Raw genomic sequence first — 48684 nt, forward strand, 5'->3', positions numbered from 1 at the left:
AATTCACTGCGTCCTTTAACGCCACCAAATGCACTACCTCGCCATACTCGGCCGGTGACTAACTGGAATGGACGTGTAGAAATTTCTTGGCCTGCGCCAGCTACACCAATAATCACTGATTCGCCCCAGCCTTTGTGACAACATTCTAAAGCGCTACGCATCACGTTGACATTACCAATACATTCAAATGAAAAATCAACGCCACCATCTGTCATTTCAACAATGACGTCTTGGATTGGCTTATCAAAGTTTTTTGGATTAATACAATCTGTAGCCCCAAGTTTTTTAGCTAATTCAAACTTAGACTCATTTAAGTCGATACCAATAATTCGGCTAGCGCCAGCCATGGTTGCACCAATAATGGCCGATAAACCAATGCCGCCTAAACCAAATATGGCAACAGTATCGCCTTTTTGTACTTTAGCCGTTTTCAACACTGCGCCGATACCTGTAGTCACACCACAGCCTAATAAGCACACTTCTTCTAATGGTGCGTCTTTACTGACTTTTGCCAGTGAAATTTCTGGTAATACTGTGTATTCAGAAAAGGTTGAACAACCCATGTAGTGGAAAATAGGTTCACCATCTTTAAAGAAACGTGTGGTGCCGTCAGGCATTAAGCCTTTACCTTGTGTTGCACGTACTGCGCTACATAGGTTGGTTTTGCCAGAAGTACAGAACTTACATACACCGCATTCTGCTGTATATAACGGAATTACATGGTCGCCGACTTTTACACTGGTAACGCCTTCGCCAACCATATGAACAATCCCGCCACCTTCATGGCCAAGAATTGCTGGGAATACGCCTTCAGGATCATCGCCAGATAATGTAAATGCATCGGTATGACATACACCCGATGCGACAATACGCACCATGACTTCACCGGCTTTCGGGTACATTACATCGACTTCTTCAACCGATAATGGTTGACCTGGTCCCCAAGCAATTGCGGCTTTTGATTTAATAAATTGTGCTGACATAGATAGCTTCCTTAAACGTAATACCATGAATGATGGATAAGCATCACTACAGTGTAGTGTATTTATCCATTGTATTTGTTTATCATCAAATGATAATCAGCTGGTTTTGCAAATGACTTTTACGAGAATGTAATAATGATGCAGTGGGAAGGGATTTTTGAGTTTGTTGCAGTTGCAGAAACCGACAGTTTTACTGCCGCAGGTAAGCGTTTAAGTATTTCGACGGCGCAAGTGAGTCGTCAAGTGAGTCAACTTGAAAATCGCTTAAACACTAAACTGTTTTACCGCACCACGCGCAAAGTGTCGTTAACCGAAGAAGGCTCGGTTTATTATCAGCATTGCCGCCAAGTGCTAGACAGTCTTGATGAAGCTGAGCGGGCTATTTCAAGTTTAAAAGATAAGCCTCAAGGCTTAATTAGGATGACGGCTCCGGTAACTTATGGTGAAAAGTTTGTTATGCCGATTGTTATCGATTTTATGCAACAGTATCGTGATATCGAAGTCGTATGTGAGTTAACTAATCGCCAACTTGATTTAGTGGAAGGTGGTTTTGATTTAGCCATTAGGTTAGGGCGGTTATCTAATTCGTCAATGATGGCCAAACGCTTAACTAACCGTAGCCAATATGTGTGTGCTGCACCGAGCTATATTGCTCAATTTGGTACGCCTTATACCTTGTCGGAACTTAGTCTGCATAATTGTTTAATTGGAAGCCAATCGCATTGGAATTTTGTTGATCAGGGTAAAGCTAAGGCCATTAAGGTGAGCGGTTCGTTGAGTTGCAGTAGTGGATTAAGCTTATTATCTGCAGCAATTAAGGGACTGGGGATTGTGCAATTGCCTGGTTATTACGTTAATGATGCAATTGAAGCTGGGCAACTCGTAGTGTTACTCGCACCATATCAACAACCTAAAGAAGGTATTTGGGCTTTGTACCCACATAATCGCCATTTGTCACCCAAAGTGCGATTGCTAGTAGATAAATTAGCCCAAGATTTGTAATCAGCTAGCCATTGTTTGGTAGTAGCGGTTTATTTGTGCTTTGGGTAAGCTAGATATTTTATTGATAATATCCAAGGTTATCTGATGCTGCGGCATTTGCTGTTGTAGTATATCAAGTTGATGCAACCAAAGGTGGCTGGTCATGGTGGCGTCAGCTAAGGCGCGGTGAAATACGCCATCGTTTGGTAATTGGTGATAACTCACTAGCGTACCAAGTTGATGATTAGGCGCATTTTGGCTTATCCGACGTGATAACAACAATGAGCAGGCAAATTGGCCAGTATAGTGCAGCTTATTATGGCTAAATTCAGCATCTAAGAACTTTTTATCAAAGCTGGCGTTGTGCGCGACTAAATTAAATCCGTCGATAAACTTGGCAAATTGTGCCATCACTTCTTTAGATGGTGGTGCATGTTTGAGCATGTTGTTGCTAATACCTGTGTATTGTTCAATAAAGCTGTTAACCCGCTTTCCTGGGTTTATTAGCTCTTGAAAGGAGTCCACTATTTGGCCATCAACTAACTTTACCGCACCAATTTCAATGGCTCTGTCACCATTGTCGGGTGATAAACCTGTGGTTTCAAAGTCGAGCACTACAACTTGATTGGCTAATGGCATGTGTTTATCCCTATTGAGCTATACGCTACTTGCCTATACAGAAGGAACTGAAGATTTTGCCGAGCAAGTCATCTGAAGTGAATTTACCGGTAATTTCTGACAGTGCCATTTGGCACATACGTAACTCTTCAGCCAATAGCTCACCAGCTAAATACACTTCAAGTTGTTCTTTGCCTAATTGTAAGTGGCTTGATGCTAAATCAAGTGCTTCTAAGTGACGACGACGGGCAATAAAACCACCTTCTAGGTTACTTTGATAACCCATTAAGGTTTTAAGATGTTGTTTTAACTCTTCAATACCAAGGCCTGTTTTGGCTGAAATACGGTAAACGCTGTAGCCTTGTTCTTCGGTACACTCTAAGGTCTCACCTGTTAAATCTGCTTTATTTCTAATAACAGTAACCCCAAGTCTTGAAGGCAAACGGTCAATAAAATCGGGCCAAATATCATGTGGATCAACAGCATCTGTGGTGGTGCCATCAACCATAAACAAGACTCTGTCTGCAGTGGCTATTTCTGCCCAGGCACGCTCAATACCAATTTGCTCAACCGTATCTGTAGTATCACGCAATCCAGCTGTGTCAATAATATGCAATGGCATACCATCGAGGTGAATGTGCTCACGTAGTACATCACGGGTAGTACCTGCTATTTCGGTAACAATGGCTGACTCTTTGCCTGCAAGGGCATTAAGTAAGCTAGATTTACCTGCGTTAGGACGCCCTGCAATGACAACCTTCATGCCTTCGCGAATAATCGAGCCTTGTTTAGCACTGGCTTGAACCGTCGTTAGTTTTTCGATAATGCGATATAAGGCGTTGGCAATTTTACCATCAGATAAAAAGTCGACTTCTTCATCTGGAAAATCAATTGCGGCTTCAACATACAAACGTAGGTTCGTGACTTGTTCTACTAGCTCATGAACTTCTTTTGAAAATTCACCTTGTAGTGATTGCAAAGCACTTTTTGCAGCTTGCTCACTGGTGGCATCAATTAAATCGGCAATTGCTTCTGCCTGAGTTAAGTCGAGTTTGTCATTCATAAAAGCTTGTTCACTAAACTCACCAGGTTTAGCTATACGAATACCATCGACTTCCATGACGCGTTTTATCAGCATATCAAGTACTATTTGACCGCCGTGGCCTTGCAGCTCTAATACATCTTCACCGGTAAATGAATTTGGCCCTTTAAAAAATAGCGCTATACCCTGGTCGATAACATGGCCATCGCTACTGTTAAAGTCACAATATTCAGCGTAACGGGTTTTAGGCACATGACCAATAATGGCAGTGGCCACGTTAGTTGCCAGGTCGCCAGATACACGAATAATACCTACACCACCACGCCCTGGTGCTGTGGCTTGCGCTACAATAGTGTCTGTTGTCACGGTAAATACCTGCTAAATCATTAAAGGAAAAGGCGGCCAATTAAGCCGCCTTTTTATTCATTTAACTACTGAATGAGTTAATTGTTGAGCTTGGGCTTATTTTAAGCCTTTTTTCTCTAAACCGGCATAAATAATCTTTTGCTGGGTAATCGCAACCAAGTTACCGACTAACCAGTAAAGTACTAGACCTGCTGGGAACCATAAGAAGAATACGGTAAAGATAACTGGCATCCACTGCATCATCTTAACTTGCATTGGGTCCATGGTCGGTGCCATTGGCTGCATTTTTTGCATCAAGAACATCGATACACCCATTAGCAATGGTAAAACGTAGTATGGATCTTGTACTGACAAGTCATCAATCCATAGCATGAACGGCGCATGGCGTAGTTCATAACTTTCAAGTAGTACCCAGTATAATGCGATGAATATAGGCATCTGTAGCAAAATAGGTAAGCAGCCACCCATAGGGTTTACTTTCTCTTTCTTGTACAGTTCCATCATGGCTTGACCCATCTTTTGACGGTCATCACCAAAGCGTTCTTTCATCTCAGCTAATTTGGGTTGCAGGTTACGCATTTTAGCCATTGAGCTGTATTGTGCTTTAGTCAATGGATATAACAAACCGCGTACTGTTAGAGTGATTAAAATAATCGCCATACCCCAGTTACCCACAAACGATTGATAGAACATCAATAACCAGTGAATAGGTACTGCTAACCACCACAAGAAACCATAATCAACAACTAAGTTTAAGGTATCAGAGATAGCTGAAAGCGCTTTTTGGTTTTTAGGGCCCACATAAAATTGTGAGCTAATTTCTTGCGTTGCACCTGGGGCAATATCATACACCGCGCCACGGAAACCAATGTTAGCTAATCCGCCAGCACTTACACTTGAGAAAATGGTGTTTGAGTCTGTTGCTGGTGGGATCCAAGCTGATACAAAGTAGTGCTGTAGCATTGCCGCCCAACCGCCTAGTGTTACTTTACCTAGGTTTTTGTCAGCCATGTCTTCAAAGTCATACTTTTCGTAGCGAGTATCTTGTGTTGAGAACGCCCCACCGCGATAAGTAGGCATCATCATGCTACCCTCAGATTCTTTGATGGTCTGTTTTATTTGACCATACATTTGCACTTGTAATGCAGTATCTGAAGTATTGCTAATGCTGTAATCAACGCCAACATCATATTGACCACGGGTAAACGTAAAGGTTTTTACGTAGGTGACACCGTTGTCTGCTGTAAAGGTTAATGGCACAGATAATGTGTTTTGGCCTTCAGCTAGTGTATAAGACGTATTTTGTGCGGCAAATGCGGCACGACCTTTAGCACTGCTATCAATGCCGTCGCGACCGATTAAGCCACTTTGCGCTATGTAAGTGTGGTCATTGGTTTGTTCAAGGATGATAAAAGGGTCATCTTTATCAATTTCCACTTTATGCGCGACTAACGCGGCATAAACGATGTCACCACCGACTGGGCTGATTTTAATATCAAGCTGGTCAGTGTTAACTGTAATTAAGTTTTTAGTAGCAGGTAAATCTACTGGCATACCAGTCGAATCTGCTTCAGGAACGTCTGCGCCATTAATTGTCGAGGCGTTTGTTTGGGTAACAGTTTGTTGTGCTACCGGTTGTGGTGCTTTATCTGTTTGCCATTGTGTCCACATTAGATAGCTGACAAACAGCAGACCGATTAGCAATATATTGCGTTGAGATTCCATAGCCTATTTATTACACCTGTCATTTTTAGGGGGGACGGGATCACTACCGCCGGGATGTAAAGGGTGACATTTTAATATGCGTTTGATTGCAAACCAACTACCTTTCACTGTTCCGTGCGTTTTTATTGCTTCAATCGCGTAATAAGAACAAGTTGGATTGAACCGACACTTCGGTCCCAGTAAAGGGCTTATAAAAAGTTGATAACCACGGATAACCGTGGTTGCTAGCCATTGTAACGGCGACTGAGTTTTCGCCATAGCTTTTCTATCAATTTGTGTAGTTCTGCATTTTCCATTTCCATCACGCCATTTCTGACTAACACCACGATATCTATGTTGGGGATGTCGTGTTGATGTAAACGAAAACTATCTCTTATCACGCGTTTAATGCGATTACGTTGGTTAGCACGTTTAACAAAACGTTTGGCCACAGTTAACCCTAAACGAGGATGTTGCTCTGAATTTGGAATTGCGAGCAGAGTTATTTCAGCAGAGGATGCTTTGATTGGATTGGAGAATACAGATTTAAATTGCGCGGGAGTTAACAAACGTAACTCCCGCGTAAAGGTATAGCTAGTCACCTAGTTATCTACTTACGCAGATAAACGAGCGCGACCTTTCGCACGACGACGTGCAAGCACCTTACGGCCGCCTACAGTGGCCATACGAGCGCGGAAGCCGTGAGAACGCTTGCGCTTCAGGTTGCTAGGTTGAAAAGTACGTTTACTCATGATGGCAATCCGTCTTTGTTAGTGAATTTACCTTATCTCCAAAATTAGAGGTAAGGGCAAAAAAGAGGCCGAATTGTAATCACTTTAATTACTATCGTCAATAACGAAAGTGGTTATATGATGAATTTCTGCCAATCTTTCTTTGATGTTGAAAGTAAAAAAGCACCAGAAGATGTGGATAAGTCTGTGTACAGACACTATATCTTGTGGATCTTAACTCGTTTCAGTAGATCAAAGTTAGCGTATTATAGATCAATGTGGATCGGTTAATAAAGCTGGATTTGCATGATATTTGCAATTAATGGATCGATTTTGATCTTTCATGATCCCAGATATCCACACCGAATGATCCCGCTGGGGATAAATCTGTTTTTAAGGATAGCGATCATTGTGATCTCAATATAGAATACACCTCCTTTGACTAAAGATATTTGGGGATAAATAAGTGGCGGTTTCACTTTGGCAACAATGTATCGGCAGACTGCAAGACGAGTTATCAGCGCAGCAGTTCAGTATGTGGATCCGTCCGTTACAAGCTGAAATGGATGGTGATACATTGGTTTTGTATGCGCCAAATCGTTTCGTACTGGATTGGGTACGCGATAAATACATTAATATCATTAATCAATTCTTCACTGAGCAAATGGGCAGTGATGCACCTAAATTGCGTTTTGATATTGGTAGCCGACCGTCTGCACGTCCTGTGGCTCCTGCGCCTGTAGCTGCTAAGCCCGTTAGCAGTCAAACCAGAGCTCAAGTTGGCACAACGTCATTTAATACCCAAGCAGAACCGATTATTAATGCTAATCACCGCAGTAATATTAATCCTACTTATCAATTTGATAACTTCGTTGAAGGTAAATCAAATCAATTAGGTAAAGCGGCAGCATTACAAGTATCTGAAAACCCAGGCGGCGCGTATAACCCATTATTTTTATACGGCGGCACCGGTTTAGGTAAAACACATTTACTGCATGCTGTTGGTAACGGGATCATTAAAAATAATCCTAATGCTAAAGTGGTGTATATGCATTCTGAGCGTTTTGTACAGGACATGGTTAAAGCCTTACAAAATAACGCCATTGAAGAATTTAAACGTTATTACCGTAGTGTTGATGCCCTGTTTATTGACGATATTCAATTCTTTGCTAACAAAGATCGTTCTCAAGAAGAATTTTTCCATACCTTCAATGCGTTGTTAGAAGGTAATCACCAAATTATTTTAACTTCTGACCGTTATCCAAAAGAGATCGACGGGGTAGAAGATCGCTTAAAATCTCGCTTTGGTTGGGGGTTAACGGTTGCGATTGAGCCACCAGAATTAGAAACCCGCGTGGCGATTTTAATGCGTAAAGCACAAGAGAGTGGCATTAATTTGCCTGATGAAGTGGCGTTCTTTATCGCTAAGCGTTTACGTTCAAACGTACGCGAGCTTGAAGGGGCGTTAAACCGCGTTATTGCTAACGCCAACTTCACAGGTCGTCCAATTACCATTGATTTTGTACGTGAAGCGTTACGTGATCTCTTGGCACTGCAAGAAAAATTAGTCACTATAGACAATATTCAGAAGACAGTTGCTGAATACTACAAAATTAAAATGGCAGATATGTTGTCTAAACGTCGTTCACGGAGTGTGGCAAGGCCACGACAAGTGGCGATGGCGCTATCTAAAGAACTCACTAACCAAAGTTTGCCAGAAATTGGTGATGCATTTGGTGGTCGTGACCATACGACAGTGTTACATGCTTGTCGTAAAATTGCGCAATTGCGTGAAGAGAGTCATGACATTAAAGAAGATTACGCTAACTTGATTAGAACTCTGTCTTCTTAATTCAGGGAATGTAAAACGATGAAATTTTCAATTGATAGGGACGCCCTATTAAAGCCGCTGCAACTAGTGTGTGGCGCGGTAGAACGCAGACATAACCTGCCTATTTTAGCTAATTTATTAGTTGAGGTTAGTGAAGACTCACTTAAGCTAACCGGTACGGATTTAGAGGTTGAGTTGGTGGGGCAAGCTGCAATTCATGGCGATATAAGTATTGGCCGAACCACAGTGCCGGCTAAAAAGTTACTCGACATCGTTAAGTCACTACCAGAACAAAGCGAATTAAAAGTAGAGCAACAAGATAATAAATGGTTGTTGCGATCAGGTCGCAGCCGTTTTTCATTAGCAACACTTCCAGCGGAAGATTATCCAAACGTTGAAGCTTTTCAAGCTGATATTGAATTTAGCTTAAAGCAGGGTGTGTTAAAGTCGATTATTGATTCGACTCAGTTCTCAATGGCTAACCAAGATGTTCGCTATTACCTCAACGGTTTATTGTTTGAAACCGAAGGCAATGTATTACGCGCTATTGCAACAGATGGCCACCGTTTAGCATTAAGCCATCGAACGCTAGATACCACTTTACCTGAAAAACAAGTGATTGTGCCGCGTAAAGGTGTGGTTGAAATGGCGCGTTTACTTGATAGCGACGACCAAGATATTACTATTGCGATAGGTGATAATGCTATTCGTGCTATTACCAGTTCAGCTGTATTTACCAGTAAATTGGTTGACGGTCGTTTTCCTGATTATCGCCGTGTGCTGCCAAAGGGTGGCAACAAAATAGTTATAGCGAGTCGAAATCAGTTAAAACAAGCATTAACCCGCGCTTCTATTTTATCTAACGAGAAGTTTCGCGGCGTACGTATTCAACTTGAGCCTGGTTTATTAAAGATTACTGCAAACAACCCAGAGCAAGAAGAGGCTGAAGAAATCATTGATATCGATTATGATTCTGACAAGCTAGAAATAGGCTTTAACGTCAGTTATTTGCTCGATGTACTCAATAACTTAGCCAGTGATGATGTGCGTATAACGCTCATTGACGGAAATTCTAGTGCATTAATTGAGAACCACAAAGAAGAAGATTCTATGTACGTGGTGATGCCAATGCGTCTGTGATACGTTATCTTTACTGACGATATTAAAGGTGCTGCAAAGCACCTTCTTTGTCTCTACGGCTTTATTTGGTTATCACAATAGGTGTTCATGAGTTTATCGCGCATTACCATTGGCTCGTTTCGTAATATTACCGCAGCAACGCTTAACCCAAGTGATGGGTTAAACTTGATTTACGGTCAAAATGGCAGCGGTAAAACCAGTATTTTAGAAGCGATATACTTTTTAGGGATGGGACGCTCGTTTCGTAGCCATTTGTCTCAGCGCGTTATCAATAATGATGACGATAAATTGACCCTGTTTGCTAATTTAGTTCAAGACGACAACGACTGTAAAATAGGGCTTAGGCGCCACCGTAGTGGCGATATTGAAGTTAAAATTAATGGCGAAAAAGTCAAACGCTTATCTACATTAGCTGAAACCCTGCCAATTCAAGTTATCACTCCCGAAAGTTTTTCGCTATTGTTTGAAGGGCCAAAAGCTCGCAGGCAATTTATTGATTGGGGAGCCTTTCATTCAGACCCTCATTTCTATCAAGCCTGGGTGAATGTTCGCAAGGTATTAAAGCAACGCAATCAGTTGCTTAGAAATCAAGCACCTTATAGCCAAATACAATTTTGGGATAAGGAGCTGGTGCGGTATGCTGAACAAGTTACCGACATACGAAATCGATATGTAGACTCGTTAAATGAGCTACTAAAGGGTATAATAAGAGGGTTTTTACCTCAGGTTGATATTAAGGTTTCTTTTACCCGAGGATGGGACAGCAAAACGGATTTTTCGCAATTACTTGAAAACCAATACTCGCGAGATGTAGGGGCAGGTAACACGGGTAGCGGTCCTCATAAAGCAGACTTACGTTTGCGTGTGGGAAACCTACCAGTGCAAGATGCGCTATCCCGTGGACAATTAAAATTATTAGTCTGTGCACTGCGTATTGCACAGGGAAAGTTGCTCAAACAACAACTAGATAAAAACAGTATTTATTTAGTCGACGATTTACCGTCAGAGTTGGATGCACAGCATAGGCAGCTATTGCTACAGCAGTTAACCGAAACCGGTGCGCAAATTTTTGTCACCGCAATTGATCCGCTAGCAATAGTCGATTCGTTATCTAGCCCTCCCAACAGGATGTTTCATGTGGAGCACGGGCAGGTAACGGTTATTGAATAACAACGAGAGAGAAATATGTCAGAGAATAGTTACGATTCTTCGAGTATCAAGGTATTAAAAGGCCTTGATGCAGTCCGTAAGAGACCTGGTATGTACATTGGTGATACTGATGACGGCACAGGTCTTCATCACATGGTATTCGAAGTGGTCGATAACTCTATCGATGAAGCTTTAGCGGGCCATTGTAGCGATATCACCATTACTATTCACTCAGACGGTTCTGTTTCTGTAAAAGATGACGGTCGTGGTATTCCTGTTTCTATCCATGAGGAAGAGGGTGTATCTGCTGCTGAAGTTATCATGACAGTATTGCATGCCGGTGGTAAGTTTGATGATAACTCTTACAAAGTGTCTGGTGGTCTTCACGGTGTAGGTGTGTCAGTTGTTAACGCCTTATCAGAAAAATTACAGTTAACGATTCGTCGTGCCGGTAAAGTCTATGAGCAGTTTTATACTCATGGTGTGCCAGATGCGCCGATTAAAGAAATTGGTGATGCGGTTAAAACTGGTACAGAGCTTCGTTTCTGGCCAAGTAGTGACACGTTTACCGATGTTGAATTCCATTTCGAAATTTTAGCAAAACGTGTTCGTGAATTATCATTCTTAAACTCAGGTGTGGGTATCCGCCTAGTTGATGAACGTGATAACAAAGACGAATTTTTTAAATATGAAGGTGGTATTAGTGCCTTTGTAAATTATTTAAACCGCAATAAAACACCTATTAACAAAGACGTATTCCATTTTTCACAAGAGCGTGAAGATGGCATTACTGTCGAAGTTGCTATGCAGTGGAACGACGGTTACCAAGAAAGCATTTTCTGTTTCACCAACAACATTCCACAGCGCGATGGTGGTACTCACCTAGCTGGTTTCCGTGGTGCGTTAACACGTAATTTAAATAACTACATGGAACGTGAAGGGTTTAACAAAAAAGGTAAAACCAATGCAACGGGTGATGATGCGCGCGAAGGCTTAACCGCGGTTATCTCTGTTAAAGTGCCAGACCCCAAGTTTAGCTCGCAAACTAAAGATAAGCTGGTTTCGAGTGAAGTGAAAAGTGCTGTAGAACAAACAATGGGTGAGCAGTTAAATGATTACCTATTAGAAAACCCAGCAGATGCTAAGTTAATTGTGGGCAAAATTGTTGATGCCGCCCGTGCTCGTGAAGCTGCACGTAAAGCACGTGAAATGACCCGTCGTAAAGGCGCATTAGATTTAGGTGGTTTGCCTGGTAAGCTAGCAGATTGCCAAGAGAAAGATCCTGGTCTTTCTGAAATATACATAGTGGAAGGTGACTCTGCTGGCGGATCAGCCAAGCAGGGGCGTAACCGTAAAAACCAAGCGATTCTTCCACTTAAAGGTAAAATCTTAAACGTAGAAAAAGCACGTTTTGATAAGATGTTATCTTCACAAGAAGTTGCCACGCTTATTACCGCATTAGGTTGTGGTATTGGCCGTGACGAATACAACCCTGATAAAACTCGTTATCACAACATCGTTATCATGACCGATGCTGACGTCGACGGCTCGCACATTCGTACATTGCTGTTGACCTTCTTTTTCCGTCAAATGCCTGAACTTATTGAGCGTGGTTATGTGTATATTGCACAGCCACCACTGTATAAGGTTAAAAAGGGCAAACAAGAACAATATTTAAAAGATGAGTTAGCGTTAACGGAATACCTAACAACACAAGCGTTAGATGGAACTCATGTTTATCCAAGCCAAGGTGCATTGGGTATGAGTGGTGAACCATTAGAGCGTTTAGTGAGTCAGTATCGTGAAGTTGAGAAAATCATTAAGCGTTTAGAAAAACGTTTCCCGATGAATTTAACTGATCGCATGTTGTATCACCCAGAAGTTACGTTAGAGATGTTAAGCGACGAAGCGAAAATGACAGCTTGGTGTAAAACCTTTATCGACGATTTGGTTGAGCGTGAAAGCAGTGGCATTATTTTCTCTGCTAATGTAACTCTTGATCCTGAACGTAAAGTGTACATTCCAAGTGTGACGATCCGTAAGCATGGTATTGATACCAATTTCTTATTTGGTTACGACTTCTTTACCTCTACGGATTATCAACGTATAGCCAAGTTAGGCGCTGCACTTGACGGTATGATTGAAGAGGGTGGTTATGTACAACGTGGCGAACGTGTCAAAGAAGTTGAAAGCTTCCTAGAAGCGCTAGATTGGACTATATCTGAAGCAAAACGTGGGTTATACATCCAACGTTATAAAGGATTGGGTGAAATGAACCCTGAGCAGTTATGGGAAACCACAATGGATCCTGAATCTCGTCGTATGTTACGCGTTACTATTGATGATGCTGTCGCAGCAGACCAGTTATTTACTTGCTTAATGGGCGACCAAGTTGAGCCTCGTCGTGAGTTTATTGAAACTAACGCGTTAAATGTGGCTAATTTAGACGTGTAGCACGTCTTATTAAAATAAATGGGTGCCTAATGGCGCCCATTTTTGTTTTTATTGCTATGATTAATTAAATCAAGTGTGGTTAATATAATCATCATTAATTCATTTATATAAGGCTCTTTATTGTGGTAACAAGTTTTTTTAAGAAGCTGTTTAATATCCGAGACCGCAATGAACAAGTAAAATTTACTGGCCGCACAGCGGTCGAGAAACGTCAGCAATCACCAAAATCAGCCGTAAAGCCTGCTATTGAAGTGAGTACAAAACAGGCCGTAGAGTCGCAGTTAGATTTGTCATCCTTGTTTTACAGTTTTTTGTTTGCCAGTTCGCAAACTGACACCACAGGTATCGCTAATAATTTAGAGCGCAGTGTGATGCAAAAAATTGAACAAGCATTAAGTTCACCACAAGCCATTGCAGATAATGTATTGAAGTTGCCGAGTAAAATTCTTGAATTAGATAAAAAGCTGGCCGATGACAATATTGATACTCAAGAGTTAATTCAGTTGATTGAGCAAGATCCATTACTGTGTATTGAAGTGCTTAAATTATGTAATTCACCTGCATTTAAACGAGCGGACGATGATGTTACCAGTATTCATCAAGCGCTAGTGCAAGTTGGTCGACAGCGTTTGAGGCAGTTTATTACTAGCTGTTTAGCCCGCGAAATGATTGATATTAAGCCAATATATTTCAGACGTTTTGGTGCTGAAATTTGGCGTCATTCTATGCAGGTGGCTTTTTTGTCCAGTGAATTGGCTGGTCCAGAATTACGACAACGTGCTTTTTTGGTTGCATTACTGCACGATGTGGGAAAAATTGCGATTTTTAAAATGCTGGTGGATGCATTTTACCAGGCTGAACCAGGTGAACAACCTAGCTCAATGTTGTTTAAACAGATAATGACCACCAAATCTTTGGCACTAAGCGCACTGTTGGTGCGTTATTGGCAGTTACCACAGCATTTTGAATTACCGTTAACGCTACTAGCGAATACCAATATTAAACCTGATGATGAGATGACGTTACTCATTTGGAAAGCAAATATCATTAGTGAGTGCTCTATGCTGCTGCAAGCAGATAAATTATCACAATCAGTATTGGCTGTATTATTGGCGCAAGTGGAGATTAATGAACAAGAGTTTGCAGATTTGCATCAAAAACTGATTGAGTTTTAAATTTGATTTTTAAGCATTAAATTATCAATGTAAGTTTATGCCTTTACTATTATTAATGTTAAAAATAACTAAACAAAAAAGCGCCTTTCGGCGCTTTTTTATTACTGCAATACTACATTATTGAAGTAATGAAATATCAGCTACATGTAAGAACTGCTCACGAAGGTTGGTTAATAACGCTAAACGGTTATTTTTTAATGCTTCGTCGTCAGCCATTACCATCACATCTTCAAAGAACTGATCCACGCTTTCACGTAAATCTGCTAATAATGTTAATGCTTGTTGATAATCGGCATTGGCAAATAATGGTGCCAACTGAGGTTGTAGTTGCGCGAGTTTATCGGCCAATGCTTTTTCAGCGGTTTCTGTTAAGAGTGCTTGGTTGATGTTTGCAGGTAGTTCACCTTCAACTTTGGCCAAGATGTTAGAAACACGTTTATTAGCAGCAGCAAGCGCAGTAGACGCCTCTAAACCACGGAAGTGCGATACGGCTTTAACGCGACTATCAAAATCAGCTGGACGTGTAGGGCGACGAGCTAATACTGCTAAAATCACGTCAACTTGAATGCCTTTGTCTTGATACCAGCTACGGAAACGCGCCATTAAAAATTCAAGTACGTCTTCGGCTGTATTGTTGTTGCTGACATTATCTGCGTGTAACGCTTGGGCTTTAGCAATTAAATCGACTAAATCAAGTGGTAGATTGTTTTCAACAATAATACGTAAAATACCGATAGCTGCACGTCGAAGTGCAAATGGGTCTGCCGCGCCTTTAGGTGCCTGACCAATGCCAAAGATACCTACTAAGGTATCTAGTTTTTCAGCTAGGGCTACAGCACATGATACGCTCGCAGTTGGAACAGTATCACCAGAAAATTTAGGCTTATATTGTTCTTCAAGCGCAATGGCAACGTCTTCAGTTTCACCATCAAGGCGAGCATAATGCATACCCATAGTGCCTTGAGTGTCGGTAAACTCCATGACCATATTGGTCATTAAGTCTGTTTTAGACAATAGGCCAGCACGACTTGCATCAACGCTGCTGGTGCTAACACCTTGAGCATCTAGTTCACTAGCGATAAAGCCCGCAAGTGTTGAAATACGTTCAACACGTGCTTTAAGAGTACCTAGTTGCTTTTGGAACACGACTGTTTCAAGGCTGCTTAAACGTGACTCTAGCGTGTGCTTTTTATCAGTATTAAAGAAGAACTCTGCATCGGCTAGGCGAGGGCGAACGACTTTCTCATTACCTGAAATAATTTGTTGTGGGTCTTTAGATTCGATATTGGTAACGAAAATAAAGTTAGGTAACAAATTGCCTGTTTTATCAAATACCGGGAAGTATTTCTGGTCGCCTTTCATTGTATACACAAGGGCTTCAGACGGAACGGCTAAAAACTTTTCTTCAAAACTGGCCGTTAACACTATTGGCCATTCAACCAATGATGCCACTTCTTCTAATAGGTCTTCTTGAATGTCTGCTACACCACCAATTTTGGCAGCTGCTGCTTCAGAGTCTGCTTTAATTAATGATTTACGTAATTGATAATCAGCCAGTACTTTACCTTGCTCTTTTAGCGCAGTTAAATAATTATCTGCATGGTCTAGTTCGAACGTAGCCTGACCCATAAAACGGTGGCCGCGAATAACGCGATCTGATTTTATGCCCAATAATTCACCAGCGATTAATTCGCTACCCAATAACATAGTAATGGTGTGAACAGGACGAATAAACTGGGTTTTATTACTGCCCCAACGCATTGGTTTTGGGATAGGCAATTTATCAAGTGCACGTTGTGCCATGTCTGCAATCAGGCTTTTAGTATCAACACCAACCACTTTAGCTTGATGAACGAGCCATTCACCTTTGTCTGTGACTAAACGTTCAGCCTGCTCAACAGTAATACCGTTACCACGCGCCCAACCTTGAGCCGCTTTTGTTGGATTACCATCTGCATCAAATGCCGAACTCACAGCTGGACCGCGCTTTTCAACGACTTTATCTGCTTGAGCAAGCGCTAAACCTACAACGTTAATGGCTAAACGACGAGGAGCTGCATACCAAACAGCAGAGTTAAACGGTAAGTCTGCTTTGGTTAGTTCATCGGTAAAGTTGGCTAAAAAAGACTCTGCTAATGTACGTAATGACTTTGGCGGTAACTCTTCTGTTCCCACTTCAATGAGTAAGTTTTCAAATTTCATTGGAGACCTCTACTTACACATTGGGAAGCCAAGAGCTTCTCGTGCTTGATAATAAGATTCTGCTACACCTTTAGCCATGGTACGAACGCGTAAGATATAACGCTGGCGCTCTGTTACTGAAATGGCATGACGAGCATCAAGTAAGTTGAAAGCATGAGAGGCTTTCATTACTTGCTCGTAAGCTGGTAGTGGTAGAGGTTTTTCTAACGATAATAAATGCTGGCACATTTTTTCGCATTGATCGAACATTGTGAACATAAAGTCGACATCGGCATGTTCAAAGTTATAAGTTGATTGTTCAACTTCATTTTGATGAAAAATGTCACCGTAGGTTACACGGCCACGAGGTCCGTCGGTCCAAACAAGATCATATACACTGTCGACTTCTTGAATGTACATCGCTAAACGCTCAAGACCATAAGTGATCTCACCCGTTACTGGGCTACATTCAATACCGCCCACTTGTTGGAAGTAAGTAAACTGAGTTACTTCCATACCGTTAAGCCACACTTCCCAGCCTAGACCCCAAGCGCCTAATGTTGGTGATTCCCAGTTGTCTTCAACAAAGCGAATGTCATGAACTTGAGTATCAATACCAAGGGCTTCTAATGAGCCTAGGTAAAGCTCTTGAATGTTGTCTGGTGATGGTTTTAATACCACTTGGAATTGGTAATAGTGCTGCAAGCGGTTTGGGTTTTCACCATAGCGTCCATCTGTAGGACGGCGAGACGGCTGCACATATGCGCTACTCATTGGCTCTGGGCCTAATGAGCGTAAGAACGTCTGCGGGTGGAAAGTACCAGCACCAACTTCCATATCGAGAGGTTGGACAATTGCGCAACCTTGCTGCGCCCAATATTCCTGAAGGGTTAGGATGAAACCCTGAAATGTCTTTACGTCGTGTTTCGTCGTCATGTCTACTACTGTCAGGCTATGAATAGAAAATGGTAATGATTATACCTTGTAGAGCAAGGCAGATGTAGGTTATTTTTTAACGTATGAATAAAAACGTTATTGGAACCGTATCATGCAAGTTAACCGATGTGGCTGGGTAAGTGAAGACCCTTTATATCAACATTATCACGATACTGTTTGGGGGCGGCCTGAATATGATGCCAAACAGTTGTTTGCTAAATTATGTTTAGATGGTCAACAAGCGGGATTGTCGTGGATTACGATTTTAAAAAAACAGCAAAACTATGAACAGTTGTTTGCTGGTTTTGAGCCAAGTCTGATTGTCGAGTTTGACCAAGTTAAAGTTGAAGCACTAATGCTCGAGCCCGGCATTGTACGCAACCGATTAAAAATAAACTCGATCATCAAAAACGCAAAAGCATATATGGCGTTTGTTGAGCAGGGTAATGATTTCTCTGTTTTTTTATGGAGCTTTATTGGAGGCGTACCTAAGGTCAATCATTTTGAAAACTTAAGCCAGGTGCCAGCTCAAACCCCAGAATCTGAAGCAATGTCAAAAGCGCTTAAAAAACTAGGCTTTAACTTTGTTGGGCCCACTATCTGTTATGCATTTATGCAGGCTGTTGGAATGGTAAATGATCATACGACAGATTGTCATTGCTACGGTCAGTATTGATCATCAGCAATATTTATTATGGTTAATAAAAAAGGGTGTTCCACGTGGAACACCCTTTTTGTTTACTCAATTTTTTCATTGAGATAATTAGTTTTTTTCAAAGAAAAACGCTTTACGTTTTTGTTTATCACCATTTAATTCGTTCATGGTTTCTGAGTTAAACAATTTACCGTTAACCATGGTGTAGGTGACTTTATCTGTGCTACGTATATCTGTTAATGGATCACCATCAATAACAATTAAGTCTGCTAATTTACCCGGCTTAATTGAACCTAACTGATGATCCATGCCGAAAGTCGTCGCTGGGTTAATGGTTGCGGTTTTGAGCACATCCATATTACTCATGCCGCCTTGTGCAAACATCCACATTTCCCAATGAGCGGCTAAACCTTCTCGTTGACCATGAGCACCAATATTAACTTTAACACCTAAATCATTAAGTTCATTGGCCACTCTAGCAACATTGAAGTGGTTATAATGTTCATCTGGCGCTGTAGTTCTGCGCATTGAGCGTGCATCTAAAATATCATGCGGTACATACATACTTAGGCGTGGGTGAGCCCAAACATCTGTTTTGTCATACCAGTAATGTTCACCTGATATGCCACCATAAGAAACGACTAGTGTCGGCGTGTAATTAACTTTAGTTTGGCTCCAGAACTGTTTAATGTCACTGTAGATAGATGCCACAGGTAATGAGTGTTCTAACGTTGTATGCCCATCAGCAGCCATCGATAGGTTGTGTTGCAACAAGCTACCTCCCTCAGGTACAACCATCATTTCGAGTTCGCGCGCTGCGGCAATAATCTGCTGACGTTGATCTCGACGAGGTTGGTTGTAACTTTTCACACTAAATGCGCCAACTTTTTTAAGACGTTCTAAGTGAAATTTTGCATCATCTAAAGAATCTACGTGCGAGGTGTAACCCGGTAGGTTTGCGCCATATAAAATGGTACCTGTCGAGAAAATACGTGGTCCAACAATTTTGCCTGATTTTTGTTGTTCAGATGCGGCAAATATTTCGGTGGTATCATTTGATGGATCGTGAATTGAAGTTACCCCTAGCGACAGGCCAGAATACAACGCCCAGTTTTGCTGAGGAATAATTTCATCATCTGCCTGCCCACCATGAGCATGGGCATCAAATAATCCTGGCATAATTGTTTTGCCAGAGATATCGATAACCTGTGCGTTTTCTGGAATAGCTAATGTCGCATCACCAACCTGGCTAATTTTATTGTCTTTTACAATGACAACGCCATTGTCGATGACTTGGTCATTTTCCATGGTAATGACTTTACCGCCGACAAATACCACTGTTCCACGTGGAACATCTGCTTTATCTTTAAATCCAATGGCAGTAACTTTAGGTTCTACTTTTTTGTCTGATTTTGTGTATTGAGTGTCGACATCGGCTTGATATAACTCAGGCCCTAATGTCCAATATAGTTGGTTGTTTTTACCATTCCAACTGATACTTTCACCCGCACGAGTACTTAGTTGGCTAATAGGTAAGTTAGTCGCTTTAGGTCCAATTGCAATAGTTTCACCGTGTTTAGCAAATGGGGTCACGTATACTCTAAAGCGTTCTGCAAATGCTAAGTGTTCACCATCTGGTGATAAACGAAACTCTGTAGCATGGTCACTGGTGTAATGGGTACGCTTTTCAAAACCATTCATGCCAATAGAGACAAACTCTGGGGTTTTACCATAATCCATAAAATAGACGCGGTCTGAATCGGCGCCAAACTGTGGTTGATGACCGCTAGCTGTTAGCTTGGTATTTTGCTTACCTTTAGTATCAACTTTGTATAAACCGGGTTCTTGTGACCAGGTACGCGGTGTCATATAACCGCCACGAGCTTTGCGGTAAACAATGTAATCGCCGTTAGGTGAAAAGGTAGGTTCAACGTATTTCCCCGGTTCGCTGGTAAGTACTTTGGCTTTTCCGCCTCGAGCACTAACTACACTAACAGTGCCTTGTTGTTGATCGTTCCAGGTTGTAAATACAATGTCTTTGCCATCGCGCGACCACTGCGGGAACAGTTCGTTTATATCATCATCTAAACGAGTAAGGCGCTTATGTTTACCACCGTTAATATCGCGTATCCAAATCTTACCTAGTGCCTCAAATACCACTTTTTCACCATCTGGTGAAACTTGGGCCATACGGAGCATTTTTACATCAAATTGATCTTGATCTAGGTTTTGGGTAAAGCGCACAGCGGGTTGAATATCGCGTTGGCCTTTAATGTTAAATGGAATGTCGCTGACTTTTTTGCTGTCGACATCGATCTTATTAATTTTACCTTGTGCCCAAAAAACAATGTGCTTGTTATCTTTGGTCCAAGACATAGTGGGATAGACGCCATGGATAGCCCAGGTTTCTTGCATATCACGGTCAAGCTTGTCGTAAAGTTTAGTTTCTGCTCCTGACTTTAAATCAAGAGAGTAAAGTGTAGATTGAAATCCATCACGTTTAATATACGCTAAGGTTTTTCCATCAGGGCTCGGTGTTGGGCGAATTGCACCACCTGTTCCTTCAATCAATACTTCAATATCACCGGTTTGTGTGTCATAACGCTTAATTTTATAGATGCCTTTTACTGAGTCTTTAGAATAGTGAAAGGTTTTTCCTGGTGTTGCATCTTGGCTAAAGTAAATATAGCGGCCATCTGGCGAGTAGGCAGGTTCACCTAAATCTTTTTGCTCATTTGGGCGTTCGGTTAATTTAACGCCTTCACCGCCAGCAACGTGATACATCCATACTTCTCCAGCGCCTAAACTACGGGTCCCGGTATAGTGTTTACGAGCAACCAAGTATTGTGAGTCTGGGCTCCATGCTGGGCTGTTGAGTAATCGAAAAGTTTCTTTGGTGACCGGATGTGGATTTGAGCCGTCCGCATCCATAATCCAGATATTATCACCGCCATCTTCATCGGTGGTAAAGGCAATGTGTTTGCCATCTGGACTGTAAACTGGTTGCATTTGCCAAGCAATACCTTGAGCAAGAGGCTTAGCTTCACCACCTGAAATCGGCATCTGATAAATATCGCCTAGCAGATCAAATACAATATGTTTGCCGTCTGGTGAAACATTGACGTTCATCCATGTTCCTTCGGTGACATTGATATCAATTTTTTCTAGCGGGGCATTTTCTGGTGAGTTCACTTGCCATTTAGTCTTGTCATCTTCAGTGGCAAAGCTTGCAGTGCTCATGCCAAGCGATAGAGCAATGGCGGTATAAAGTGGTTTTAGTTTATGAGTAAACATAGAGTCGATTATCCGTTTCATTTTTATTTTCGTGGAGTTAATCAAGCTAAGTATCCTAGTCAATGAGCATTTTTGCATACTCTTTAGGATTAGCTTTACTGTGCTTGTAGTATGAATGTTACCTTTATCGCATAAATTTTAGATAAGGTGTACAACAAATCTGTTTCAATTAATGACAGACTTTAACATAGATGCATGTCAGTAATTTGCATGTATGAAATTAGTGAAGTGTAATAGGGAAGGCTTAAATGAAAATGAGTTAACTCGTTTATCGGTTAAGCAATAGTGACAAGGTCATCAGGTTGTATTAATCCTGCTTGAATGACTCGACAAGTTACACCACCACGCCAGTCTGGTCGTAATGCCTGTTCTAAACCTGGGTGAGATATTTCCATTTTTTTACATGGGTCAGTTTCACCGGTTATGTGTAATTGAAGATCTTGGCCAATCGAAATCACTTTACCGACATCAGCAGCACTAAACTGATAGCCACTGATTAATAAATTAGCTCTACGCGTTAACCAATCCAAATCTGCATCAATTTGCTCACAGGCTATTTGCCATTGTTGTTGAGATATTACGGTTACTTGACGTTTACCTGGACGGCCAAAAATATCATTTTCAACACCACGCTCTAAAGTCACATTGGCACAAAAGGCGGGTTTCATTATGCCGCGCTTTGCTGTTTTATAGGCGATTGCTTCCAATGTGATGGCCATGTATTACAGTCCTTTTTTGAGTAGGTATTGATAGGGTGTTTTGCTGGTGTCACTAGCAATTAACGTGTGGTCCATAAATTCACAAAAACTTGGAATATCGCGTGTGGTTGCAGGATCATCAGCGATGACAAGTAATGTCTCACCATCAGTCATTTTTCGAACAGTTTTGCGGATCATCATAACGGGTTCTGGGCAACGAAGACCAAGAGCATCGAGTTGATGTTGTGCTTGAGAATATATATCAGTCATTGAATTGGAATCTTTTTACTAGTCTAATTGCGCCAATATTACTCTTGTCAGTAATGCTTGCCAAGTTTGAGTTTCTCTAACACACCTCGATTTGTATCGTTTTTGGATATTTTATAATTTTCATAAAACATGTTTCACGTGGAACATTAGTCAAAGTATAAAAATTAAAAAATAAAAAAACGAGCCGATTGGGCTCGTTTCTAAAAGTAAAAATGTAACGACAGATATTGTTAAGCGTTAAACGCGTTCAAATACTGTCGCGATACCTTGACCTAAACCGATACACATAGTGGCAAGACCCAGCGTTGCATCTTTCTCTTCCATTAAGTTTATCAATGTTGTTGAGATACGAGCACCAGAACAACCTAATGGATGACCCAATGCTATTGCACCTCCGTTAAGGTTAATCTTTTCATCGACAACATCTTGTAGGCCAAGATCTTTAACACAAGGTAAAGACTGTGCTGCAAACGCTTCGTTCAATTCAATTAAATCTAAATCTGCAACAGAAAGGCCTGCACGTGCTAATGCTTTTTTGGTGGCTGGAACTGGGCCATAGCCCATAATTGCAGCATCACAACCGGCAACAGCCATTGAACGAATACGTGCACGAATGGTTAAGCCTAAAGCTCGAGCTTTAGATTCTTCCATCACTAACATTGCAGAAGCACCGTCTGATAACGCTGATGATGTACCCGCAGTAACAGTACCGTTTGCTGGGTCAAATGCAGGACGTAAGCCAGCTAAAGATTCTAATGATGTTTCAGGACGAATAACTTCATCTGTCATCACTTTAATCAATGCACCGCTTGCATCGTGACCTTCGATACCCCAAATCTCTTTAGCAAAGCGACCTTCGATGGTTGCTGCATGTGCACGTTGATGAGAACGTACGGCAAATGCATCTTGTTGCTCACGAGTAATACCGTGCATTTTACCTAACATTTCAGCTGTTAAGCCCATCATGCCAGATGCCTTAGCTACGCGGTTTGCAAGGCCTGGGTGAAAATCTACGCCGTGGTTCATTGGTACATGACCCATGTGCTCAACACCACCAATAATAAAGGTGTCGCCTTGGCCTGTCATAATGGCACGAGCTGCTTGATGTAGTGCGTCCATAGACGAACCACATAAACGGTTTACCGTTACAGCACCTGCTGTTTTAGGAATACCAGCTAACAATGAAGCATTACGAGCAATGTTAAAGCCTTGTTCTAGTGTTTGTTGCACACAACCCCAAATTACATCTTCAATATCGTTAGGGTCTAATTGTGGATTACGCACCATAAGTGCTTTCATTAATTCTGCAGAAAGAGTTTCTGCACGTACATTTCTAAATACCCCAGCCTTAGAGCGGCCCATTGGGGTGCGAATGCAGTCTACGATAACAGCTTGTTTCATGATTTAATTCCTTTCCCACTGATTAGGCTTGGTAATAACTACCGTTGTTGGCTGCAAGTTCACGCATTGCATCGGTGACTTGATATAAGCCGCCAAGATGTGCGTATTTATCTGCTAGGGCAACAAAGTTTGCTACGCCCATTGTGTCTAAATAACGGAATACACCGCCACGGAATGGAGGGAAACCAATACCATAAACTAGACCCATATCGCCTTCAGCAGGTGATGCAATAATGCCTTCTTCTAAACAACGAACCGTTTCGATGATCATTGGGATCATACAGCGAGCAATGATGTCATCAGACTCAAATGCTTTTAAGGCGCCAAACTCAGCACTTAATAATTCGTAGCTTGTTGGATCAATGTCTTTTTTCGGTTTACCGCGACGGTCAACTGAGTAAGCATAGAATCCTTTGGTGTTTTTCTGACCTAGGCGCTTGTTTTCAAACATAATATCGATAGCATCTTTGCCATTTTTACCCATGCGGTCTGGGAAACCTTCTGCCATTACCGCTTGTGCATGATGGCCTGTATCTAAGCCAACTACGTCAAGTAAGTATGCTGGGCCCATTGGCCAACCGAACTGTTTCTCCATGACTTTATCGACAGCGGCAAAGTCTGCACCTTCAGCAAGTAGACCACTGAAGCCAGCAAAATATGGGAACAATACGCGGTTAACGAAGAAGCCTGGGCAATCATTGACTACGATTGGGGTTTTACCCATTTTACTTGCGTAAGCTACAACTGATGCAATAGTTTCATCTGAGCTGTGCTCGCCACGAATAACTTCAACTAACGGCATTTTGTGTACTGGGTTAAAGAAGTGCATACCGCAGAAACGTTCTGGTTTCTTAAGGCTTTTTGCCAACAAGTTGATTGAGATAGTTGAAGTGTTAGATGCAATAATGGCATCTTCTGATACATAGCCTTCAACTTCAGCCAGTACAGTAGCCTTCACTTTTGGATGTTCAACAACCGCTTCAACAACAATATCGCTACCTTTAATAGCCGCATAATCTAGAGAAGGCGTGATGTTGTTTAATACTTTAGCCATTTTTTCTGGCGTAGAGCGACCGCGTGCAACTTGAGTTGTCAGAATTTTAGCCGCTTCGTTTAGGCCAAGCTCTAATGCAGGCTGAGCGATGTCTTTCATTACAATTGGTGTGCCTTTGCTGGCGCTTTGGTAAGCAATACCGCCGCCCATAATGCCTGCACCCAATACAGCTGCTTGGTTAACATCTTTAGCTAGCTTGCTGGCTTTTTTGGCTTTGCCTTTAACGAACTGGTCATTTAAGAAGATACCAATTAGAGCTTGTGCTACATCTGTTTTAGCCAATTTAATGAATGCTTGTGCTTCCACTTTTAATGCGCCATCACGGTCTAAACCTGCTGCTTGTTCAACTACATTCACAGCAGCCATAGGCGCTGGATAATGCTTGCCTGCAACAGAGAACACCATTCCTTTTGCCGTAGCAAAAGACATCATAGCTTCAAGTTTAGGGAGTATTAGTGGAGACTGCTTTTGAGTACGACGAGCTTGCCAGTCAATACTGCCATTTAAAGCATCATGTAACATTTGCAGTGCCGCAACTTCTAGATTTTCTGGCGCGACTACGGCATCAATTGCGCCGACTTTTAATGCGTCTTCTGGGCGTTGATCTTTCGCGGTGGTGATCCACTCAAGTGCGTTATCGGCACCGATAACACGGGGTAAACGCACTGTACCGCCAAAACCAGGAATAAGACCTAATTTGGTTTCTGGTAAACCGATACGGGCATTCGTATCTGCAACTCGTAAGTCAGTTGCTAAAATGGTTTCGCAACCACCGCCTAATGCAAAACCATTAACCGCAGATACGGTTGGGAACGGTAAGTCTTCTAATTTGTTAAATACTGCGTTAGCTTGTTCAACCCACGCAAGTAACGTTGCATCGTCTTGCTGAAACAACGTTAAAAATTCAGTAATATCAGCGCCAACAATGAAAGTGCTTTTTGCCGATGTCAGCAGTAACGCCTTAATGTTGGTGTTTTGTTTGATGCTGTCTAGTGCGGCATCAAGAGAGGCTAGAGTTTCTCTGTCGAACTTGTTTACCGAACCTTGTGCGTTAAAACAAAGTTTGGCAATATTATCTTCAAGTAACTCAACCTGAATGGTAGGGCTTTGGTAGATCATTGCTTGCTTCCTTATTGCTTAAAAGCGACTTCCACATCTTATTTACTGTGCAGTTATCAAGCTTGAATCACAGCAGTTTCGGCCATCTATTGACCAGCTAATTCTCAGTGTGCGACTAAATGAGAAAAATTACAACACCCAATTTAAACGGCCGTTTAATTTTTTATCATCTAGCGATGAGTTTTTCTGTTTGTGATAGACTTATTGAGTTAAAACTTATGAAAGGGATAGTCAATGGAACAGTTAGCTCATTTATATCATGCACACATTGGGGAACTAAATCGTCGTGTAGCTGATATTTGTCAGCGTGAAAACATCTCAGGCCTAGTGATTCATTCCGGACAGCCGCATCGACAGTTTTTAGATGACTTAAATTATCCCTTCAAAGTTAATCCGCAATTTAAAGCTTGGTTACCTATTTTAGATACGCCCAATTGCTGGGTGATAGCGAATGGTCAGGATAAACCAACCCTCGTATTTTATCGTCCAGTCGATTTTTGGCACAAAGTGAATGACGTACCACAAGCGTTTTGGACTGAACACTTTAATATTCAGCTATTAACCAAACCTGATCGTATTGCCGATTACTTGCCTAAAAATATTGCTTCATGGGCTTATATTGGCGAGTACTTAGATGTTGCTGATGTACTCGGTTTTACCGCTCGAAACCCTGATGCTGTGATGAATTACTTGCATTTTCATCGGGCAGATAAGACACAATACGAACTCGAATGTATGCGCGGCGCTAATAAAATTGCAGTAAAGGGCCATTTAGCGGCTAAAAATGCATTTTATAATGGGGCAAGTGAATTCGAAATTCAGCAATGTTATTTACTGGAAATTGGCCAAGGGGAAAACGACGTTCCCTACGGTAATATTGTGGCATTAAATCAAAATGCAGCGATTTTACATTACACGGCTTTAGAGCATGCTAAGCCTGCGCAGCGACTGTCTTTTTTGATTGATGCTGGTGCTAATTTTCAGGGTTATGCTGCAGACATTACTCGTACTTACTCTTTTGAGAAAAATCGTTTTTATGAGCTTATCGTCGCACTTGATAAAGTACAGCTCTCTATCATTGAGCAAATGAGACCCGGGGTTAAATATGTCGATCTTCATATTGCAACTCATGAACATATTGCTCAACTGCTAATCGACTTTGGTTTGGCAAATGGTACAGTTGAACAATTAGTGTCTCAGGGTATTACCAGTGCATTTTTCCCACATGGGTTAGGGCATATGTTGGGATTACAGGTACATGATATGGGGGGTTATACTCATGATGAACGTGGTACTCATATCGCTGCACCAGAGGCGCATCCATTTTTACGTTGTACCCGTGTTCTAGCTGCTAATCAGGTGCTAACTATCGAGCCGGGTCTGTATATTATAGACACACTGCTCGAGCAATTATCGTCTACGGCCAAACATGCGATTAACTGGAAAGTGGTCGATGAATTACGTCCTTTTGGTGGGATCCGGATTGAAGATAACGTGATCGTGCATCACAACCGAGTTGAAAACATGACAAGAGAGTTTGGTTTAGTTGATTGAGTCATACTTAATACCACAAGCTAACGTACTGATAGAAGAAGAGATAAAGCATAGTCGCTTTATCTCTTTGTTATTTCATTGCTCTAATCAACAACAAATGAAGTTAGCGCTTACTGACATTAAAAATCAATATCCAGGTGCGAGCCATTATTGCTATGCATTTGTAGCTGGTAGTCCTGAAAATACGGTTGATATGGGCGCTAGTGATGATGGCGAGCCATCTGGAAGTGCTGGAAAACCGATGTTGGCTTGTTTGCAGGGCGCTAATATTGGTGAGCTTGGTGTTATTGTCGTGCGTTATTTTGGGGGAACTAAACTTGGCGTAGGAGGATTAGTGCGTGCTTATACCTCGGGTATCAAGCAAGGCTTAACTCAAATGCAAACTCGCATTAAGCATATTCGATACCCTGCAAGTATAGTGTGTCATTATGCACAACTCACAGATATTGAATATTTAATTGATCAGCATGATGGCATAGTTATCGATAAAGTATTTACCGATAAGGTTGAAATACAGTTTGAATTAGCAAAATCGTACCATCAGGCTTTTAATCAAGCCTTAGCAACCCAAACCCAGGGCCAGTTACAAGTAAAGTTTACTGTTTGAGCTATGACGAACTTATGCCAAACTGTCACTCAATTGTTAAATTCGATGCAGCACAACTTAAACAGAATCCTTAATGCAATATAAAACAATTATTAGAATCACCGGTTTGCTAATGGGATTATTTTCTATCACCATGCTGCCGTCAGCATTAGTGGCTATCTTGTACAAAGATGGTGGTGGTACTGCGTTTATTCAGGCCTTTTTTGTCAGTATCTTTTTAGGTTTTTTATTGTGGTATCCCAATCGCCATCAAAAAGGTGATTTACGAACTCGAGAAGGCTTCCTCATTGTTGTGCTGTTCTGGACTGTGCTTGGTTCAATTGGTGCTTTACCATTTATTTTTGCCAATGAGCCCGACCTCAGCTGGACAGACAGTTTCTTTGAATCATTTTCTGCGTTAACTACCACAGGGGCAACCGTGATTGTTGGCCTCGACGACCTGCCTAAATCAATTTTGTTTTATCGACATCTGCTTCAGTGGATGGGCGGTATGGGGATTATTGTACTGGCCGTGGCTATTTTACCACTGTTAGGCATTGGTGGTATGCAGCTGTATAAAGCAGAAGTACCCGGACCAGTAAAAGACACTAAGGTTACACCACGAATAGCCGAAACCGCTAAAGCATTGTGGTATATCTACTTTATGTTAACCACCGCGTGTGCGTTAGCGTTTTACTTTGCTGGAATGGATGCGTTTGATGCCATATGTCATTCATTTTCCACCATTGCTATTGGCGGTTTTTCTACTCACGATGCAAGTTTAGGGTATTTCGACAGTCCATTAATTAACGTGATTTGTGCGATTTTTTTATTGATTGCGGCGGTCAATTTTAGTCTGCATTTTGCCGCATTTAGCTGGCGTGGCATTAACTTTAAAATCTATTTTAAAGATGCTGAATTTAAAGTGTTAATTGCCGTTCAGTTGGTGTTAACTGCGATTTGCTTCATTACTTTATATCAGTCAGGTATTTATGATTCTGCTGAACAAACCCTCGATTACGCCTTTTTCCAAGTTGTTTCTATTTCCACTACAGCAGGTTTTGGCACCGAAAGCTTTCATTCTTGGCCGTTGTTTTTGCCAATTCTATTAATATTTTCTAGCTTTATTGGTGGTTGCGCCGGCTCTACCGGTGGCGGTATGAAAGTGATCAGGCTTATTTTATTGGTGTTACAAGGATCTCGTGAACTGAAGCGTTTAGTTCATCCTAAAGCAATGTATTCTATTCGAATTGGTTCTAAGGCATTACCTGATAGAGTCATTGATGCTGTGTGGGGGTTCTTTTCTGCCTACGCTCTTGTGTTTGTTGTGTGTATGGTGATTTTAATGGCAATGGACATGGATGCCATTACGGCATTCAGTGCTACCGCTGCGAGCATAAACAATTTAGGCCCAGGTTTAGGTGATGTAGCATCAAGCTATGCCAATGTGTCTGATGGTGCCAAATGGGTATTGGTTCTTGCCATGCTATTTGGTCGTTTAGAAGTGTTTACTTTATTGGTGTTATTTACGCCGACATTTTGGAAAAATTAATGTTAAAAACTGCAATCTTATACTCAACCGTCGATGGACAAACCCGCGCTATTTGCCAGCGTATAGAGCAAGTGTTGATCGCCAACGGTGAGCAAGTGAGTGTGATTAACCTTACTGATGCCAAGGCTGAACAACTAGCCACTGTTGATAAAGTGGTTATCGGTGCCAGTATTCGTTACGGTAAGCATCGACCAGAGTTATTTAAGTTTGCAGAGCAGCATCAGGCGTTGCTAGACAGTAAATTAAACAGCTTTTTTACTGTTAACGTTGTGGCGCGTAAACCACTTAAAAATACTCCTGAGACCAATCCCTATATGCAGAAGTTTTTAACGCTGTCGGCTTGGACACCAAATATGTTAGGTGTATTTGCGGGGAAGATTGATTACCCTCGTTATCGCTTTTTTGACAAGGTCATGATTCGTTTTATTATGTGGATGACCAAAGGGCCGACTGATACCAGTGGCACTTTTGAATTTACAGATTGGGATAAAGTTAACGATTATGCCAAACAAATCGCGGCGCAAAAGCGTTAACTAAACGCCTAATGGATATTAGGCGCAATAACGGCGGTGCAGAATTGATATCACTTCGGTTACTTGCTCATTTTTAAGCGTGTAATACACAACTTGTGAGCTTTTGCGCGTATGCACTAAGTCTTGAGTGCGCAATACCGCAAGGTGTTGTGATAACGCAGACTGACTTAACGGAACAGTTTCGTTAAGCTCTGTCACACTGTGTTCTTTCTCCAGTAGCAAACACAAAATCATCAGTCGATAAGGGTTAGCAATAGCCTTAAGCCATTGCGCGGCTGTCTCTGCATTGTTAAGCATGGTTGCGACATCGATATCTTGTGGCATGTGTGTTCCTATCTGGTGAGCGTGAGTCAGTTTAATAATAACTGCCTATCTAACGTCATCATACTTCTGCGCCAGACAGATCTCAATTTTAACTATTAAATATATGAGCTATTTCTAATTTGTGATCATTGCAGAGGTTTAAAACTCGCTTTTTTGCCAAACTGAGGCAAATAAAGCAGTATTGAGGCATAACATGGCGCATATATTAGTACTTTACTATTCTCGTGGAGGGCACACGGCTCAAATTAGTCGTGCTATTGCTGATCAAATTATCGCTAATGGTGATCAATGCGATGTGATGAGTATTCTTGAAACCAAACAACAGCCAATCGATTGGTCTAAATATCAAGCTGTAGCATTAGGCGCCTGTGTTTTGTATGGCTCATATCATAAATCTGTGTTTGAATTTGTTAGTCAACATCAGCAGGCTTTGTCGAATATTCCAAATAGCTTTTTTTGTGTCAATGTGGTGGCGCGTAATCCAGAAAAGCGCATTCCAGAAAACAATAAATATCTACAGAAGTTTTTAACCTTGTCTGCCTGGAAACCTCAAGACGTTAAGATAATTGCCGGAAAGGTGGATTATCCATCTTGGCCTTGGTATGACAGTCTAATGATTAGATTAATCATGAAAATGACCGATGGACCAACAGATCCTACCGCCATTATTGACTATACCGATTGGCAAGATGTAAAAGCTTATGGCAATCATATTGTTAAGCTGGCTCAAGTTGAGTTCAGCTAAGCTCTAGAAACGCCAAAACTTCGGGTGAAATAATACCGCTACAGTAAGGATTTCCAAGCGCCCTAAAAGCATACCCACAGCGAGGGCCCATTTAGCAATATCGGGCAAGGGGGCAAAGTTACCAGCAGGGCCGATTATTGGCCCTAACCCTGGTCCAACGTTGGTTACCGCTGTGATTGCACCTGTAAAGCTGGTCATTGGGTCTAAACCTGTTAACACTAAGATAATCGATAAGCCTAAAATCACCACAAACATCAGCATAAAGAAAGCCATAATTGAGCGGACAATGTCATCAGTTATTCTATGGCCGTTATATTTTTCTTTAAACACGCCATTAGGATGAAATTGTTGTTTTATTTGTTGACGCATAATTGAAAAAGCAATTTGGAATCGAAATATTTTTATCCCACCAGATGTAGATCCTGAACAACTACCGATAAACATTAAGAACAAAAATGCCACGCTCGCGACAGCTCCCCAAGCTTGATAATCAGTTAATCCGTATCCTGTAGTAGTGATAACTGATATGACATTAAAGCTTGATAATCTTAGGGCATCAATAAAATCTAGATGTTGATGTCGCCATAACCAAACCGCTAATGAACAAGACACCAATAAAACAAACAGTAAAAAACCTTTTACTTGTTGGTTATTCCATAATCGAACACTGCGTTGTTGGATTGATTGAACAAACATAATTAACGGTAATCCACCCGCTAACATAAATACGATACCCACCCAATGAGCTTCATGTGAAAATGCTGCCATGGAGCTATCAGACGTTGAGTAGCCACCAGTTGATAACGTGGTCATGGCGTGGTTAATGGCTTCAAACCAGTGCATTCCTGCAAGGTGATAGGCTATGGCGCATAACAGCGTAAGCGCGAAATAGACCTGAAATAAGTGCTTGGCCATATTCTGGGTGCGCGGCATGGTTTTATCGCTCCAGTCAGATGACTCTGTCCTAAACAAGCGCATACCACCGACGTTAAGAAAAGGTAAAACCGCTACAGCCATAACAATAAAGCCAATGCCACCCAACCATTGTAATAAAGATCGCCACACTAAAATGCTGTGGTCCATTTTGTCTAATCCACTTAGCACAGTAGAACCCGTAGTGGTGATCCCTGACATGGTTTCAAAAAATGCATCAGTATAGTTGATGCCGTGATATAGGGTGAAAGGCAATGCTGCAAATAAGCTGACGACGAACCATGTCACGCTAGTCAGCATGAACATGTCTCGAATATTGAGATTAAATTGGCGGTTGCGGCCATTTTGCAGGCAAAGGATGGCGATAAAGCCCGTAAATAGGCCCGATATCATAAAGTCGCCAATAGTCTCTTCGCCATAAAATAGCGCGAATGCCATTGGCACCAACATAAACCCTGTGAGTATCGAGAGAAAAATACCCAGAATAAAGATAAGTTGTTTTATGTTAAACATAAAAACCTAAAAGAAAAAAGCACTCGGTTGAAATAGTTTTTCAACATCACCAATAAACTTTTTATTCACTAAAAATAAAATAACATGGTCGCCCTGTTCAATAACGGTTTTATCATGGCCCATCAACACTTCATCATTACGGACTATCGCACCAATGGTTGTTCCTGGTGGTAGCTTTATCTCACCAATTTTTTTACCGACAACTTTAGAAGTACTTGAGTCACCGTGAGCGATAGCTTCAATTGCTTCGGCCGCGCCTCGGCGTAATGAGTAAACATTACAAATATCGCCTTGACGAATATGAGTCAGCAGCGCAGAAATCGTCGCTTGCTGTGGTGAAATGGCAATATCGATATTGGCTTCCTGTACGATATCAACATAAGCTTCACGCTGGATAAGCACCATGACTTTTTTAGCGCCCATACGTTTAGCCAATAATGCTGACATGATATTGGCTTCATCATCGTTGGTGACAGCAATAAACACATCGGTTTGGTCAATGTGTTCTTCAAGCAGTAGTTCTTGATCTGATGCATCACCACAAAACACCGTGGTTTTGTCGAGTTTTTCAGACAGTTGTTCAGCACGTTCTTGGCGATGTTCAATTAACTTCACTGAGTGAGTACGTTGCAGTTTTTGCGCTAGGCCAAAACCGATATTACCACCACCCGCAATCATGATATTACGGTATGAATTATCCAGCTTTTGCATTTCACTCATTACCGCGCGAATATGACGACTGTCAGCAACAAAGAACACTTCGTCGTCGGCTTCAATAATGGTGGTACCACGCGGCATAATAGGTCTACCTTGCCTAAAAATAGCTGCGACCCGGGTATCAATATTTGGCATGTGTTCACGTAATGTTGCGAGCGCATTACCTACTAATGGACCACCATAATAAGCTTTAACTGCCACAAGGCTTAATTTACCTTTAGCAAATTCAAGTACTTGTAGTGCTCCCGGATATTCAACCAATCTTTGTATGTAAGTGGTTACTAACTGTTCGGGCGCAATGAGTTCGTCGATAATAAAGCCACCACGCGGCTTGGCATCACCGGTCTTTATTTCGCTACTAATAAACAGTTTATCTTGTAAGTCTAGGTAGGCTTCGGAGCGAATGCGGGCAATTTTGGTTGGAGTACCGAATAAGGTATAAGCAATTTGGCAGGCAGACATATTACATTCATCGCTGTTTGTCACAGCAATTAACATGTCGGCATCTTCTGCACCGGCTTCTTTTAAAACACTTGGATGAGCGCCATGACCCACCACCACGCGTAAGTCAAACTTATCTTGTAGAAGTCTTAATCGCGCACGGTCGCTGTCGACTAAGGTAATGTCATTATTCTCACCGACCAAGTTTTCAGCAAGTGTGCCACCAACTTGTCCAGCCCCTAAAATAATAATTTTCATGGCTTTGGGTACATCCTTAAATTGCTTTAACTAGGCGCGCGTAATAAAAGCCATCCATATTGTCTTGGCCTGATAATATTTGCCAGCCAATATCATTGGGATCCGTCTGTTGTGCTATGGGCACTAATTTGGCGTCTGGCGTACGTGCTAAAAACTGTTCCACTTGCTGGCTGTTTTCTTGCGGTAAAATAGAGCAGGTTGCATATAATAATGTGCCGCCTGGCTTTAGCCATTGCCAACAATGATCAAAAATTTGTCGCTGCAAAGTGGCTAACTCTTCAATATCATTATTTTTACGCAGCCATTTTATATCTGGGTGACGACGAATAACACCTGTTGCCGAGCAAGGTGCATCAAGTAAAATACGGTCAAATTGCTGCCCTTGCCACCACGAATCTATGTTGGCGGCATCGCCGTGAATAACTTGCGCTTTTAAATGCAGTCTGTCCAGATTTTGTTGCACTCTCGCTAATCTCTTTACATCGAAATCAACTGCAACTAATTCAATATTTGGTGCGAGTTCTAGCAGGTGACAGGTTTTGCCTCCTGGGGCTGCGCATGCGTCTAAAATCAGCTCATTACCCATAGGCGCTAGTAGTGTTGCAGCCCATTGTGCCGCGCCATCTTGTACCGATGCTGCACCTTGCATAAATTCTGGCAAGTTGGCGACATCTTTAGGGCTTTCAAGCAAAATTGAATCTGGGCTAGGACCGGCTTCGGCACGAATGTCTTGCGCCGCTAATGCGCTTAAATAATCTTCACGCGATTGCGATAAACGATTGTTACGTAACCACATTGGTGGGCGCTGATGGCTTTGCTCAATGATGGATTGCCAATGACTTGGGTACGCTTGTTGTAAGCGTTTAATAAACCATGCCGGGGTGTTAAAACGTAGCGTATCAGAGTCGATATTTAATGGAGTATCTTGACGTTGTATATTACGCAAAACCCCATTAACGACTTTGACTAAGCCATCAAAACGCAGTTGTCGACAGGCCTCTGCTGTTTCAGAAATGGCGGCATGAGCAGGGATGCGAGTAAAGTAGAGTTGGTAACAGCCAACAATCAACAGTTGGTGTAATATGCGCTGTTTACCTTTAAATGGTTTCGCTAAACAGTCGCTTACGCATTTATCTAGTTGAGGTAATTGGCGCATAACTCCATAGCAGAGTTCTGCCAACAAGGCTTTGTCTTTACTGTTTTCGAGGTGTTGCTGTTGCTCGGGAAGGGCTACCGACAGTGACATTCCCTTTTCAAGTACTTCATAAATCGCTTTAGCCGCAAGTGCACGCACATTCATGCTAGTTAGCCTCTTGGTTTAAACACACACCAGCAGCAAACCAATCACCACGAGCATTAAGGATATCAGCCACATCAAGTGGCTTTTTGTTGGGTAATTGCATTGTTTCAATGATTAACGAGCCATCAGCCGTAGCAACTTCAATGCCTTGCTTAGTGGCGGTAATAATAGTGCCAGGAGCTTGTGAACATGCTTGGGCATTGTATGTTGCCTGCCAGACTTTGATCACGTTTTGTTGGTGTTCAAAGTAACTCACTGGCCAAGGATTAAATGCTCTAATTTCTTGCCATAACTGCTTGGCACTTTTGTGCCAATCAAGGCGCGCTTCTTCTTTAGACAGTTTTTCCGCATAATTGGCTAGGTTTTCATCTTGTTTCTCAGCTACTAGGCGGCCTTCACTTAGCCCGGTTAGTGCATCAACTAGTGCGGTAGGGCCTTGTTCTGCCAATTTTTCATACAGGCTGGCAGAGGTATCTGTTGTTTCTATTGGTAAGTGCGTTTTTAGTAGCATGTCACCGGTATCTAAGCCAATATCCATTTGCATGATGGTGACGCCGGTTTCACTGTCGCCAGCCCATAATGCTCGTTGAATAGGCGCAGCACCACGCCAGCGAGGTAATATTGAACCGTGTACATTGATACAACCTAATCGTGGCGTATCAAGTACTATCTTTGGCAGGATTAACCCATATGCTACCACTACCATAATGTCAGCTTGCAAATTTGATAATTCTTGCTGTGCTGCTTCATTACGTAATGATGCTGGTTGAAACACTGCGATATTATGCTCTTGAGCCAATACTTTAACGGGGCTTGCTGTGAGTTTTTTACCACGGCCAGCAGGTCTGTCTGGTTGTGAGTAAACGGCAATCACGTCGTGTTCTGAGTCTATTAGCGCCTGTAAATGTCTGGCGGCAAAATCCGGAGTACCGGCAAAGATAATTTTTAACGGTTTCAAATCGTTTCCTATTTAGCTGCTAAACGGGCTTCTTTCTCAAGCTTAGTTTTAATGCGTTGACGTTTAAGTGGTGACAAGTAGTCAACAAATAACTTACCTTTGAGGTGGTCCATTTCGTGTTGGATACAAATTGAAAACAGCTCGTCGGCTTCAACGATAAATTCTTTGCCGTGACGGTCTAGTGCTTTTAGAGTTACAAACTCAGCACGATCCACTTTGGCGTAAATGCCCGGAACGGATAAACAACCTTCTTCATTAGCAAAATCACCACTACTTTTAGTAATTTGTGGATTAATGAAAATAGTTGGGCGAGCCACGTCATCTTGTAAGTCCATAACGATAAGTTGTTTATGGAAATCGACTTGTGTAGCCGCAAGGCCAATGCCTTTTTCTTCGTACATTGTTTCTAACATGTTATCAATTTGGGTTTGAAGTTCTGGCCCAAAATCGGTGACTGGTTCAGCAATAGTGCGTAAACGCTCATCTGGAAATCGTAAAACATTTAATATAGGCATATATAAACTCTTAACAAGTCTGTCAAATTTCAGCCAGTTAGCTATACTGGCTGTTGCGATTAGGGTAATTTTAATCCTTACCGCCTATCAATAACAGCAAAAAGCTCTAATAAAGAGCTAAACAACATGGACCGCACCATGAAACGCTTACTTTTACTTGCTTTTTTATCTTTAAATATTTTTGGAGTTAGTGCTGATGCGTTAACTTTGAAGGCTGGACATCCTGATACGTATGTCGTGAAAAAAGGCGATACGTTGTGGGATATCTCAGGATATTTTTTAAATGATCCATGGCGTTGGCCTAAATTGTGGGGCGTTAACCCACAAATTGCTAATCCACATCTAATTTATCCTGGCGATAGACTGACATTGGTGTTTATCGATGGTCAACCGCGATTAGTGGTGAAACAACATATTAAAAAAAGCCCTGAAGGTCGAATAGCATCAAAAGATGGTCCTATTCCAGCGGTTGATTTAGCGCTTATACAACCTTATTTAGTACAAAATCGCGTAGTTGATCCTGCTTGGTATGCCAGTTTACCTATGGTCATGAGTGGTGAAAGCCCATCTATTCACCATGTTGTCAGCGATATTATTTATGTTAATGCGCAACTCGAGCTAGGGCTCAAAGTGGCTATGTATGAAAAAGGCCGTGAGTTTTTCGCGCTAGAGCGTGATGCATTACTAGGCCAAGAGATGATTTTAGCTTCTAGTGGCCGAGTGATTGAGTCTGGGCCAATATCGAAAGTAGAGTTATTAAGTAGCTTACGCGAAACTAAAGGTGGCTTTAAAGTTGCGCCAGTAGAAGATGAAGCCTTAATGTCTGCTTACTTTGTACCTAAAGCCGCAGACCTTGCCGTACCCGCAGCGATTATTGCTATCAACGGTAAAATTCGTGAAGCTGGTAAGTTAGATGTGGTTTACCTTGACCGTGGCAGTGAAGACGGTGTTGAGACTGGTCATGTATTCTCGATGTATCGCGACGGTGAAGATATTACAATTAATAATGATGGATTACCTGTACGCACCTTAGATCGCTCATCTTACGATAAAGTGTTAGCGCATTTCTCTGAAGACACGGTCCATAAAATGCCTGATGTCTTTCATGGTAATTTATTAGTCTTTAAAGTCTTTGATAAGACTAGTTTAGGCCTAATTATGTTCAATGAACGCCCTGCTCGTGTAGGTGATAAGTTAGTGAAGCCTGAGCCCTTAACCCTAAAAGGTGAATAATTTCTGATAAACTGGTCGACTGGCTAGTTGTTTGTGCAGTATCCGGGTTGGGACCGACTCGGATTCAACAATTACTAACTCAGATGGACGTTGAAGAACTTCGTCAACGTCTAGAGTTTGAGCCTCAGGGATTGCCTTTATCGGCAAACCTGCTGGCCAAATGCCATATCGACGTAGATAAAGTTGAACAAGCTTTAGAATGGCAGCAATCGCAGCCAAACCATTATATTTTAACCCCCTCAGATCCACTCTATCCTCCATTGCTAAAGCAAATTTCCGACGCTCCATTAGTGCTATTTATTAAAGGTATCGTTGAATCTTTGGTGGTTCCAAGTATTGCTATAGTTGGTAGCCGTAATGCTTCTCGTGGTGGTTTAGATATTGCCGCTGAGTTAGCTTATAACCTTACTAGTCAAGGTTTTGCTATTACCAGTGGTATGGCAACAGGTATCGATGGTGCGGCCCACAAAGCAACTTTAGCTGCTAATGGTTCAACGATGGCTGTATTAGGCACTGGTGTTGAGCGGGTATACCCTAAACGACATCAACAGTTGTATCGCGACATTATCCATTCAGGTTGTGTTATTAGTGAATATTGGCCTCACATTGGGCCATATGCAGGTAACTTCCCTAAGCGTAATCGTATTGTTAGCGGCTTAAGCTTGGGGACTGTTGTGGTTGAGGCCAGTCGTAAAAGTGGCTCGTTGATTAGCGCTCGTTTAGCAATGGAACAAAATCGGGAAGTGTTTGCTGTGCCGGGCTCGGTATTAGGCGGTTATAGCCAAGGTTGTCACGATTTAATCAAAAATGGCGCAAAACTTGTCGAGTCTGCTGCCGATATAATAGAAGAGTTAGGGAGTTTATCGGATTATCACCTTGAACAATTGCATCGACAGCACCATATACAGGATAATGACATTTGTGATTTGCCATTTCCTTCGCTGTTAGCTAGTGTAGGTTATGAAACAACTGCAATTGATGCGGTTGTTGAGGATAGTGGGAAGCCAATAGATCTGGTGTTAATACAAATGCTTGAACTTGAGTTACAAGGGTGGGTTGCAGCAGTGCCCGGTGGTTACGTCAGACTAAAGAGGAGTTAGCCATGTTTGATATCCTCATGTATTTATTTGAAAATTATGTTCATAGTGAAATTGAACTATTAGTGGATGAAGATGAGCTTACTAAAGAGTTAACTCGAGCGGGTTTTCATCAAGTCGATATTATAAAAGCACTTTCTTGGTTAGAGCACTTAGCTGATCTTCAAGAAAGCGATAAGCCATACTTGTGCAATCATGCGCAACATTCATTCCGTATTTACACCAAAGCGGAGATGGCTAAGTTAGATGTTGAGTGCCGTGGATTTTTGCTGTTCTTAGAGCAAATTCAAGTGCTCAGTGTTGAAACCCGTGAAATGGTCATCGATCGTGTTATGGAGCTAGACGAGCCCACATTGGTGTTAGAAGATCTTAAATGGGTAGTATTAATGGTACTATTCAACGTGCCAGGAAATGAGTCTGCTTACGAGCAAATGGAAGATTTAATCTTCGAGCAGCCAGAAGGGCGCTTACACTCATAATAGAAAGGAGGCTTAGCCTCCTTTTTTAGATCTATACAATATTATTTATTGAGAGCACCATGTCGAAAATTGATCAACAGTTGTTTACTGTCCACGAGCATGCACTGGAAAAAGAGTTTGAGCTTTGTCCTGTGTGTGGTTCTGAGCTGTCGGTTAAACACAGTAAACATGGCAGCTTTGTTGGTTGCAATAATTACCCAACCTGTGATTATACTCGGCCGTTAGTGCAACATGAGTCAATAGAAACACAAGTGATTAGTGGTTCTCAATGCCCTAAATGTGGCCATGAGTTGGCTGTCAAGTCTGGTCGTTTTGGTATTTTTATTGGTTGTACTCACTATCCAGAATGCACTCACATTGAAAAACATGACCACAGTAATGAGGTTGAGAAAATCGCATGTCCTCAATGTAATAAAGGTCATTTGGAGTCTCGGACCAGCCGTTATGGTAAGACTTTTTTTGCTTGTAGTGCCTACCCTAAATGCAAGTTTATCGTAAACTATCCTCCTTATAATGAGCCTTGCCCGGATTGTGGCTTTGGGATATTAGTGGAACGTAAAGGTGCTGCTGGCAGTCGCCTTGAATGTCCGCAAAAATCTTGTAAATATAAGCGAGCGCTTTAATTCGTTATCACCACCAATAAATTGATGAAAGGAAATCCAATGTTGCAATTGCAGCCATCGGCTGTCGCCACCACCATACTACAAGGTGGCGTAATAGCTTACCCAACAGAAGCTGTATTTGGTTTAGGGTGCGATCCTGATAATGATGCCGCCATCGAAAAATTGCTGGCAGTAAAACAACGACCTTGGCAAAAAGGGCTTATTTTGGTGGCAAGCTCATTTGAACAGCTATTACCTTACATTGATGTTGCTAAGCTGACGGAATCGCAGTTACAGTTTGCGCAATCAAAGTGGCCTGGGCCATTCACGTTTGTGATGCCAATCAGGGTACACGTATCAAAATTATTATGTGGTGAGTTTGATTCAATCGCGGTTCGAGTATCTGCTCATCCCGTTGTGCGTGAACTTTGCGACACGCTTAATAAACCATTAGTATCGACTAGCGCCAATTTAGCGGGAGAGCCTCCTGTGATAGATGCACAACAAATCCTCACTGATTTTAGCGATAAAATTGAGGCATTAATTTTAGGTCAACTTGGCGAGCAGCGTCAGCCATCGACCATTATTGACGCCCGCAGTGGTCAAATTCTTCGAAGTGGAAGTTAATAACATGTCCAATACCCAACACCAGGTGCCGGATGCACAACAGGTTAAGTCGTTTCTGTTGGCTCTTCAGCAAAATATTTGTCAGCGTTTAGAGCTGCTCGACGGTAAAGCAACGTTTAAAGCCGACTCATGGGAACGTGAAGAAGGTGGCGGCGGCACAAGTAGGGTGCTAACTCAAGGACAGGTATTTGAACAAGCAGGGGTTAATTTCTCGCATGTTATGGGGGCTGCTATGCCTGCATCCGCTACTGCACATCGTCCAGAATTAGCCGGTCGTAGTTTTGAAGCCATGGGAGTTTCATTAGTTATCCATCCTCATAACCCGTTTATTCCGACAACTCATGCTAACGTACGTTTTTTTATTGCCCGTAAAGAAGGCGCAGACCCCGTTTGGTGGTTTGGTGGAGGTTTTGACTTAACTCCTTATTATCCGTTTAAAGAAGATGTGATTAGCTGGCATCAAACTGCTAAAGATATTTGTGACCCTTTTGGTGAAGATGTTTATCCAAAGTATAAAAAGTGGTGTGATGAATACTTCTTTTTACCGCATCGAAATGAAACTCGTGGTGTGGGAGGCTTATTTTTTGATGATTTAAATCAGCCTGGTTTTGAACGTAGTTTTGCCTTTATGCAAGCGGTTGGTAATGGGTTTATCAAAGCTTATGCACCAATAGTAGAACGTAACAAAGCGTTAGAATATGGCGACGATGAACGTCAATTCCAGTTATACCGTCGTGGCCGTTATGTTGAATTCAACTTGGTTTACGATCGCGGTACTTTGTTTGGCCTACAAACTGGTGGGCGCACCGAATCAATACTGATGTCGATGCCGCCATTAGTCCGCTGGGAATATGCATTTGCCCCAGAAGACGGCACAGCAGAAGCAGAGTTGTACGACGTATACCTAAAACCACAAGATTGGTTAGCACAAGCTTAACTCTGAGCGAGTCCTCTCAACATAGAGCGCTATCGGTTACGCATATTGTCTGCTAATGTCGAAATAGCCTGAATAATTACTTGTTGATGTTCAGGCTTTTTTATTGAATTACTAATTGCCGCGCGCATGCATATTAACCACTGATCTCGCATCGACTCATCAATCGCAAAAGGCATGTGCCTTGATCTGAGCGCTGGGTGACCATGTTTTTGTTGGTACAGCTGCGGTCCGCCAAGCCAACCACTTAAAAATTCATATAATTTTTGCTCAGAGTCAGAAATGGGTGAACTATGAATAGCCAACAGGCTTTGAGTTTCAGGTCTAGTTTGCATTTGCAGATAAAAGTCATGAGCTATCGCACGGATCACTTTGTCGCCACCAATAATATCGTAAGCGTTAGATTGCGTCGTATCTCTATCATCAATTGTTTGTGGCTTAGCGAATAACTTACGTAACCAGTTCATATTGTCTGTGTTGAGGAATGTCAGCGCTATTATATCTAAAACTATATCGAAATCATTGCGATTGCTGGAACATTTAGTTGTTAACGTTTTGATACCAATTATTTAACGATTACGCTGTATTTCAATCGTTAACTTGGTTAGATTGGTCGCAAAATAAGAAAGGAGACCCTAATGGCAAAATTCACGCCTTCTTTGGTTGCTGTGGCGTTAGCTACCGCAATAGCCGGTTGCAGCCCTGCAGAACAACAAGACCCGCAAGTTATCATCAACGCTAATCCATACCCAAGCACTTATCATGCGTTACCTAATTCAACGATGTTACTTAAAAATGCCACCGTATTAACCGGGACTGGTGAGCGTATTAATGATGCTGACGTACTCATTAAAGAGGGTAAAATTAGCGCCGTAGGACAACAGTTAGTTGCTGAAGGCGCGGTGATTGTTGATGCCAAAGGTAAATGGATTACTCCAGGTATTATTGATGTGCATTCACATTTAGGTGTATATCCAAGCCCCAATGCTGAGTCACATAATGACGGCAATGAAATGACCAACCCTGTTACGGCTGAGGTTTGGGCAGAGCATAGCGTATGGCCACAAGATCCAGGTTTTAACCGTGCACGAGAAGGCGGTATTACCACGCTACAAATTTTACCCGGCTCAGCCAACTTAATTGGTGGGCGCGGGGTGACATTAAAAAATGTCCCAGCCACCACAATGCAAGCGATGAAGTTCCCCCAAGCGCCATATGGGTTAAAAATGGCCTGTGGAGAAAATCCTAAAAACCTTTACGGTAGCCGTAATGAATTACCCATGACACGTATGGGTAATATGGCAGGCTATCGAACCGCCTTTATTCAAGCAACTGAATACAAACGCGCGTGGGACAAATATGATGCAGACTACGCCGCAGGTAAAAACCCCGTTGCCCCTGAGCGTGATTTAATGAAGGACACTCTTAAAGGTGTACTTGAAGGTGACATCCTCATTCATAATCATTGTTATAAAGCCGAAGAAATGGCAATGATGATCGACTTAGGTAAAGAGTTTGGTTATCACGCAGGGACATTTCACCATGCAGTCGAAGCTTACAAAATTGCAGACTTGCTCGCAGAAAATGGTAACTGTGCAGCCATGTGGCCTGACTGGTGGGGCTTTAAACTTGAAGCTTACGACATGGTTCTTGAAAATGTAGCCATGGTTGATGCCGTAAAAAACTCATGTGCCATTGTTCACTCCGATTCTGGCGTGACTATTCAGCGCCTTAATCAAGAAACCGCTAAAATCATGCATGCAGCAAACGACAACGGTTTTGAGTTAACAGAACAACATGTGATTGGCTGGATTACCGCTAATGCAGCTAAATCATTAGGCATAAGTGACAAAACGGGTTCGCTTGAAGCCGGTAAAAACGCAGATGTAGTGATTTGGAATACCAACCCATTTAGCGTATATGCCCAAGCTGAAAAAGTATTTATTGATGGCGCCAAAGTGTATGACCGCCAAGACCCAGCCTTTCAGGCGCAAAGTGACTTTATGTTAGGTCAGCAATAAGGAGCAAGACAATGACACGATTTACCCAATCAGCACTTGCTATGAGCTTATCTATTAGTTTGGCTTTGAGCACGAATGTTGCTCAAGCAGAAAGCGTAGCAATTATTAATGCCACTGTGCACACAGCAACAGAACAGGGTGTACTAAACAATGCGACCGTGGTGATCGAAAACGGCACGATTACAGCGATTAATCCACAAAGCTCGCAAGCCGATAAGACTATCGATGCAAAAGGGGCAATGTTAACGCCCGGTTTTATCGCTGCGATGAATGATATGGGATTAGTCGAAGTCGGCGCTGTAGCCACCTCTAGGGATGCCAGTGACAAAGAGGCTAATATCACCTTTGATCCAAGCCTTGCTTTTAATCCTAAAGCCACCACCATTTCCTTTGCCCGTAAGGGGGGGATTACACGCAATATTGTCACCTCTGGAGGTGGAGAAAGTATTTTTGCTGGGCAAACATTTGTAGTAGACCTAACCGGTGAATTTGATAGTGTTATTGCTAGCAATACTGGTTTGTTTGTACAACTAGGGGCCACGGATGAAGGGTCTCGTGCAATGGGAATGCAGCAGCTTATCTATAAGTTAGATGACGCGAAAAAAGCACTTTCCCAAGAAAGCAAAACTCAAAAGAAAGCTAAAGATAGCAGTGATGAAGAGCCTAGTCGTGAAGACCGTGTGATTGCAGCTGTGTTATCTGGTGAGAAACCATTGATTGTAGCAGTTGACCGTGCGAGCGATATCATTCATTTAATTAAGCTTAAGCAAGATTATGACTTAGATGTAGTGATTGTTAATGGCGCCGATGCTGTGGTAGTCGCAGAGCAATTGGTTCAAGCCAATATTCCTGTGGTGATAGATGCCATGCGAAATTTACCAGACAGTTTTGACTCTCTGCATAACTCGCTTAATAATGCAGGTAAGCTTGCAAAAGCAGGCGTTAAAGTAGCGATTGCTTTACCTGGAGATAGCCATAGTATATATGCATTGCGCTACAGCGCTGGTAACGCGGTTGCGAATGGTATGAATTATGATGACGCACTTGCTGCTGTTACGGCTAACATTGCTGATATTTTTCATCTAGACAGCGGTCGTATTGCCGTAGGTAAACCTGCGGACTTAGTATTGTGGAGTGGCGACCCATTTGAATTTAGCAGTAAAGTTCAAAAAATGTGGATAGCAGGTGAAGAACAATCCTTACAAAGTCGCCAAGATGAGTTGCGAGAGCGTTATTTGAATAAAACAGATATGCCTGCAGGATATCGTTAGATTAAATCAATATGAATGAAGAGAGAGTTTGATGACCGACAAATACGCAGTATTTGGCAATCCTATTGCCCAAAGTAAGTCGCCATTTATTCATAGCGAGTTTGCAGAGCAAACTCAGCAAGATATGAGCTATGAAGCCATTTTAGCGCCGGTTGATCAATTCTCTGCTTCGTTAACTGAGTTTTTTGCTAACGGTGGTAAAGGCGCTAATGTTACTGCGCCTTTTAAAGAGCAAGCGTTTGTCATGTGTGATGAGTTAAGTGACATGGCTAAATTGGCTGGGGCAGTTAATACGCTGTTTAATTTACCTGATGGAAGAATTGCCGGTGATAATACCGACGGTGTCGGTTTGGTCAATGACCTGGAAATGCTGTTTGGTTCGTTAAAAGGTAAGCGCGTATTGCTGGTGGGTGCTGGTGGCGCGGCTAGAGGCTGTATTTTACCTATTTTGCAGCATAATGTGTCTCAATTGGTTATTTGCAATCGAACTCACGAGAAAGCCGAACAACTACAAAAGTTATTTAATGAGTACGGTAACTTTTTTGCTAAACCGATTGAAGAGTTAAATTCGCCATTTGATTTAGTGATTAACTCAACCTCAGCGGGTTTGTCGGGGCAGCTTATTTCACTACCCGATACTATCGTTGATGAAACTACGGACTGTTACGACATGACGTATAGTCAACAAACTACAGTCTTTAATCAATGGGCTCAAGATCAGCATGCACGTAAAACCGCAGACGGTTTAGGCATGTTAGTTGGACAAGCTGCGGCGAGTTTTAACTTATGGCGAGATGTTAACCCAGATAAAGGACCTGTTATGCGTAAGCTTCGAGAATTATTAGCACAAAAGGCCGTCGATTAATGAATCAAAGCGTCATTTTTACAGACCAAGTATTTATCGAAGTTGATAACGTGAGGTTTATCGCCCAACAGCAAGGGATGCATATCAATTGCTATGTCAGTTTCTCTGCCATCAGTAAGCTTTGCGATAAACAAGTTGTCAGTGAAGGCAATGCTATGTGTCTATTTGAGCAATGTCGTTTTGATATTGAAGACCAAGCTGAAGCATTGATCGAACAAGAAGCTTTTAATGACAGTGGTGACATTGTTCTAGTTTAAGGTTGATTACGTTGTTTCTTCATTCGCTTTTGACTGTACATATTATGATCAGCCTGTTTAAACGCGTTAGCCCAATCTTGATCATATTGGGCAAATCCATAGCTAAAATAAATCGCAGGGTCTAACTGAGATAAGTCATTTTGTAGCTGTGTTATTTGTTGCTCTAAGATATTGATGGGGCCACGACATAAAACAATAAATTCATCACCGCCATATCTCGCGACTAAAAAATGAGGATGCCATAGTGATTTTAAAGATTGAGCAAACGTCTTTAATGCATCGTCACCAGCTTGATGTCCGTGCAGATCATTCAAGGGTTTTAAATTATCCATATCTAAAATAATGATATAGCTTGCTAATTCAGGGTGGTGTTGCCATTGAAGAATCATAGCATCAAATTTTTTGCGATTATAAAGCTCGGTTAATCCATCATAATCTGCTAAGAGCTCAATTTTTTTAGATTTTTGATACAGTGATATTGCGTTTGCTGCTTCTGATGTAAGAATGTTAACTAGGTTTATATCGTAATCACTAAAGGCATCAATCTTATTACTATCTAAATTCATCATCCCGTAAAGCTCTCCGTCAATACGGATTGGGCTAGACAAGGTGGAACAAATTGGTTTTGTTGAAGCATTTGGGAGTACAAATTGATCATATTGCTTGGGGCTTTTAGCATTGATGTTACTAATGACAACCGTTTTATGGCAACGTCCTTGAGTCAATCGATATAAAAAGGTGTCTTTTAGGGTAAAGTTAATATCTTGCAAGGCATCACTATTTAGCCCAATCACAGATTCAAACTGCAACTGATTTGTCTGATTATCTACCAATATGATACTGCCCATTTCAGCATCATTTATAACATTTATAGCCTTTAGAAGTAGCGCATCTAAAAAAGCTTGTTCTGAATCGTATTGACTCGATAAGTTTACTAACTCATAAGTTGTGTCACTTATGTAGATTACATGTTCTAGATGTTGCCAAAGACGTAACATATTTTGTCTATGGGCCAAGTATGTTATGACGTAGCAAATTATGTAACCGCAACTAATGAGGGATAGGTATAGATAAGTACTAACCTCATCAAACACTATGAAGGTGATAATGCTGATGAGCAATAAAGGAATAATCAAGAGTATTAGATGCTGCTTAGCACCAAGATAGCTAATATATTTAGTCTTAGCGTGCTTCATGGCTTTCACTTAACCATCCTTGTTAAAAATCGGTGATAGCAGTTAGGTTTAAAAATAATATGTTATCTCAACTACAATAATGCTCAGTATAACGACTTATTATATTTATTGTTGCGACAATACATCGCGAAAATTACATCTGTATTGAGCTGCTATCATATAAGACCGCATTAGTTTATCAACCAATAGTATCAAAAAAAGTGTGTGGAGAGTGATGACAACGAAGGTATGTAATGGACCAAGGAAAACTTGGCCATTACACTGTAAAAAGGTTTATTGCTGTAAGTCTACTAAATACTCATTTTTTAAACGAACGTAGTTATCTGCCGAAAGTGGTAAAAAAGCACGTTCTTCTGGAGTTAATGGTCTTACTTGCTTACATGGACTGCCGACATATAAGTAGCCACTTTGCAAAGTTTTATTTGGAGGGACTAATGACCCCGCACCCACAATGACATCATCTTCTACTATTGCACCATCAAGTAATATTGCGCCCATTCCAATTAAAACCCGATGACCAATCTTACAGCCATGCAGCATTGCCTTATGGCCAATCGTTACATCGTCACCAATAATCAATGGATGACCTTCAGGGTTAGCAGCAGATTTTCGAGTAACATGTAATATGCTGCCATCTTGAACATTGCTACGTTTACCAATGCGGATCTTATTCACGTCTCCACGAGCGGCAACAAGTGGCCAAACACTCGCGTCATGATCTAATTTTATATCACCGACAAGCACAGCCGACTCATCAACATAGACACTATCAGCTAAATCAGGGTGTATTCCTTGGTAAGTTCTTACGTTCGTAGACATAACAATCCTTATATATTCATGGTTTATGACAGTATAATGCTTAAAAACTAGCTGGTCAGGCTAAATTATCTGCAAACAAGTCAAAAAAGATAAATAACCTTAAAAAAGGGGTTGCACTAAATCTCTCGGTGCCTATAATGCGCATCCACTGAAACGGCAGACAGCGAAAGCAGTCACCGAGTGAGGTTGAACCAAGTGCTTCAAAACACTGAGTTCAAGGCGAAAAGAAAGTTTGAAAAAACACTTGACGCCAACCCGGGAAAGCGTAGAATACGCAGCCCAAGCCAACGACCTAGCGTCAACGGCCACTAAGCGAAAGGTTGATTCTTTTGGTATTAGTACGCTCTTTAACAATCTAAACAAGAAATCTGTGTGGACATTCACAGGTATTGAGTTATTCGAAATTGTCTTCTTGTTCTTCGGAATGTAGGCAATCAAAAAATTTAACTCAATGATGAGAATGTTCATAGTAATATGACACTACAGCAATGTAGTGAGTAATTTGTAAGCTCTTTGAGCGAAGCGAATTATGACAGTAGAATTCATTGAGCCGAAATATTCTTAACCGAATA

45 protein-coding genes (1 of these 45 cut by a window edge) are annotated in these 48684 nt (G+C 41.8%); 22 read left to right on the forward strand and 23 right to left on the reverse strand.

Translation table 11 applies throughout. The annotated features are described in order from the left end of the window. Window positions 1-983, reverse strand: the 5' portion of a protein-coding gene (locus IEY40_RS17730) for an S-(hydroxymethyl)glutathione dehydrogenase/class III alcohol dehydrogenase (protein ID WP_188958560.1). Its footprint begins 148 nt before the window's first position; only the first 983 of its 1131 coding nucleotides appear in the window; the start codon lies at window positions 981-983; the stop codon falls past the left edge of the window. A gap of 135 nt (window positions 984-1118) precedes the next feature. Between IEY40_RS17730 and IEY40_RS17735 the strand changes: the two genes are divergently transcribed. After that, a complete protein-coding gene (locus IEY40_RS17735; protein WP_188958562.1) occupies window positions 1119-1985 on the forward strand; it encodes a LysR substrate-binding domain-containing protein in 867 nt (288 codons plus the stop codon). Here the strand turns inward: IEY40_RS17735 and IEY40_RS17740 are convergent, their stop codons facing one another. From IEY40_RS17740 to rpmH, 6 genes are all read right to left on the reverse strand, one after another. After that, a complete protein-coding gene (locus IEY40_RS17740) occupies window positions 1986-2603 on the reverse strand; it encodes a 3'-5' exonuclease (RefSeq protein ID WP_188958564.1) in 618 nt (205 codons plus the stop codon). It lies immediately after the preceding gene. A gap of 25 nt (window positions 2604-2628) precedes the next feature. Continuing rightward, the gene (gene mnmE / locus IEY40_RS17745) at window positions 2629-3990 is read right to left on the reverse strand and encodes a tRNA uridine-5-carboxymethylaminomethyl(34) synthesis GTPase MnmE (protein ID WP_188958566.1); all 1362 of its coding nucleotides are present in this window, start codon (window positions 3988-3990) and stop codon (window positions 2629-2631) included. A 96-nt stretch (window positions 3991-4086) separates the two neighbouring features. Beyond that, window positions 4087-5715, reverse strand: coding sequence for a membrane protein insertase YidC (yidC, locus tag IEY40_RS17750; protein ID WP_188958568.1), 1629 nt, complete (start codon window positions 5713-5715; stop codon window positions 4087-4089). A 3-nt stretch (window positions 5716-5718) separates the two neighbouring features. Beyond that, the gene (yidD, locus tag IEY40_RS17755; RefSeq protein WP_160055732.1) at window positions 5719-5973 is read right to left on the reverse strand and encodes a membrane protein insertion efficiency factor YidD; all 255 of its coding nucleotides are present in this window, start codon (window positions 5971-5973) and stop codon (window positions 5719-5721) included. Beyond that, entirely contained in the window at window positions 5940-6296 is a 357-nt protein-coding gene (gene rnpA, locus IEY40_RS17760; RefSeq protein WP_160055730.1) for a ribonuclease P protein component, read from the reverse strand. Before rnpA ends, yidD begins: the two co-directional genes overlap by 34 nt. Window positions 6297-6308: 12 nt before the next feature. Continuing rightward, a complete protein-coding gene (gene rpmH, locus IEY40_RS17765; RefSeq protein ID WP_006083827.1) occupies window positions 6309-6446 on the reverse strand; it encodes a 50S ribosomal protein L34 in 138 nt (45 codons plus the stop codon). A 445-nt stretch (window positions 6447-6891) separates the two neighbouring features. Between rpmH and dnaA the strand changes: the two genes are divergently transcribed. The 5 genes from dnaA (at window position 6892) to IEY40_RS17790 (ending at window position 14174) form a co-directional block, all read left to right on the forward strand. Further along, the gene (dnaA, locus tag IEY40_RS17770; RefSeq protein WP_188958570.1) at window positions 6892-8277 is read left to right on the forward strand and encodes a chromosomal replication initiator protein DnaA; all 1386 of its coding nucleotides are present in this window, start codon (window positions 6892-6894) and stop codon (window positions 8275-8277) included. Between the two features lie 18 nt (window positions 8278-8295). After that, window positions 8296-9396: a DNA polymerase III subunit beta gene (gene dnaN / locus IEY40_RS17775; RefSeq protein WP_188958572.1), complete on the forward strand. Its 1101-nt coding sequence runs from the start codon at window positions 8296-8298 to the stop codon at window positions 9394-9396. Window positions 9397-9483: 87 nt separating this feature from the next. After that, entirely contained in the window at window positions 9484-10566 is a 1083-nt protein-coding gene (gene recF, locus IEY40_RS17780; protein ID WP_188958574.1) for a DNA replication/repair protein RecF, read from the forward strand. A 15-nt stretch (window positions 10567-10581) separates the two neighbouring features. Continuing rightward, on the forward strand, window positions 10582-12999 hold the full coding sequence (gyrB, locus tag IEY40_RS17785; protein ID WP_188958576.1) for a DNA topoisomerase (ATP-hydrolyzing) subunit B: 2418 nt from the start codon (window positions 10582-10584) through the stop codon (window positions 12997-12999). 122 nt (window positions 13000-13121) lie between these two features. Further along, a complete protein-coding gene (locus tag IEY40_RS17790; RefSeq protein WP_188958578.1) occupies window positions 13122-14174 on the forward strand; it encodes an HDOD domain-containing protein in 1053 nt (350 codons plus the stop codon). 117 nt (window positions 14175-14291) lie between these two features. On the opposite strand, the gene glyS is transcribed toward IEY40_RS17790, so the two are convergent. Together glyS and glyQ are read right to left on the reverse strand one after the other, a co-directional pair. Beyond that, window positions 14292-16376, reverse strand: a complete 2085-nt coding sequence (gene glyS, locus IEY40_RS17795; RefSeq protein ID WP_188958580.1) for a glycine--tRNA ligase subunit beta — start codon at window positions 16374-16376, stop codon at window positions 14292-14294. Window positions 16377-16385: 9 nt separating this feature from the next. Beyond that, on the reverse strand, window positions 16386-17291 hold the full coding sequence (gene glyQ, locus IEY40_RS17800) for a glycine--tRNA ligase subunit alpha (protein ID WP_188958582.1): 906 nt from the start codon (window positions 17289-17291) through the stop codon (window positions 16386-16388). A 112-nt stretch (window positions 17292-17403) separates the two neighbouring features. On the opposite strand from glyQ, the gene IEY40_RS17805 reads away from it, so the two are divergent. Continuing rightward, the gene (locus tag IEY40_RS17805; protein WP_188958584.1) at window positions 17404-17967 is read left to right on the forward strand and encodes a DNA-3-methyladenine glycosylase I; all 564 of its coding nucleotides are present in this window, start codon (window positions 17404-17406) and stop codon (window positions 17965-17967) included. An 87-nt stretch (window positions 17968-18054) separates the two neighbouring features. Here the strand turns inward: IEY40_RS17805 and IEY40_RS17810 are convergent, their stop codons facing one another. From IEY40_RS17810 to fadB, 5 genes are all read right to left on the reverse strand, one after another. Further along, on the reverse strand, window positions 18055-21240 hold the full coding sequence (locus IEY40_RS17810) for an amidohydrolase family protein (protein WP_188958632.1): 3186 nt from the start codon (window positions 21238-21240) through the stop codon (window positions 18055-18057). Window positions 21241-21515: 275 nt separating this feature from the next. Next, a complete protein-coding gene (locus IEY40_RS17815; protein WP_188958586.1) occupies window positions 21516-21959 on the reverse strand; it encodes an MOSC domain-containing protein in 444 nt (147 codons plus the stop codon). 3 nt (window positions 21960-21962) lie between these two features. Further along, a complete protein-coding gene (tusA, locus tag IEY40_RS17820; RefSeq protein ID WP_188958588.1) occupies window positions 21963-22208 on the reverse strand; it encodes a sulfurtransferase TusA in 246 nt (81 codons plus the stop codon). 237 nt (window positions 22209-22445) lie between these two features. After that, complete coding sequence (gene fadA, locus IEY40_RS17825; protein WP_188958590.1) at window positions 22446-23609, reverse strand: acetyl-CoA C-acyltransferase FadA; 1164 nt, start codon at window positions 23607-23609, stop codon at window positions 22446-22448. Window positions 23610-23631: 22 nt separating this feature from the next. Further along, the gene (fadB, locus tag IEY40_RS17830) at window positions 23632-25782 is read right to left on the reverse strand and encodes a fatty acid oxidation complex subunit alpha FadB (protein ID WP_188958592.1); all 2151 of its coding nucleotides are present in this window, start codon (window positions 25780-25782) and stop codon (window positions 23632-23634) included. A gap of 234 nt (window positions 25783-26016) precedes the next feature. On the opposite strand from fadB, the gene pepQ reads away from it, so the two are divergent. The 4 genes from pepQ (at window position 26017) to hemG (IEY40_RS17850) (ending at window position 30007) form a co-directional block, all read left to right on the forward strand. Further along, complete coding sequence (pepQ, locus tag IEY40_RS17835) at window positions 26017-27336, forward strand: Xaa-Pro dipeptidase (protein ID WP_188958595.1); 1320 nt, start codon at window positions 26017-26019, stop codon at window positions 27334-27336. Continuing rightward, window positions 27329-27943 carry a YigZ family protein gene (locus IEY40_RS17840; RefSeq protein WP_188958597.1) on the forward strand — a complete coding sequence of 205 codons (615 nt, stop codon included), beginning with the start codon at window positions 27329-27331 and terminating at the stop codon, window positions 27941-27943. The genes pepQ and IEY40_RS17840 overlap by 8 nt, the downstream gene beginning before the upstream one ends. A gap of 73 nt (window positions 27944-28016) precedes the next feature. Then, window positions 28017-29474: a TrkH family potassium uptake protein gene (locus IEY40_RS17845; protein WP_188958599.1), complete on the forward strand. Its 1458-nt coding sequence runs from the start codon at window positions 28017-28019 to the stop codon at window positions 29472-29474. Beyond that, entirely contained in the window at window positions 29474-30007 is a 534-nt protein-coding gene (gene hemG / locus IEY40_RS17850) for a menaquinone-dependent protoporphyrinogen IX dehydrogenase (RefSeq protein ID WP_188958601.1), read from the forward strand. The genes IEY40_RS17845 and hemG (IEY40_RS17850) overlap by 1 nt, the downstream gene beginning before the upstream one ends. An 18-nt stretch (window positions 30008-30025) precedes the next feature. Here the strand turns inward: hemG (IEY40_RS17850) and IEY40_RS17855 are convergent, their stop codons facing one another. Continuing rightward, complete coding sequence (locus IEY40_RS17855) at window positions 30026-30331, reverse strand: ArsR/SmtB family transcription factor (RefSeq protein WP_188958604.1); 306 nt, start codon at window positions 30329-30331, stop codon at window positions 30026-30028. A 193-nt stretch (window positions 30332-30524) separates the two neighbouring features. Between IEY40_RS17855 and hemG (IEY40_RS17860) the strand changes: the two genes are divergently transcribed. Beyond that, window positions 30525-31076 carry a menaquinone-dependent protoporphyrinogen IX dehydrogenase gene (gene hemG, locus IEY40_RS17860; protein ID WP_188958606.1) on the forward strand — a complete coding sequence of 184 codons (552 nt, stop codon included), beginning with the start codon at window positions 30525-30527 and terminating at the stop codon, window positions 31074-31076. Between the two features lie 3 nt (window positions 31077-31079). Here hemG (IEY40_RS17860) and IEY40_RS17865 read toward each other — a convergent pair whose 3' ends face one another. The 5 genes from IEY40_RS17865 to def are packed head-to-tail and all read right to left on the reverse strand — an operon-like array spanning window position 31080 to window position 36711. Continuing rightward, the gene (locus tag IEY40_RS17865) at window positions 31080-32522 is read right to left on the reverse strand and encodes a TrkH family potassium uptake protein (RefSeq protein WP_188958608.1); all 1443 of its coding nucleotides are present in this window, start codon (window positions 32520-32522) and stop codon (window positions 31080-31082) included. 6 nt (window positions 32523-32528) lie between these two features. Then, on the reverse strand, window positions 32529-33938 hold the full coding sequence (gene trkA / locus IEY40_RS17870) for a Trk system potassium transporter TrkA (protein ID WP_188958610.1): 1410 nt from the start codon (window positions 33936-33938) through the stop codon (window positions 32529-32531). A gap of 16 nt (window positions 33939-33954) precedes the next feature. Further along, on the reverse strand, window positions 33955-35238 hold the full coding sequence (gene rsmB, locus IEY40_RS17875) for a 16S rRNA (cytosine(967)-C(5))-methyltransferase RsmB (protein ID WP_188958612.1): 1284 nt from the start codon (window positions 35236-35238) through the stop codon (window positions 33955-33957). 1 nt (window position 35239) lies between these two features. Continuing rightward, entirely contained in the window at window positions 35240-36196 is a 957-nt protein-coding gene (gene fmt, locus IEY40_RS17880) for a methionyl-tRNA formyltransferase (RefSeq protein ID WP_188958614.1), read from the reverse strand. Window positions 36197-36204: 8 nt separating this feature from the next. Beyond that, window positions 36205-36711, reverse strand: a complete 507-nt coding sequence (gene def, locus IEY40_RS17885; RefSeq protein ID WP_229777153.1) for a peptide deformylase — start codon at window positions 36709-36711, stop codon at window positions 36205-36207. A gap of 126 nt (window positions 36712-36837) precedes the next feature. Between def and IEY40_RS17890 the strand changes: the two genes are divergently transcribed. From IEY40_RS17890 to hemF, 6 genes are read left to right on the forward strand one after another with little or no spacing between them, the layout of a single operon-like run. After that, the gene (locus IEY40_RS17890) at window positions 36838-37944 is read left to right on the forward strand and encodes a LysM peptidoglycan-binding domain-containing protein (RefSeq protein ID WP_188958617.1); all 1107 of its coding nucleotides are present in this window, start codon (window positions 36838-36840) and stop codon (window positions 37942-37944) included. Between the two features lie 47 nt (window positions 37945-37991). Next, the gene (gene dprA / locus IEY40_RS17895; RefSeq protein WP_489753966.1) at window positions 37992-39044 is read left to right on the forward strand and encodes a DNA-processing protein DprA; all 1053 of its coding nucleotides are present in this window, start codon (window positions 37992-37994) and stop codon (window positions 39042-39044) included. A 2-nt stretch (window positions 39045-39046) separates the two neighbouring features. Then, window positions 39047-39520, forward strand: a complete 474-nt coding sequence (locus IEY40_RS17900) for a DUF494 family protein (protein WP_101033474.1) — start codon at window positions 39047-39049, stop codon at window positions 39518-39520. 59 nt (window positions 39521-39579) lie between these two features. Continuing rightward, window positions 39580-40143 (forward strand): DNA topoisomerase family protein, encoded by a 564-nt coding sequence (locus IEY40_RS17905; RefSeq protein ID WP_188958618.1) that lies wholly within the window; start codon window positions 39580-39582, stop codon window positions 40141-40143. A gap of 39 nt (window positions 40144-40182) precedes the next feature. Next, on the forward strand, window positions 40183-40749 hold the full coding sequence (tsaC, locus tag IEY40_RS17910; RefSeq protein WP_188958619.1) for an L-threonylcarbamoyladenylate synthase type 1 TsaC: 567 nt from the start codon (window positions 40183-40185) through the stop codon (window positions 40747-40749). Between the two features lie 4 nt (window positions 40750-40753). Beyond that, window positions 40754-41686 (forward strand): oxygen-dependent coproporphyrinogen oxidase, encoded by a 933-nt coding sequence (gene hemF / locus IEY40_RS17915; protein WP_188958620.1) that lies wholly within the window; start codon window positions 40754-40756, stop codon window positions 41684-41686. A 29-nt stretch (window positions 41687-41715) separates the two neighbouring features. On the opposite strand, the gene IEY40_RS17920 is transcribed toward hemF, so the two are convergent. After that, window positions 41716-42150 carry a group II truncated hemoglobin gene (locus IEY40_RS17920; RefSeq protein ID WP_188958621.1) on the reverse strand — a complete coding sequence of 145 codons (435 nt, stop codon included), beginning with the start codon at window positions 42148-42150 and terminating at the stop codon, window positions 41716-41718. A 171-nt stretch (window positions 42151-42321) separates the two neighbouring features. Here IEY40_RS17920 and IEY40_RS17925 point away from each other — a divergent pair, with 171 nt between their 5' ends. The 4 genes from IEY40_RS17925 to IEY40_RS17940 are packed head-to-tail and all read left to right on the forward strand — an operon-like array spanning window position 42322 to window position 46097. Continuing rightward, entirely contained in the window at window positions 42322-43704 is a 1383-nt protein-coding gene (locus IEY40_RS17925; RefSeq protein ID WP_188958623.1) for an amidohydrolase, read from the forward strand. A gap of 11 nt (window positions 43705-43715) precedes the next feature. Continuing rightward, window positions 43716-44975, forward strand: a complete 1260-nt coding sequence (locus tag IEY40_RS17930) for an amidohydrolase family protein (protein WP_188958625.1) — start codon at window positions 43716-43718, stop codon at window positions 44973-44975. A gap of 31 nt (window positions 44976-45006) precedes the next feature. After that, a complete protein-coding gene (gene aroE / locus IEY40_RS17935) occupies window positions 45007-45840 on the forward strand; it encodes a shikimate dehydrogenase (RefSeq protein WP_188958626.1) in 834 nt (277 codons plus the stop codon). Next, entirely contained in the window at window positions 45840-46097 is a 258-nt protein-coding gene (locus IEY40_RS17940) for a DUF1488 family protein (protein WP_188958629.1), read from the forward strand. Before aroE ends, IEY40_RS17940 begins: the two co-directional genes overlap by 1 nt. Here the strand turns inward: IEY40_RS17940 and IEY40_RS17945 are convergent. Then, the gene (locus tag IEY40_RS17945) at window positions 46094-47293 is read right to left on the reverse strand and encodes a sensor domain-containing diguanylate cyclase (RefSeq protein ID WP_188958640.1); all 1200 of its coding nucleotides are present in this window, start codon (window positions 47291-47293) and stop codon (window positions 46094-46096) included. The genes IEY40_RS17940 and IEY40_RS17945 overlap by 4 nt on opposite strands. A gap of 273 nt (window positions 47294-47566) precedes the next feature. Beyond that, on the reverse strand, window positions 47567-48112 hold the full coding sequence (locus tag IEY40_RS17950; RefSeq protein ID WP_188958630.1) for a gamma carbonic anhydrase family protein: 546 nt from the start codon (window positions 48110-48112) through the stop codon (window positions 47567-47569). Window positions 48113-48684: the final 572 nt, after the last annotated feature.

Source organism: Shewanella ulleungensis (assembly GCF_014648315.1).
GTDB classification, from domain to species: Bacteria; Pseudomonadota; Gammaproteobacteria; order Enterobacterales; family Shewanellaceae; genus Shewanella; species Shewanella ulleungensis.

What these genes read in the sequence shown, in the direction of transcription:
- recF (WP_188958574.1), top strand. Translation starts at nt 9,484, where the DNA reads ATGAGTTTATCGCGCATTACCATTGGCTCGTTTCGTAATATTACCGCA.
- glyS (WP_188958580.1), bottom strand. Translation starts at nt 16,376, where the DNA reads ATGAAATTTGAAAACTTACTCATTGAAGTGGGAACAGAAGAGTTACCG.
- rpmH (WP_006083827.1), bottom strand. Translation starts at nt 6,446, where the DNA reads ATGAGTAAACGTACTTTTCAACCTAGCAACCTGAAGCGCAAGCGTTCT.
- tusA (WP_188958588.1), bottom strand. Translation starts at nt 22,208, where the DNA reads ATGACTGATATATATTCTCAAGCACAACATCAACTCGATGCTCTTGGT.
- yidD (WP_160055732.1), bottom strand. Translation starts at nt 5,973, where the DNA reads ATGGCGAAAACTCAGTCGCCGTTACAATGGCTAGCAACCACGGTTATC.
- IEY40_RS17925 (WP_188958623.1), top strand. Translation starts at nt 42,322, where the DNA reads ATGGCAAAATTCACGCCTTCTTTGGTTGCTGTGGCGTTAGCTACCGCA.
- def (WP_229777153.1), bottom strand. Translation starts at nt 36,711, where the DNA reads ATGCCTATATTAAATGTTTTACGATTTCCAGATGAGCGTTTACGCACT.
- glyQ (WP_188958582.1), bottom strand. Translation starts at nt 17,291, where the DNA reads ATGACGACGAAACACGACGTAAAGACATTTCAGGGTTTCATCCTAACC.
- pepQ (WP_188958595.1), top strand. Translation starts at nt 26,017, where the DNA reads ATGGAACAGTTAGCTCATTTATATCATGCACACATTGGGGAACTAAAT.
- dnaN (WP_188958572.1), top strand. Translation starts at nt 8,296, where the DNA reads ATGAAATTTTCAATTGATAGGGACGCCCTATTAAAGCCGCTGCAACTA.
- yidC (WP_188958568.1), bottom strand. Translation starts at nt 5,715, where the DNA reads ATGGAATCTCAACGCAATATATTGCTAATCGGTCTGCTGTTTGTCAGC.
- IEY40_RS17805 (WP_188958584.1), top strand. Translation starts at nt 17,404, where the DNA reads ATGCAAGTTAACCGATGTGGCTGGGTAAGTGAAGACCCTTTATATCAA.
- IEY40_RS17810 (WP_188958632.1), bottom strand. Translation starts at nt 21,240, where the DNA reads ATGTTTACTCATAAACTAAAACCACTTTATACCGCCATTGCTCTATCG.
- trkA (WP_188958610.1), bottom strand. Translation starts at nt 33,938, where the DNA reads ATGAAAATTATTATTTTAGGGGCTGGACAAGTTGGTGGCACACTTGCT.
- IEY40_RS17815 (WP_188958586.1), bottom strand. Translation starts at nt 21,959, where the DNA reads ATGGCCATCACATTGGAAGCAATCGCCTATAAAACAGCAAAGCGCGGC.
- hemG (WP_188958606.1), top strand. Translation starts at nt 30,525, where the DNA reads ATGGCGCATATATTAGTACTTTACTATTCTCGTGGAGGGCACACGGCT.
- IEY40_RS17735 (WP_188958562.1), top strand. Translation starts at nt 1,119, where the DNA reads ATGATGCAGTGGGAAGGGATTTTTGAGTTTGTTGCAGTTGCAGAAACC.
- IEY40_RS17740 (WP_188958564.1), bottom strand. Translation starts at nt 2,603, where the DNA reads ATGCCATTAGCCAATCAAGTTGTAGTGCTCGACTTTGAAACCACAGGT.
- hemG (WP_188958601.1), top strand. Translation starts at nt 29,474, where the DNA reads ATGTTAAAAACTGCAATCTTATACTCAACCGTCGATGGACAAACCCGC.
- rsmB (WP_188958612.1), bottom strand. Translation starts at nt 35,238, where the DNA reads ATGAATGTGCGTGCACTTGCGGCTAAAGCGATTTATGAAGTACTTGAA.
- IEY40_RS17855 (WP_188958604.1), bottom strand. Translation starts at nt 30,331, where the DNA reads ATGCCACAAGATATCGATGTCGCAACCATGCTTAACAATGCAGAGACA.
- IEY40_RS17900 (WP_101033474.1), top strand. Translation starts at nt 39,047, where the DNA reads ATGTTTGATATCCTCATGTATTTATTTGAAAATTATGTTCATAGTGAA.
- gyrB (WP_188958576.1), top strand. Translation starts at nt 10,582, where the DNA reads ATGTCAGAGAATAGTTACGATTCTTCGAGTATCAAGGTATTAAAAGGC.
- IEY40_RS17865 (WP_188958608.1), bottom strand. Translation starts at nt 32,522, where the DNA reads ATGTTTAACATAAAACAACTTATCTTTATTCTGGGTATTTTTCTCTCG.
- IEY40_RS17920 (WP_188958621.1), bottom strand. Translation starts at nt 42,150, where the DNA reads ATGAACTGGTTACGTAAGTTATTCGCTAAGCCACAAACAATTGATGAT.
- IEY40_RS17905 (WP_188958618.1), top strand. Translation starts at nt 39,580, where the DNA reads ATGTCGAAAATTGATCAACAGTTGTTTACTGTCCACGAGCATGCACTG.
- hemF (WP_188958620.1), top strand. Translation starts at nt 40,754, where the DNA reads ATGTCCAATACCCAACACCAGGTGCCGGATGCACAACAGGTTAAGTCG.
- IEY40_RS17950 (WP_188958630.1), bottom strand. Translation starts at nt 48,112, where the DNA reads ATGTCTACGAACGTAAGAACTTACCAAGGAATACACCCTGATTTAGCT.
- aroE (WP_188958626.1), top strand. Translation starts at nt 45,007, where the DNA reads ATGACCGACAAATACGCAGTATTTGGCAATCCTATTGCCCAAAGTAAG.
- IEY40_RS17930 (WP_188958625.1), top strand. Translation starts at nt 43,716, where the DNA reads ATGACACGATTTACCCAATCAGCACTTGCTATGAGCTTATCTATTAGT.
- fadA (WP_188958590.1), bottom strand. Translation starts at nt 23,609, where the DNA reads ATGAAACAAGCTGTTATCGTAGACTGCATTCGCACCCCAATGGGCCGC.
- IEY40_RS17890 (WP_188958617.1), top strand. Translation starts at nt 36,838, where the DNA reads ATGGACCGCACCATGAAACGCTTACTTTTACTTGCTTTTTTATCTTTA.
- IEY40_RS17945 (WP_188958640.1), bottom strand. Translation starts at nt 47,293, where the DNA reads ATGAAGCACGCTAAGACTAAATATATTAGCTATCTTGGTGCTAAGCAG.
- fadB (WP_188958592.1), bottom strand. Translation starts at nt 25,782, where the DNA reads ATGATCTACCAAAGCCCTACCATTCAGGTTGAGTTACTTGAAGATAAT.
- IEY40_RS17940 (WP_188958629.1), top strand. Translation starts at nt 45,840, where the DNA reads ATGAATCAAAGCGTCATTTTTACAGACCAAGTATTTATCGAAGTTGAT.
- IEY40_RS17845 (WP_188958599.1), top strand. Translation starts at nt 28,017, where the DNA reads ATGCAATATAAAACAATTATTAGAATCACCGGTTTGCTAATGGGATTA.
- tsaC (WP_188958619.1), top strand. Translation starts at nt 40,183, where the DNA reads ATGTTGCAATTGCAGCCATCGGCTGTCGCCACCACCATACTACAAGGT.